56 protein-coding genes and 1 pseudogene (1 of these 57 running past the window's edge) are annotated in these 55787 nt (G+C 66.9%); 28 read left to right on the top strand and 29 right to left on the bottom strand.

The features are described from left to right. The 3 genes from ASE64_RS14775 to ASE64_RS14765 all read right to left on the bottom strand — a co-directional run. A protein-coding gene (locus ASE64_RS14775) for an ABC transporter permease (RefSeq protein ID WP_055782268.1) crosses the window boundary here: on the bottom strand, positions 1 to 833 show its 5' portion. The gene continues 22 nt to the left of window position 1, outside the view; 833 of the gene's 855 nt are visible here — the first part of the coding sequence; the start codon lies at positions 831 to 833; its stop codon lies off the left edge, out of view. After that, on the bottom strand, positions 830 to 1732 hold the full coding sequence (locus ASE64_RS14770) for an ABC transporter ATP-binding protein (protein WP_055782265.1): 903 nt from the start codon (positions 1730 to 1732) through the stop codon (positions 830 to 832). The genes ASE64_RS14775 and ASE64_RS14770 overlap by 4 nt, the downstream gene beginning before the upstream one ends. 118 nt (positions 1733 to 1850) lie before the next feature. Beyond that, the gene (locus ASE64_RS14765; protein ID WP_055782261.1) at positions 1851 to 2498 is read right to left on the bottom strand and encodes a dienelactone hydrolase family protein; all 648 of its coding nucleotides are present in this window, start codon (positions 2496 to 2498) and stop codon (positions 1851 to 1853) included. Between the two features lie 66 nt (positions 2499 to 2564). Between ASE64_RS14765 and ASE64_RS14760 the strand changes: the two genes are divergently transcribed. Genes ASE64_RS14760 through ASE64_RS14750 form a run of 3 tightly spaced genes read left to right on the top strand, consistent with a single transcriptional unit; the run spans position 2565 to position 4140 of the window. Further along, positions 2565 to 3239 carry a nucleoside/nucleotide kinase family protein gene (locus ASE64_RS14760; RefSeq protein WP_235480651.1) on the top strand — a complete coding sequence of 225 codons (675 nt, stop codon included), beginning with the start codon at positions 2565 to 2567 and terminating at the stop codon, positions 3237 to 3239. Further along, positions 3212 to 3640, top strand: coding sequence for a ribosomal maturation YjgA family protein (locus ASE64_RS14755; protein WP_162234576.1), 429 nt, complete (start codon positions 3212 to 3214; stop codon positions 3638 to 3640). Before ASE64_RS14760 ends, ASE64_RS14755 begins: the two co-directional genes overlap by 28 nt. Before the next feature lie 11 nt (positions 3641 to 3651). Then, positions 3652 to 4140, top strand: coding sequence for an SRPBCC family protein (locus ASE64_RS14750; protein WP_055782259.1), 489 nt, complete (start codon positions 3652 to 3654; stop codon positions 4138 to 4140). 115 nt (positions 4141 to 4255) lie between these two features. On the opposite strand, the gene ASE64_RS14745 is transcribed toward ASE64_RS14750, so the two are convergent. Together ASE64_RS14745 and ASE64_RS14740 are read right to left on the bottom strand one after the other, a co-directional pair. Next, a complete protein-coding gene (locus ASE64_RS14745) occupies positions 4256 to 5665 on the bottom strand; it encodes a chaplin family protein (RefSeq protein ID WP_055782256.1) in 1410 nt (469 codons plus the stop codon). A 108-nt stretch (positions 5666 to 5773) separates the two neighbouring features. Further along, positions 5774 to 6778, bottom strand: a complete 1005-nt coding sequence (locus ASE64_RS14740) for a hypothetical protein (protein ID WP_055782253.1) — start codon at positions 6776 to 6778, stop codon at positions 5774 to 5776. A gap of 272 nt (positions 6779 to 7050) precedes the next feature. On the opposite strand from ASE64_RS14740, the gene ASE64_RS14735 reads away from it, so the two are divergent. Together ASE64_RS14735 and ASE64_RS14730 are read left to right on the top strand one after the other, a co-directional pair. Further along, positions 7051 to 7416: a DUF1801 domain-containing protein gene (locus tag ASE64_RS14735; protein ID WP_055782249.1), complete on the top strand. Its 366-nt coding sequence runs from the start codon at positions 7051 to 7053 to the stop codon at positions 7414 to 7416. Positions 7417 to 7435: 19 nt separating this feature from the next. Beyond that, positions 7436 to 8512: a Gfo/Idh/MocA family protein gene (locus ASE64_RS14730; protein ID WP_055782248.1), complete on the top strand. Its 1077-nt coding sequence runs from the start codon at positions 7436 to 7438 to the stop codon at positions 8510 to 8512. A gap of 23 nt (positions 8513 to 8535) precedes the next feature. On the opposite strand, the gene ASE64_RS14725 is transcribed toward ASE64_RS14730, so the two are convergent. Further along, entirely contained in the window at positions 8536 to 8856 is a 321-nt protein-coding gene (locus ASE64_RS14725) for a DUF3072 domain-containing protein (RefSeq protein WP_055783098.1), read from the bottom strand. Between the two features lie 164 nt (positions 8857 to 9020). Here ASE64_RS14725 and ASE64_RS14720 point away from each other — a divergent pair, with 164 nt between their 5' ends. Further along, positions 9021 to 9677 carry a TetR/AcrR family transcriptional regulator gene (locus ASE64_RS14720; RefSeq protein WP_055782245.1) on the top strand — a complete coding sequence of 219 codons (657 nt, stop codon included), beginning with the start codon at positions 9021 to 9023 and terminating at the stop codon, positions 9675 to 9677. A gap of 9 nt (positions 9678 to 9686) precedes the next feature. On the opposite strand, the gene ASE64_RS14715 is transcribed toward ASE64_RS14720, so the two are convergent. After that, on the bottom strand, positions 9687 to 9893 hold the full coding sequence (locus ASE64_RS14715) for a hypothetical protein (protein ID WP_156351963.1): 207 nt from the start codon (positions 9891 to 9893) through the stop codon (positions 9687 to 9689). 157 nt (positions 9894 to 10050) lie between these two features. Between ASE64_RS14715 and ASE64_RS14710 the strand changes: the two genes are divergently transcribed. Further along, entirely contained in the window at positions 10051 to 10233 is a 183-nt protein-coding gene (locus tag ASE64_RS14710) for a hypothetical protein (protein WP_055782239.1), read from the top strand. Positions 10234 to 10249: 16 nt separating this feature from the next. Here the strand turns inward: ASE64_RS14710 and ASE64_RS14705 are convergent, their stop codons facing one another. Next, positions 10250 to 11929, bottom strand: coding sequence for a RecQ family ATP-dependent DNA helicase (locus ASE64_RS14705; RefSeq protein WP_235480650.1), 1680 nt, complete (start codon positions 11927 to 11929; stop codon positions 10250 to 10252). Between the two features lie 164 nt (positions 11930 to 12093). Between ASE64_RS14705 and ASE64_RS14700 the strand changes: the two genes are divergently transcribed. Beyond that, a complete protein-coding gene (locus ASE64_RS14700) occupies positions 12094 to 13134 on the top strand; it encodes an NAD(P)-dependent alcohol dehydrogenase (protein ID WP_055782237.1) in 1041 nt (346 codons plus the stop codon). Between the two features lie 3 nt (positions 13135 to 13137). Here the strand turns inward: ASE64_RS14700 and ASE64_RS14695 are convergent, their stop codons facing one another. From ASE64_RS14695 to ASE64_RS14685, 3 genes are read right to left on the bottom strand one after another with little or no spacing between them, the layout of a single operon-like run. Then, positions 13138 to 13488: a DUF2834 domain-containing protein gene (locus tag ASE64_RS14695; protein ID WP_055782234.1), complete on the bottom strand. Its 351-nt coding sequence runs from the start codon at positions 13486 to 13488 to the stop codon at positions 13138 to 13140. Then, complete coding sequence (locus ASE64_RS14690) at positions 13485 to 14480, bottom strand: hypothetical protein (RefSeq protein WP_235480649.1); 996 nt, start codon at positions 14478 to 14480, stop codon at positions 13485 to 13487. The genes ASE64_RS14695 and ASE64_RS14690 overlap by 4 nt, the downstream gene beginning before the upstream one ends. Next, on the bottom strand, positions 14480 to 15103 hold the full coding sequence (locus ASE64_RS14685; RefSeq protein ID WP_055782232.1) for a MerR family transcriptional regulator: 624 nt from the start codon (positions 15101 to 15103) through the stop codon (positions 14480 to 14482). The genes ASE64_RS14690 and ASE64_RS14685 overlap by 1 nt, the downstream gene beginning before the upstream one ends. Positions 15104 to 15175: 72 nt before the next feature. Between ASE64_RS14685 and ASE64_RS14680 the strand changes: the two genes are divergently transcribed. Beyond that, the gene (locus tag ASE64_RS14680) at positions 15176 to 16675 is read left to right on the top strand and encodes a SulP family inorganic anion transporter (protein WP_055782229.1); all 1500 of its coding nucleotides are present in this window, start codon (positions 15176 to 15178) and stop codon (positions 16673 to 16675) included. Here ASE64_RS14680 and ASE64_RS14675 read toward each other — a convergent pair. From ASE64_RS14675 to ASE64_RS14665, 3 genes are all read right to left on the bottom strand, one after another. Beyond that, positions 16605 to 17591, bottom strand: coding sequence for a class C sortase (locus ASE64_RS14675; protein ID WP_235480648.1), 987 nt, complete (start codon positions 17589 to 17591; stop codon positions 16605 to 16607). The two genes, ASE64_RS14680 and ASE64_RS14675, sit on opposite strands and share 71 nt — an antisense overlap. Before the next feature lie 9 nt (positions 17592 to 17600). Further along, positions 17601 to 19118: a SpaH/EbpB family LPXTG-anchored major pilin gene (locus ASE64_RS14670; RefSeq protein ID WP_055782224.1), complete on the bottom strand. Its 1518-nt coding sequence runs from the start codon at positions 19116 to 19118 to the stop codon at positions 17601 to 17603. Positions 19119 to 19209: 91 nt separating this feature from the next. After that, positions 19210 to 23526 (bottom strand): DUF7933 domain-containing protein, encoded by a 4317-nt coding sequence (locus ASE64_RS14665; protein ID WP_055782221.1) that lies wholly within the window; start codon positions 23524 to 23526, stop codon positions 19210 to 19212. A 347-nt stretch (positions 23527 to 23873) separates the two neighbouring features. Between ASE64_RS14665 and ASE64_RS14660 the strand changes: the two genes are divergently transcribed. Further along, the gene (locus ASE64_RS14660) at positions 23874 to 24851 is read left to right on the top strand and encodes an NAD(P)H-quinone oxidoreductase (RefSeq protein ID WP_055782219.1); all 978 of its coding nucleotides are present in this window, start codon (positions 23874 to 23876) and stop codon (positions 24849 to 24851) included. 15 nt (positions 24852 to 24866) lie between these two features. Here ASE64_RS14660 and ASE64_RS14655 read toward each other — a convergent pair whose 3' ends face one another. The 5 genes from ASE64_RS14655 to ASE64_RS14635 all read right to left on the bottom strand — a co-directional run bounded on the left by ASE64_RS14655 (position 24867) and on the right by ASE64_RS14635 (position 28560). Continuing rightward, positions 24867 to 25550 carry a cyclodeaminase/cyclohydrolase family protein gene (locus ASE64_RS14655; protein ID WP_055782217.1) on the bottom strand — a complete coding sequence of 228 codons (684 nt, stop codon included), beginning with the start codon at positions 25548 to 25550 and terminating at the stop codon, positions 24867 to 24869. A 77-nt stretch (positions 25551 to 25627) separates the two neighbouring features. After that, on the bottom strand, positions 25628 to 26380 hold the full coding sequence (locus tag ASE64_RS14650; protein ID WP_055782214.1) for an SDR family NAD(P)-dependent oxidoreductase: 753 nt from the start codon (positions 26378 to 26380) through the stop codon (positions 25628 to 25630). A 123-nt stretch (positions 26381 to 26503) separates the two neighbouring features. Next, entirely contained in the window at positions 26504 to 26770 is a 267-nt protein-coding gene (locus tag ASE64_RS14645; protein WP_055782211.1) for a hypothetical protein, read from the bottom strand. 71 nt (positions 26771 to 26841) lie between these two features. Then, a complete protein-coding gene (locus tag ASE64_RS14640) occupies positions 26842 to 27432 on the bottom strand; it encodes a hypothetical protein (protein WP_055782209.1) in 591 nt (196 codons plus the stop codon). 51 nt (positions 27433 to 27483) lie between these two features. Then, positions 27484 to 28560 (bottom strand): alpha/beta hydrolase, encoded by a 1077-nt coding sequence (locus tag ASE64_RS14635; protein WP_055782206.1) that lies wholly within the window; start codon positions 28558 to 28560, stop codon positions 27484 to 27486. An 81-nt stretch (positions 28561 to 28641) separates the two neighbouring features. Here ASE64_RS14635 and ASE64_RS14630 point away from each other — a divergent pair, with 81 nt between their 5' ends. From ASE64_RS14630 to ASE64_RS14610, 6 genes are all read left to right on the top strand, one after another. Further along, the gene (locus ASE64_RS14630; RefSeq protein ID WP_055782202.1) at positions 28642 to 29172 is read left to right on the top strand and encodes a hypothetical protein; all 531 of its coding nucleotides are present in this window, start codon (positions 28642 to 28644) and stop codon (positions 29170 to 29172) included. A gap of 93 nt (positions 29173 to 29265) precedes the next feature. Further along, positions 29266 to 29886: a DUF2510 domain-containing protein gene (locus ASE64_RS17815; protein WP_055782200.1), complete on the top strand. Its 621-nt coding sequence runs from the start codon at positions 29266 to 29268 to the stop codon at positions 29884 to 29886. 31 nt (positions 29887 to 29917) lie between these two features. Continuing rightward, entirely contained in the window at positions 29918 to 30010 is a 93-nt protein-coding gene (locus ASE64_RS17965; RefSeq protein WP_442853845.1) for a hypothetical protein, read from the top strand. Between the two features lie 30 nt (positions 30011 to 30040). Beyond that, positions 30041 to 30589: a hypothetical protein gene (locus ASE64_RS17675; RefSeq protein ID WP_200920254.1), complete on the top strand. Its 549-nt coding sequence runs from the start codon at positions 30041 to 30043 to the stop codon at positions 30587 to 30589. A 37-nt stretch (positions 30590 to 30626) separates the two neighbouring features. Then, positions 30627 to 31151, top strand: coding sequence for a hypothetical protein (locus ASE64_RS14615; RefSeq protein WP_055782194.1), 525 nt, complete (start codon positions 30627 to 30629; stop codon positions 31149 to 31151). Positions 31152 to 31159: 8 nt separating this feature from the next. Further along, on the top strand, positions 31160 to 31894 hold the full coding sequence (locus tag ASE64_RS14610) for an SDR family NAD(P)-dependent oxidoreductase (protein WP_156351960.1): 735 nt from the start codon (positions 31160 to 31162) through the stop codon (positions 31892 to 31894). A gap of 79 nt (positions 31895 to 31973) precedes the next feature. Here the strand turns inward: ASE64_RS14610 and ASE64_RS14605 are convergent, their stop codons facing one another. Continuing rightward, positions 31974 to 32447, bottom strand: a complete 474-nt coding sequence (locus ASE64_RS14605) for an Lrp/AsnC family transcriptional regulator (RefSeq protein WP_055782189.1) — start codon at positions 32445 to 32447, stop codon at positions 31974 to 31976. Between the two features lie 99 nt (positions 32448 to 32546). On the opposite strand from ASE64_RS14605, the gene ASE64_RS14600 reads away from it, so the two are divergent. Beyond that, on the top strand, positions 32547 to 33200 hold the full coding sequence (locus ASE64_RS14600; RefSeq protein ID WP_082466387.1) for a YitT family protein: 654 nt from the start codon (positions 32547 to 32549) through the stop codon (positions 33198 to 33200). Positions 33201 to 33340: 140 nt separating this feature from the next. Here ASE64_RS14600 and ASE64_RS14595 read toward each other — a convergent pair whose 3' ends face one another. The 3 genes from ASE64_RS14595 to ASE64_RS14585 all read right to left on the bottom strand — a co-directional run bounded on the left by ASE64_RS14595 (position 33341) and on the right by ASE64_RS14585 (position 35777). Then, positions 33341 to 34063, bottom strand: coding sequence for a tyrosine-protein phosphatase (locus tag ASE64_RS14595; RefSeq protein ID WP_055782186.1), 723 nt, complete (start codon positions 34061 to 34063; stop codon positions 33341 to 33343). A 75-nt stretch (positions 34064 to 34138) separates the two neighbouring features. Next, positions 34139 to 35224, bottom strand: a complete 1086-nt coding sequence (locus ASE64_RS14590; protein WP_055782183.1) for an NYN domain-containing protein — start codon at positions 35222 to 35224, stop codon at positions 34139 to 34141. A 130-nt stretch (positions 35225 to 35354) separates the two neighbouring features. Continuing rightward, on the bottom strand, positions 35355 to 35777 hold the full coding sequence (locus ASE64_RS14585; protein WP_055782181.1) for a VOC family protein: 423 nt from the start codon (positions 35775 to 35777) through the stop codon (positions 35355 to 35357). A gap of 86 nt (positions 35778 to 35863) precedes the next feature. On the opposite strand from ASE64_RS14585, the gene ASE64_RS14580 reads away from it, so the two are divergent. Together ASE64_RS14580 and ASE64_RS14575 are read left to right on the top strand one after the other, a co-directional pair. Next, on the top strand, positions 35864 to 38011 hold the full coding sequence (locus tag ASE64_RS14580) for an acyltransferase family protein (RefSeq protein WP_055782179.1): 2148 nt from the start codon (positions 35864 to 35866) through the stop codon (positions 38009 to 38011). 59 nt (positions 38012 to 38070) lie between these two features. After that, positions 38071 to 38664: a DUF998 domain-containing protein gene (locus tag ASE64_RS14575; protein WP_055782176.1), complete on the top strand. Its 594-nt coding sequence runs from the start codon at positions 38071 to 38073 to the stop codon at positions 38662 to 38664. Here the strand turns inward: ASE64_RS14575 and ASE64_RS14570 are convergent. Then, positions 38661 to 39164 (bottom strand): 2'-5' RNA ligase family protein, encoded by a 504-nt coding sequence (locus ASE64_RS14570; RefSeq protein ID WP_055782174.1) that lies wholly within the window; start codon positions 39162 to 39164, stop codon positions 38661 to 38663. The two genes, ASE64_RS14575 and ASE64_RS14570, sit on opposite strands and share 4 nt — an antisense overlap. Before the next feature lie 3 nt (positions 39165 to 39167). After that, a complete protein-coding gene (locus ASE64_RS14565; protein ID WP_055783090.1) occupies positions 39168 to 39575 on the bottom strand; it encodes an arsenate reductase ArsC in 408 nt (135 codons plus the stop codon). 114 nt (positions 39576 to 39689) lie between these two features. Here ASE64_RS14565 and ASE64_RS14560 point away from each other — a divergent pair, with 114 nt between their 5' ends. Further along, the gene (locus ASE64_RS14560; protein WP_055782171.1) at positions 39690 to 40070 is read left to right on the top strand and encodes a PLDc N-terminal domain-containing protein; all 381 of its coding nucleotides are present in this window, start codon (positions 39690 to 39692) and stop codon (positions 40068 to 40070) included. Positions 40071 to 40129: 59 nt separating this feature from the next. After that, complete coding sequence (locus tag ASE64_RS14555) at positions 40130 to 41317, top strand: ROK family transcriptional regulator (protein WP_055782168.1); 1188 nt, start codon at positions 40130 to 40132, stop codon at positions 41315 to 41317. Positions 41318 to 41385: 68 nt separating this feature from the next. Here ASE64_RS14555 and ASE64_RS14550 read toward each other — a convergent pair whose 3' ends face one another. Then, positions 41386 to 42528: a Gfo/Idh/MocA family protein gene (locus tag ASE64_RS14550; protein ID WP_268750588.1), complete on the bottom strand. Its 1143-nt coding sequence runs from the start codon at positions 42526 to 42528 to the stop codon at positions 41386 to 41388. 82 nt (positions 42529 to 42610) lie between these two features. Next, positions 42611 to 43666: a substrate-binding domain-containing protein gene (locus ASE64_RS14545; RefSeq protein WP_055782166.1), complete on the bottom strand. Its 1056-nt coding sequence runs from the start codon at positions 43664 to 43666 to the stop codon at positions 42611 to 42613. 226 nt (positions 43667 to 43892) lie between these two features. On the opposite strand from ASE64_RS14545, the gene ASE64_RS14540 reads away from it, so the two are divergent. From ASE64_RS14540 to ASE64_RS14530, 3 genes are read left to right on the top strand one after another with little or no spacing between them, the layout of a single operon-like run. Further along, on the top strand, positions 43893 to 45368 hold the full coding sequence (locus ASE64_RS14540; protein ID WP_055783082.1) for a sugar ABC transporter ATP-binding protein: 1476 nt from the start codon (positions 43893 to 43895) through the stop codon (positions 45366 to 45368). After that, positions 45365 to 46375 carry an ABC transporter permease gene (locus tag ASE64_RS14535; RefSeq protein ID WP_055782162.1) on the top strand — a complete coding sequence of 337 codons (1011 nt, stop codon included), beginning with the start codon at positions 45365 to 45367 and terminating at the stop codon, positions 46373 to 46375. Before ASE64_RS14540 ends, ASE64_RS14535 begins: the two co-directional genes overlap by 4 nt. Beyond that, a complete protein-coding gene (locus ASE64_RS14530; protein ID WP_055782159.1) occupies positions 46372 to 47661 on the top strand; it encodes an MFS transporter in 1290 nt (429 codons plus the stop codon). The genes ASE64_RS14535 and ASE64_RS14530 overlap by 4 nt, the downstream gene beginning before the upstream one ends. Here ASE64_RS14530 and ASE64_RS14525 read toward each other — a convergent pair whose 3' ends face one another. After that, entirely contained in the window at positions 47662 to 49851 is a 2190-nt protein-coding gene (locus ASE64_RS14525; RefSeq protein ID WP_055782156.1) for an MMPL family transporter, read from the bottom strand. A 103-nt stretch (positions 49852 to 49954) separates the two neighbouring features. After that, positions 49955 to 53191, bottom strand: coding sequence for a family 16 glycoside hydrolase (locus tag ASE64_RS14520; protein ID WP_235480647.1), 3237 nt, complete (start codon positions 53189 to 53191; stop codon positions 49955 to 49957). A 357-nt stretch (positions 53192 to 53548) separates the two neighbouring features. Between ASE64_RS14520 and ASE64_RS14515 the strand changes: the two genes are divergently transcribed. The 4 genes and pseudogenes from ASE64_RS14515 to ASE64_RS17500 all read left to right on the top strand — a co-directional run. Next, positions 53549 to 54160, top strand: coding sequence for a hypothetical protein (locus ASE64_RS14515; protein ID WP_235480646.1), 612 nt, complete (start codon positions 53549 to 53551; stop codon positions 54158 to 54160). A gap of 6 nt (positions 54161 to 54166) precedes the next feature. Further along, positions 54167 to 55198, top strand: coding sequence for a hypothetical protein (locus ASE64_RS14510; RefSeq protein WP_055782150.1), 1032 nt, complete (start codon positions 54167 to 54169; stop codon positions 55196 to 55198). Further along, positions 55195 to 55521: a hypothetical protein gene (locus ASE64_RS14505; protein WP_055782147.1), complete on the top strand. Its 327-nt coding sequence runs from the start codon at positions 55195 to 55197 to the stop codon at positions 55519 to 55521. The genes ASE64_RS14510 and ASE64_RS14505 overlap by 4 nt, the downstream gene beginning before the upstream one ends. 83 nt (positions 55522 to 55604) lie before the next feature. Continuing rightward, positions 55605 to 55787: pseudogene (locus ASE64_RS17500) on the top strand (hypothetical protein); the annotation flags it as partial.

Below are 55787 nucleotides of genomic sequence, written 5' to 3'. Positions count from 1 at the left end.
CGGAAGAAGAAGACGGTGCCGGCGAGGAAGACGACGAACCATGTGAGTGCGTTCGCCAGGGCGGCGAGATGGAAGCCGTCACCGGTCAGGGGCGCCCTAGCCAGTTCGCTGATGCCGTACACGGGGGTGAACGCCGCGATCGTCTGCATGAAGTCGGGCATGCTCGAGACGGGATAGAACAATCCGCCGATGAAGGCGAGCAGCACGATGGCGAGGCTCGTCACCTGCGCCGCATTCTCACCCGGCACGAGGTAGCCGACCATCAGCCCGAGCGTCGTGAACACAGCGCTGGCGAGCAGCCATCCGACGAGGCCCGTCGAGATCCACTGCACAGCCGAGAGCTGGATGCCGCTGACAGCGCCGACCACGTAGGTCGCGATCACCGCGACGAGCCCGAGCAGCATGCCCGCGATCATCTTGATGAGCACGTTCACCAGCGGGTTCAGGGGCGTGAGCCGCAACTGCCGGCTCCATCCCTGCGCTCGCTCCACGGCGACGGATGCGCCGGTCTGGGTCGCCGACATCATGGCGCCGTACATCGCCATCGACACCATGATGAAGGCCGCGACCGACGGCCCGCCATCGGCGACGGCGGTATCGGTGAGGGGAACGTCGCGCATGGGATAGCCGACGATCAAGAACATCATGACCGGGAAGATCAGGGTGAAGATGAGCGTGCGACGGTTGCGGAGCTTGCGGGCGAGCTCGATACGCAAATAGGTCCACGTGAAGCCGCCGAACGGCGGAACCCGGCGGTCGAGCTGCACGCGGGCGGCGGACGACGGAGTGGTCTGCTGCCTGTTCGACTCTGCGGGCACGATGTGGGTGGTCATGCGGAGACTCCTTCTGAGGTGAGGGCGAGAAAGACGCTCTCGAGGTTCTGGCTCGTGATCTCGATGTCTCGAGCGGCCGTGTGGGTGAGCAGATGCCGAGCGAGAGCATCCGAATCGCTCGTATGCAGGGTGATGCGCTCGCCCTGTACCGACGCGTCGTCGACCGACGGGAGGGCCGCGAGTTCGGCGACATCGGCATCCGGCAGCGTCGCTCGGAGGATACGGCCGGAGACGAGGTTCTTGATGTCGGCCGTAGCCCCGTCTGCCACGATCGTGCCTCGGCTCATCAGCACGATGCGGTCGGCATACTCGTCGGCCTCATCGAGATAGTGCGTGGCGAAGAGCACCGTGCGGCCACGGTCCGCGTCGGCGCGGATGGCGCTCCAGAACGCTCGTCTTCCCTCGACATCCATACCGGTCGTCGGTTCGTCGAGAATGAGGAGACCCGGGTCGGAGAGCAAAGCCATCGCGAAGCGCAGGCGCTGCTGTTGGCCGCCCGAACACAGACCGACTCGTCGGGCGGCGATGTCGGTGATGCCCGCGCGGTCGAGCACCTCCGCGACCGGACGGGTATCGGCGAAGAGGCTGGCGGTCAGATCGAGGGTCTCCCGCACGGTCAGGTCTTTGAGCAGGCCGCCCGTCTGCAGTACGGCCGACACGAGGCCGCGCGAGATGGCGGCCCGCGGGGCGAGGCCGAAGACCTCCACATCTCCACCATCGGGAGGGGTGAGGCCCAGCATCATGTCGATGGTCGTGGTCTTGCCGGCGCCGTTGGGGCCGAGAAACGCGACGATCTCGCCGGGCTGCACGGTGAGGTCGACGCCGGTGACGGCGCGCACGTCGCCGAAGCTCTTTGCGAGTGCCGTCGCGTGGATGGCAGGGATAGAGGGGGAGGTCATGGCTCCAGCCTGGCGGCCCGAACCGTCGGGCACGTCTGAGGCCTGTCACCTTCGCCCTATGACATCCGTCACCTCTCTGCCTGTTTCGCGGGGTGGGGTTCCGCTGCGGCGAGAGCGATCAGTCGAGCAACTGGCCCTGCATGAAATAGGTCGAGCGAGCGAACGCCAGGGCCGCGGCATTCTTGTCGAGCACCGTCGAGATCGTCGCGTTCGCGAAGTAGGTCGACGTGCCGATGTAGTTGTGCCGGGTCACCGGTGTGCCCACCTCCTTGAGGCGGCTGATGAAGAGGTCGGCGGCCAGGCCGGAGCCCCATTCGTCGAACTCGGAGTAGTGCAACGCGACGGGGCACGGAACGATGCCGCCCTCCGAGTCGTTCAATCCGGCGTAGTAGGCGACGACCGCATCGACCGAACCCTCCTGCGCGCTGCGCAATGCCAGTCGGCCACCCATCCCCATGCCGATGATGCCGATGCGCGCCGCGCCGGAACTGCGACCGAGGGCGATTGCGTCGGAGAGTGTCGCGCTGGCGAAACCCTCGTCGAGGCGCGATCGGAGCATTTCCACACCCTCCGCGTCGACAGCGGCGACTCCGTTGAAGAGGTCGGGCACGACGACGAAGAACCCCTGCTTCGAGAGTGCGGTGGCGTACGCCTCTAGATACGGCAGCCGCCCGTAGTCATCGTGCACCAGCACTATCGCAGGCATGCCTTCGCTGCCGAAGACGAGGGGCCATCCGGGGGAGGGGATGTCGACGAGCTCTGTCACGAGGAATCCTTCTTTGGCTGCTGTCGAAGTCTAGCGAGCGAGCGGTGAGTGCGTACGGTAGTCACCGTGACCAGACCCGCTCCCATCGTCGTCTCCTCCGTCGAGGCCCAGTTGACCGCGCTCGTCCGGGAGCTTCCCCGAGGAACGAGTGGCCGCGTGATCGTGGGCATCTCGGGGTCGCCAGGATCGGGCAAGTCCACCCTGGCGCGAGAACTCGTGCGGGCCATCGGTCCGGGAGCGGCATACCTGCCGATGGACGGTTTTCATCTCGCCGACGAGCAGCTCGCGCGCCAGGGCCTCCTCGAGCGCAAGGGCGCCCCCGAGACGTTCGACGCCTTCGGTTATGCGCGCTTGCTCGAAACTCTTCGCGCCCGACCCCGGCATACGATCTACGTGCCCGACTTCGATCGCCGTCTCGAGCAGCCGCTCGCGGGAGCCCGCGCCATCGAGTCGAGCGACGACATCATCGTGACCGAGGGCAACTATCTGCTCCTCCCCGGCGAGGCCTGGGGTGCGGTGCGCCGGCAACTCGACACCTCGTGGCACGTCGTCACCGACTCGTCGCTGCGGCATCGCCGGCTGATCGCCCGGCACGAGGCGTTCGGCAAGACTCCGGATGCGGCGCGCGAGTGGGTGCAGGCCGTCGACGAGCCGAACGCGCGGCTCATCGAGTCGCGCGAGGGCGCAGCCGATCGCATCCTGGATCTGACCGAGTGGGCGCCCGACGCCGAGCCGGTGTGATCCGGCAGCGCATCGCGTTCGCCATCGCGGCGTGCGCGGTCATCGCGATCGGGCTGGGCGTGCACACGCTAGAGGGCCCGGTGGTGGCATTCATCGCGGACTCGTTGTACACGGTGCTCGTCTACCTGATTCTGCGTCTCGTGTTCGCGAGGGCTCGGCTCTGGATGCTCGCGGTCATCGCGTTCGCGTTCAGCGCCCTTGTGGAGGTGCTCCAGCTCACCGGCCTTCCGGAGCAGTGGGGAGATGCGTTCGCACCTGCCCGGCTGTTGCTGGGGGCATCGTTCTCTGCCGTAGACCTGGTCTCGTACGCGATCGGCGCGCTCGCGGTCTGGTCCGTCGACAACGTCGTGCTGAGGGTGCTCGGCGCGCGGTCGAAGAGTGCTGCGCCTCCTGCCGCATGACAGGATGAAGCATGCCCGTCGTCGAGTCCCGCTGTGTTGTTCCGGTCGACGTCGAGACGGCCTTCGCCGTCTCGCAGACGACGGGTGAGATCCGCAAGCGCTGGGATCCGTTCATCAGAAAGCAGTACTTTCTGCACGGGGCCACAGTGCCGGCGAAGGGCGTGTTCACCTACACGGTGCAGCGGTTCGGTTTTCGCATGGAGAGCGAGTACGTGTCGTACAAGCCGCCGTCGAACGTGGGTATGAAGATGACCAAGGGGTCGTGGTTCTTCGAGAAGCTCGGCGGCGGGTGGCGATTCACCCCCGTCGACGGCGCTCCGGGCAGCACCCTCGCCGTCTGGCGGTACAACTTCACGTGCAAACCCAAGTGGCTCGCGCCTCTCGCGGAACGGATCGGCGCCGTCGTGCTTCAGCGTGACATCGACCGTCGCATCCGGGGCTACGCCGCGGGGTGCGAAGACCCGGTGGTGCTGGCCGCAGTGAACGCACCAGCACGCTGATCAGAACGCCCCGGCGAGCATCCGGGTCGCCATGATGACGTGCTGCGCGCGCGCCCGTGCCGGACACCGCGGATGGAGAATGCGGTGCCCGGCGCGGGCTGGTGCGGGCTGACTCTCAGATGCGAGCGGCCTTCTTCCGCGACACGATCATGAGAGCGAGTCCGGCCAGCAGCAGGAGCGCGATGGCTCCTGCGAGCGGCGCCGCCGAGACGCCGGTGAGGGCGAGACCCGACGTGCCGCCTCCGGTGTAACCCGAAGCGGAGACGCCGGCGGCGGTGACGTTGCCGGAGGTGACGCTACCGGCGGCGACGCTACCGGCGGGGACCACGGTGGTGGTGGTCGGCGTACCCGGGTCCGTGGGGGTCGTCGGGTCCGTGGGGTCGGTCGGGTCCGTGGGGTCCGTGGGGTCCGTGGGGTCGGTCGGGTCCGTCGGCGTGGTCGGTCCGGCGGGGTCGACCGTCGGGTCGCCGATCACCGTGATCGCGTTGCCGCCCAGATCGATCGGAATGTTGATCACCGGAATGATCTGCGTTCCTCCTCCGATGCTTCCGTCGCCGCCGGTGGTGTTCTCCGACGAGCCGCCGGTGCTGCCACCGGTGACATCCGATCCCGTGGTGGTCGGGTCGCCGATCAGTGTGATGGCGTTGCCGCCGACCGTGACCGGTGCTCCGATGTCGCCGAGTACCTGGGTGCCGCCGAGAACGCTGTCGGTTCCGTCGGTGGATGCGCCGGGTCCGGTCGTGCCGGATCCGGTTCCGCCGGTCGTTCCGCCGGTCGTCGCAGAGCCGGTCGACTCGGCGTCGCCGATAAGCGTGATGGCGTTGCCGCCCACGGTGACAGGTGCTCCGATGACGGGAACGACCTGCGTTCCGCCGAGGATGCCGTCGTCGCCCGAGGTGGAGGCGCCGGCGCCGACGGGAGCGTCGGACGCTCCGTTCGATGTGTCCGGGCCGATGGTGCTGTCCGTGCTACTCGAGTCACCGATGACGGTAATGGCGTTGCCGCCGACCGTGATCGGAATATCGATGTTCGCAAGGCCCTGTGTTCCGCCCAGCAGCGAGTCGGTTCCCGTCGTGGTGACGGGTGCCGACTCTGCCGGTGCGGCTTCGGGGGCGGGCGCGGACTCGGTGGCCCCGGACTGCTCGGAGTCGCCGATCACGCTGATCGCGTTACCCGACACATCGATCGGGATGGCGACATCCACGATGGCCTGGCTGCCGGACGCGACACCGTCGTCGCCGGACGTCGTCGCCTCGGCGACGGGTTCCGCTGCCGGGGCGGCGGGTTCGGTGACAGGAGCGGCCGGAGCCGCCTCAGGAGCCGTGGACGTGGCATCCCCGAGGATGCTGATCGAGTTGCCCGAGAGGTCGACCGGAACGTCGAGACCGACGCCGATCTGAGTTCCCGAGAGCAGGCCGTCGTCGCCTGAGGTGGTGTCAGCGGCGTTCGCTGCGGCTACGCCGAGGCACGAAAGGCCACCGACGAAGAGGGTGAAGTACAGCCCTCTCTGAATGAACTTCTTCATGATGATTCAACTCCAAAAGATGGTGAGACTGATGAGCTCCAGCCGCGCGGTTGGCGGGGGAGATGGTTCGCGGTGTCTGCCTCTGGAATCGGGCAGGTGCGAACTCAGTCAGTCAGGAGTCGAACCGAGGTCGAACGTGGGTGAAGCGGGGAGCGCGTCGTCGGAGGCGAGAGCGCGCAGAGTGAGAGCGGCGTGTCCGAAGATCGCGCCGGAGATGGATTCGAGTGCTGCCGGGGCGCCGGAACCGGCCCCGCCGCCCGTTCCCTGGCCGCCACTTCCAGACGGAGTGGGCAAGACCACGGGAGAACCCTCCGAAGGCCCGGCGGGTGCAGGGGAACCCGGGGACGAAGGCGTTGAAGAGCTGGCGGAACCGGCCTGCCCCGGGGCGGGGAGACCAGGAGTGGGAGTAGACGCGGCTGCTCCGCGGAACGGCACCGACGTCGGGCTGGAGAACGGCTCCGAGGCGGAGGCGGGCGGGACCGTGACCGTCACCCCGAGGATCGTGACAACCGTTCCGGGAGACGCGGAGTCGGGAAGATCTAGGCCGGGAAGCGAGGGGAGGTCGACGCCCGGTCCGATCGGAGTGGATGCGCCCGGCAGAGCTGGTGTCACGGCGGTCACGGTGTCCGTCACTTGACCGACAGTGGTGTCGACGAGGTCGACGACCGGCGCCGTGACACTCGCAGTGGGGGTGGATCCAAGAAGGTCGTTCACGACGGGAACCGCCGCGACGACAGGGTCGACGAGATCGGTGACAGGCTGGACGATCTCGGACACGGGTGCCTCGGGTACGGCCTCGACCACGGGCACGACGACCTGCTCCACGACCGGTTCGACGACGGGCTGCACAACCTCGGCGACCGGCGCTGGCACGATCGACGTGACGCTGTCGACGACGGGTGCAACGGGCTCGACGACCGCATCGACCACCTGGCTCACGGGCTGGGTCACGCCGGAGACGACGTCCCCGACGCCATCGAGGAGTCCTCCGCCAGCGTGCGCTGGAGTAGCCGTCATGAAGATTCCGCCGACGACGAATCCCGCTCCGACAAGGCCGCCGAGAAGAAGAAGCCGCAGGCGACTGACAGGACGGTGCTCTTCGATGGCATCCATGTCAATCACCCCCAAGCGGCTGAATACCTCCAATCTAGGCACGACGTCGAAGCGCGGTAAAGGAGCTCGGATATTTCGGGTGGCGAACCTTTCGTGACGGATCGGTGCGTTCGTACGATGAGCGTCGAATCGGTTCGTGCGGGCGAATACCCGCGATTCCGCGGGCGCTCGGGGGCATTGAGTGATGTCGACAGATAAGTCGACTCGCGAAATTATGAACAGAGGAATCTTCGATTCGGCGGTGGGAACGGCCCGACCACTAGCCTGAGCGCATGCCCCAGAAGCCGGTCTCCGTCGACGAAGCCCTCGACCGGCGCGCGCATCCGTTGCGCGATCAGATCGATCTTCTTCGCAAACACACGCTCGCCGTCGATGCTCGGATCGTGGAGGAGTGGAAGTGGAACGCCCCCAGCTTTCGCCTCGGGACCGACTACCTGTACACGTTCATGCTGCGCCCCGATGACCATCTTCATCTCGTCGTTCACCATCCCTCGGCCCCCGATATCGAGAGCGAGATTCTCGAGGGCGACTACCCAGACGGACGCCGCATGATCTTCGTGCGCAGCGCAGACGAACTCGCAGAGAAACTGCCCGAACTCACCCGCGTGCTGCACGCCCTCGTCGCGCGCTCGCGGTAGTGCCCGGTAGCCTCGAGGCATGTCGACCGCCACACCGTTCTCTCGCCCCATCCGCACAGGAATCATCGGATTCGGCCTGTCAGGTCGCGTGTTCCACGCGCCGTTCCTCGCCACGAACCCCGACTTCGAGGTGTCGGTCATCGTCACGTCGAATGCCGAACGTGCAGCCGAGGCCGCGCACCTGCATCCGGCCGCCGCCATCGTCGCCACCGTCGACGAGCTGTTCGAGCGCGCGTCTCAAGGGCAGCTCGATCTCGTGGTCATCGGTTCACCGTCGGGCACCCACGCCGAGCTCGCTGACAGGGCCTTGGATGCCGGGGTCGCCGTCGTGGTGGACAAGCCGTTCGCCGTCACCAGCGCAGAGGGTGTTGCTCTCATCGAGAAGGCCGAGCGGCTCGGTCTTCCGTTCACCGTCTTTCAGAACCGACGCTGGGACGGCGATTTTCTGACGCTCTCGTCGCTGCTCGAGGCAGGGCAGCTGGGCGAGGTACGTCGCTTCGAATCCCGCTTCGAATGGTGGAAGCCTGTGCCGGCGAAGTCGTGGAAGGCGGAGGCCACCGCGGCGGAGGGCGGAGGCATTCTCTACGACCTCGGAGTGCACCTGATCGATCAGGCCCTGCAACTCTTCGGCGATGTCGAGGGCGTGCACGCCGAGGTACTGACGCGCAGAGAAGGCGGAGTAGCCGACGACGACACCACAGTGCTGCTCGAGCACCGCTCGGGAGTGCGCACCCAGCTGTGGATGAACGGCATGGCGGCCCAGGTCGGCGCGCGCTTTCACGTCTTGGGCTCGACCTCGGCCTACACGAGCTGGGGGTTGGACCCCCAGGAGGCACAGCTGCGCGACGGCGCTCTGCCGACCGACGACGGCTTCGGCGTCTATGGGGAAGACCGCTGGGGGCTACTCGGGGTCGACGGCGAGGTCGTGGCACTGCCCACGCAGGCGGGCAAATACGCGACCTTCTACGAGCTGCTCGCCGAAGCGCTGCTTCACGGCGGACCGCTGCCCGTCGACCCGCGCGACGCATTGCGCTCGCTCGAGATCATCGAGCTGATCCACACCGCCGTCGGCTCGTACGGCAGCAACGCCGAATAGCTCGCGAGCCGACGGCGCGCGATCTACTGGCCGCGGCCGGTGACCTTCTGCAGGCGGTCGATGTGCTCGGAAGCCTCGGCCTTGGTAAGGGTGGCGGGAAGCTCTTCGCCGGCCTCGCGCGCAAGCGTGTCGAGGTAGCTCTTCTGCGGGCCGGTCATCGGCTCGTCGCCGGTGACCCAGTCTTCGGGATCTTTGGCGGCGGATGAGTCGTCGCCGTCGGGTCGAGGCGCACCCAGCGTCTCGGCCTCGCCGCCTGCGGCACCCGTTTCTGCAGGGGAGTCGTTCTGAGTGATCGAAGGTGTTGCCGGCTCGACGGCCGCGTCGCTGTTCTGAATGTCTGACATGCCCACCACGCTACGGGTGGCGTCCGACACGCGGCCGGGGGTGGCGCATCCGGCTTCGGCAGAGTAGCGAGAGTTCAACTCCACAGTGCGGGGCTGCAGACGGGCTGTATGTTCGCTTCGTGACCCCGATTCGGGGTAAGTAAAACTCGGTAGTGTTGTGCCTTATGCCTCATGAACCCGTCGATGTCGCGCGCGCAGCCCTGCGCCGAAGCCCGCGCCAGGATCGCAGTGCCCAGCGGATCGAGTCGATTCTCGACGCGACCGCCGCTCTGATCGACGAGGCGGGCTATGGCAACGTGTCACCGACCCTCATCGCGAAGCGCGTGGGTATGTCCGGCCCGGGGATCTATCGCTACTTCGACGGCATGACAGCGATCGCCGCCGCCCTCGCCACGCGAAACCTCACTCGCCTGATGCAGGCATCTCAGGAGGCTCTCGAGAGCAGAGACGCCGAGTGGCAGGAGTTGCTCGGTCGAGTCATCAAGGCATACTGCACCCTCTATAAGACGGAGCCGGGTTTCCGCTGGCTGCGGCTGGGCGATGCCATCGATCGCAACCTCATCGACAACACCGACAGCAATCGCACGGTGCTCGCCCACCAGCTCGGAGAGCTGTTCTTCGAGCGCTTCGAGGTGTCGCGCAAGCGGCCCGATCTGCTCAAGCACGTCGAGGTCGTGATCGAGATCGTCGACACCCTCACGGCAAAGGCGTTCGAGACCGACGCGACGGGTGACCAGTTCTTCATAGACGAGTGCACGCGTCTGGCCATCGGCTACCTCGAGGACTACCTCGAGCGCACGCAGAGTTACCTCGACGACTGAGCGTCGTCTCTAGTCGGCCTCGGTCGATCCCGCTCCCGGTGAGCGCAGGTCGAGGTCGTCATCGCCCATCCCATCGGTCGGCAGCTGCTCTTCGACCGCGCCGAAGGAGTGCGACACGGCTTCGGTGGCCGCTACGCCCTCGGTCTCGACGCCCGGAACGATCTGTTCGCCCTCGTCGACCTCTTTCTTGTCGAACTCGCTCTGCTGGTCGCTCATGATCTCGTCCAATCTGGCGGGCCTCTGCCCGACCTCGAATCGTCGCCGTCTTCGACGGCTCATCCAGGCAAGCACGTCCGACCTCGACGCGCCAGCCCCTGGCACGGCCAGGCAGATCGCATTTGACTGGTGCTCGTCACCGAAACAAAGGAGCAGCATGTCAGACAGCATTCCCACCGAGGGCGAGAAGCTCGGCGAAGACGGAACCATCCCCAACTCCGACGATGGAATCGCGCTGGGTCACGGCGAGGCGTCGCACTTCAACATCGAAGAAGACGAGCAGGCCGACGGCGACTCCGACAGCGCGAAGAAAGACCTCGAAGACCCCGCTCAGAACTGAGTCGGAGGAGCTCCGGTCAGGCGGGCAGCACAGTCAGCAGTCGATTCTGCTGCACCGCCTCGACCGAGAGCACCTTGTAGCCCTCGTCGTCGAAGAAGACGGTGATGCGATCGTCTTCGACGCGCATCACGACCCCGATGCCCCACTTCTTGTGCGTGACGCGGGAGTCGACGACGAAGACCGCCGACGCATCGTTGCTGTTCTCACGGGCGAACTCCTCGTAGGCGAGCCCCGAGGTGCATGTGTCGCAGTTGCCGCAGGGCTCCGGTAGGTCTTCTCCGAAGTAGCCCAGCAGAAAGATGCGGCGGCATTCGAGGGTCTCCGCGTAGCCCCGAACCATCTGCACCCGCGATTTCTCGACACGGTGCTGCGCCTCTGCGCGTTCCACAGCGATGCGGGCTGCCGTCGATGGCGAGCGGCGGCCGACGGCGGTCAGACCGCTGGCCGTCGAGGTGAGGAGCTCGGCCTCCTCGAGCAGATTGACCAGGCCTCGGCAGGTGCGCGGCGACAACTCGAGCGCGTCGGCGAGATCGGTCAGGGAGATCGAAGGCGTCTTCTTGACGGCCGCATAGACGCGAGCGATCGACTCCTTCGACGGCACGCCCGACGCGAAGAAGGTGCGCAGGCCCAGGTCTTCGGAGCGGTAGTGCAGCGTCGCCAGCGACTCTTCTCCGTCGCGACCAGCGCGCCCCACCTCTTGGTAGTAGCTGTCGATCGAGTCGGTCACCGCCTCGTGCACCACGAAACGCACGTCGGATTTGTCGATACCCATGCCGAATGCGCTCGTCGCCACCACGATGTCGAGGGTGCCGTCGGTGAAGCGGCTATGCACGTCCTCCCGCTGGGCGTCGGGAAGCCCCGCGTGATAAGCGTCGGCCACAATGCCCTCGGCCTGGAGGGCGTCGGCGTAGCGTTCGGCGTCTGCGCGGGTCGCCACGTACACGAGGCCGGGACCCGTCGCATCCATGACCTGCCGCACGACGGCACGACGCTTGTCGTCGTCGCTCTCGTGACGTACGACCTCGAGTCTGATGTTGGGCCGGTCGAAGCCGCGGGCCAGCACGAGGGCCTCTCGCAGCCCGAGGCGCTCGACGATGTCGGTGCGCACCGGGCCCGAGCCCGTGGCGGTGAGGGCGATCACGGGCGGATGCCCGAGCTGTTCGATGACCTCGCCGAGGCCGAGGTAATCGGGGCGGAAGTCATGCCCCCACGACGACACGCAGTGCGCCTCGTCGACGGTGAACAGGGTGACGCCACGCGCTGCCAGACGTGAGACGACGGAGGGTTTCGCGAGCTGCTCGGGCGAGAGGAAGACGAAGCACTGCTCACCCGCTTCGACCGTGGACCACGCGTGTTCGGTCTCTTTCTCGGAGAGCGACGAGTTGATGGCGACAGCGGTGCGCCGATGAACCTCTCGGAGCGAGCGCACCTGATCGTCTTGCAGGGCGATGAGCGGAGAGACCACCACGGTCACGCCCCCGAGCAGCGTTCCCGCCAGCTGGTAGACGGCAGATTTGCCGTAGCCGGTGGGCATCACTGCGAGCACGTCTTGGCCGGATACCGGTGCCTGCACGGCGTCGATCTGCCCCTCGCGCAACGACGGCCATCCGAAGACGCGACGGGCGGTCTCGGCGATGAGCGGGGCGGGTGCTGAGGGTTGTGCGGCGGATTGTGCTGCTGATTGTGCTGAGGTCACGCGACTACGAAACCACAGGACTCGGATCTTCAGGGTGACCCTTGCGAACATTCGACTCTGGTGGCAAACGCAATCAGACAGTTGTCGGTTTAGGAGGTACCGTAGAAGCAGCGGACGGTTTACCGCAATCAGGACATCTCGCCGCCCGCGGATTGGTCAGATCAATGAAGGCTCTCCAGTACACGACCATCGGCAAGGCCCCCGAGGTCGTCGATATTCCGATCCCCACTCCTGGTCCCGGCCAGGTTCTGTTGAAGGTCACCGCGGCCGGAGTCTGCCACTCCGACGAGTTCGTCATGGGCCTTCCCGAAGACCAGTACACCTATGGACTCCCGCTCACTCTCGGACACGAGGGCGCGGGTATCGTTCACGAGCTCGGCGAGGGCGTCGAGCATCTCGCGGTCGGTGACGCGGTCGCTGTCTACGGTCCGTGGGGCTGCGGCCGCTGCCATAACTGCTCCGAGGGCAAAGAGAACTACTGCACCAACGCGCAGGCCGAGGGCATCATGCCTCCCGGACTCGGAGCCCCGGGCTCGATGGCCGAGTACATGCTCATCGACGACCCGCGCCACCTCGTGCCGCTCGGCGACCTCGACCCCGTGAAGAACGTCTCGCTGACCGACGCCGGTCTGACTCCGTATCACGCGATCAAGCGATCGCTTCCGAAGCTCGGCGCGGGAACCTTCGCCGTCGTCATCGGAACGGGCGGGCTCGGCCATGTCGGCATCCAGATACTGCGCGCGCTGTCGGGCGCGACGGTGATCGCGCTCGACGTGAACGACGAGAAGCTGGAGCTCGCGAAGAAGGTCGGCGCGCACCACGCGATCCTCAGCGACAAGAGCGCCGTCGCTGCGATCAAAGAACTCACGGGAGGCCTCGGCGCGAACGCCGTCTTCGACTTCGTCGGCGTGCAGCCCACCGTCGAGATCGCTGGTGCCTCGGTCGCCATCGAGGGCGACGTCACCATCGTGGGCATCGGCGGCGGGATGCTGCCGGTCGGCTTCGGCGCAATCGCCTACGACGCCGCCGTGCGCACGCCCTACTGGGGTTCGCGCGCCGAACTCATCGAGGTGCTCGACATGGCTCGGGCGGGCCAGATCTCGGTCGAGGTCGAGACGTTCGGCCTCGACGAAGGCCCCGCGGCCTACGAGCGCCTGCACGAGGGCTCCATTCGGGGTCGCGCGGTGATCCTGCCCAACGGCTGAGCCTCAGTGCTCGGTCGCCCGCTGACGGGTCAGCTCGCGCTCGCGTGCGCAGAGAAAGAGCGGGAACGCGAAGGCGAGCGCGACCAGCGGGACGAGCACGATGTAGATCACGATGCCCCGCATGCGCAGCCTCCGCGCCTCGGCGACCATCAGCACGATCGCAGCGACAGCCACAACCGCGAGGTCGACGCCGAGTGAGCCCACCGATGGTCCGCTGCCAAACCACTCTCCGAGAAAGTCGCGCTCCTCGACGATGGCGGTGATGTTGAAGGTCCAGGTTCCGACCAGGCCGACGACCGCCAGCACGAGGTAGACGACGGAGGCGGTGCTCCAATCGCGACGAAGCCGGCTCATGAGCGCACCTTCTCTGTCTTCTCGGCGATCGGCGTCTGCTCATCGTCGGGCCGCCTTTCGCTCTGCAGCGGATGCCGCGCGGCGGCGACGAGGACGACAACGGCGGCGAGGCCGGCAGCGATAGCGACGCCCCATCCGGCGATCAGGATCCCGCCCTGCGGCCGCACGATCGATTGGCCGATCAGCGCCTGTGCCGTCAGCACGGCGAGCGTCGCCGCGAAGGCGGCCGCGGCCACGACCACCAGCCGGGTGCGCACGCGATCGTCGGCGAGAAGCCGGATGCGCCCGGCCAGCGCGCCGAGGACGATCGCGATCAGCGGCAAGAGTTGCAGGGCGTGCATGCCCACGAAGTGCGGGATGCGGAGGTCGCCGGCCACGGTGCTCCATCCGAGAAGAGGAAGACCGGGCCCGCCGTCTGCGCTGCCCACGGTGTGCGCTCCCACGATGCCCTGATAGTCGTCGAGCTGCTGCGCAGTCGGACCGGTCATCAGGAACGCGAGGCCGAGGCCGACGAGCGCGATAGCCGCGCCGGTGCGAACGGCCACGGTCAGCGAGACGGTGGGCAGCGGCATCCAGAACAGCAGCACGGTGGTGACGAACGTCGCCACGTAGAGGATCGTGATCGACACGGCCATGACGCCCCAGAGCGCGGTGGCGAAGGGGGTGGAGACGTTGAAGTGACTCGTCGTGGCCGATGCGGCCGCGCCGACGATCGCGAGCTGCTCGACGGCGACGGCCACCGCGATCACGGTGCCGGCGGTGTGCGCCGCTTTTCTGAACCGTGTCAGGTGCGCGATGAGCCAGGCCCAGGTGACGCAGTAGAGAAGAATCGATAGCGAGAATTTCAAGGGCTTCAGCCACGTGTCGGCGCCGGCCACCTGTCTGGGGTCGACGGCGGCGCCGACGAGACACACGGCGGCGCACAGCACCATCAGCGCGGCCACCGCCATCAGCGGTCGATGCCAGGCGTAGGCGCGTTTCAGAGACAACATCACAGGTTCCGTTCTGAGGTTCGGTGAGCCTGGGCGATGCGCCGCAGGCCGAGGGAGAGGGGGTCGCCGAGCACAGTGCCCACGACCATGAGCTCGGTGCGCTCGGAGGGGTCGGCGATCGCGCCGACGGCGTCGAGGTCGGCCGCCGCCACGATGTCGGCGGCCGCCGCGTAGCGATCGAGATATCCGTCGCTCATGTGATGCCCGGCCTTCGCGAAGCCGTCGATGGTCTGAGCGACGATGCGTCGCCCCACGTTGTCGCCGCAGTTCGCCCACCCGGCGCGGTCGATCACGGCGTCGGCGCGAGCGATGCTCTCGTCTGACGGCTCGCTCACGTCGGCCACGGCGTCGCGGGCGAGCGCGTTCTGGGCAACCTCGAAGGTCTCGGCGATCGGCTTCGACGAGTCGTCGAGGGCCGCGAGTACCGCGGCAGCCGAACTCACCGACAGCTTGCCCACCTCGAGCATGGCCCGGATGAGCCGGAGTCGATCGACGTGCGATTCGTCGTAGCTGGTGCGGTTCTCGCCGCTTCGGGTGCCGGCGGGAAGGAGCCCGGCGCGCACGTAGTACTTGATGGTGGCCGCGGGGGTGCCGGAGAGCTGGGAGACCTGGGAGATGAGCACCTGCTGATAGTAGCACTACCGATAGTGGCAGTACCAGCAGTTCTTCGGTGAACGTCGACGTAGGCTGTTCCGGTGCCTGCGCTCCCCGGATCCACCGCCCCTCAGCTCGAAATCACGACGCTCGACGCGCTCCGCTCCCCGCGACTCCTCAGCCGCGAGGTGCTCGCCGGCATCGTCACGACGCTGGCCCTGATCCCCGAGGTCATCTCGTTCTCGGTGATCGCCGGTGTCGATCCCAAGGTGAGTCTCGTCGCATCCATCGTTCTCGCCATCACCATGTCGATCCTCGGCGGGCGGCCCGCGATGGTCACCGCCGCCGCCGGATCGGTGGCGCTGGTGGTGGCGCCCCTGGTGAAGGATCACGGCGTCGAGTACCTGCTGCCGGCGATCATCTTGGCGGGCATCGTGCAGATCGCCTTCGGTGCGCTCGGTCTGGCCAGGCTCATGAGGTTCATCCCGCGCTCCGTCATGATCGGCTTCGTCAACGCGCTCGGCATTCTGATCTTCGTGGCCCAGGTGCCGCATCTTCTGGGCGTGCCATGGCTGGTCTATCCGCTGTTCGCCCTCACGGTCGCGATCATCCTGATCCTGCCGCGCTTCACGACCGCGGTGCCCGCGCCTCTGGTGGCCATCGTCGTCGTCACGGCGATCGTGATGATCGCGCATCTGAACGTTCCCAACGTGGGCGACGAGGGCGAGATCGGCGGGGCTCTGCCCGGCATCACGCCGTTCCTCGCTCCTGTGAATCTCGAGACGCTGCAGCTCATCTGGCCCACGGCGTTGAGTGTCGCCTTCGTGGGGCTCATGGAGACCCTCCTCACCGCGAAGCTCGTCGACGACATCACCGAGACCCGCTCGCACAAGAGCCGCGAGTCGTGGGCGCTCGGGGTCGCCAACATCCTCGCCGGCTTCTACGGCGGAATCGCCGGATGCGCGATGATCGGCCAGACCGTCGTGAACGTCAAGATGGGTCGCGCGCGCACCCGCATCTCGACCTTCGTCGCCGGTCTTGTGCTTCTCGCCCTCGTGACCCTGCTGAGTGACCTCATGGCGCAGATCCCCATGGTGGCGCTCGCCGCGGTGATGATGATCGTGGCGATCACCACGGTCGACTGGCACAGCCTTCGCCCGGCGACGTTGCGCCGGATGCCGGTGCCCGAGACCATCGTGATGGTCGTCACCGTCGTGGTCGTCGTTGCGACAGGCAACCTCGCGCTCGGCGTGCTCGTGGGTGTGGTGCTCGCGATGGTGCTGTTCGCGCGTCGGGTGGCCCATGTCATCCGGGTCGACCGCGTCGTCGTTGACGAGGGAGCGTCGGCGCGCTACACCGTGCACGGTCCGCTCTTCTTCGGCAGCAGCAACGATCTGGTCGAGCGCTTCTCGTACGCGATCGATCCGCCGAATGTGACGATCGACTTCGGTGCGGCGCAGATCTGGGACGCGTCGACGGTGGCCGCCCTCGACTCGGTCGAGAACAAGTACCGTCAACACGGCGTGACGGTCAGGTTCGAAGGTCTGGATGGGCGGAGCTCGGCGCTCCACTCGCGTCTGTCGGGCCGCCTCGGTTCGTAGACGCGTGCGATCGCAGCGCCCGCGGCGGTCGGCCTGAAAGCCAGACGTACGTGACGGCGAGTACGACCGTGCCGCCGGCCACGAGCATCCACCACGGGAAACCGGGTACGTCTGGCGAGTCTCCGGCGGCGTCGATGTCGGACTGCGGGGTCGGAATGACCTGCTCGCCCGTGACCAGGATGCGGTGGCTGTTGATGCCGAGAGGCGTACACGTGACGAGGGTGAGCAGGTCACGACCGGGGCGGATGAGCAGGCTCTCCGTGTCGTCGGGCTCGACGACGAGAGTCTCGATCACCCGGTAGGTGAGCACATCACCGAACACCTCGACCGTGAACGTGTCGCCGACCGAGACTCGATCCAGATGCGTGAAGAGCTCCGAGGTGGCGAGCCCCCTGTGGCCGGTGAGCACCGAGTGGGTCGATTCGCCTCCCACCGGCAGGGCCGTTCCTTCGAGGTGACCGACACCGTGTTCGAGCACCGCCTCGCTCGTGCCGTGGTAGATCGGAAGATCGACACCGATCGAGGGAACCTTGAGGCGTGCCATGAGGCCCTCCGAGTCTCCTCGGAGCATCGAGAAGTACTGGGCGGTGTCTCCGGTGCGAGGATCGTTCGCGAGCGGAAGTCGCTCATTCGCAGCGACCGCCGCGCCACCGCCGGTGAGGGTCTGATTGTAGGCGCGGGCCTCCGCGAGCCTCTCCCGCAGGGTCTCGGCGCCGAGGTCGGTGATTCCCTGCGTGAGCCCGTCGATCTTCTGCGACTGCTCGACCGAACTGAACCAGGCCGCGATCGACGGATACAGCAGAAGGCCGACGCCGACCATGCTCGCCACCGCGATCACCAGCGGCAGCACGGGCAGGCGCCAGCGTGAAACGAGAACAGGCGGAGCGCCCGGGGGACGCTCCGCCTGTGTCTTCACGCTGTCAGATTACGCGGCGGGGTGCGCCACGGCGGCGTGCGCCACGACGGCGGCACGACGACGCGACACGGCCACGGCCGAGCCCAGGGCGACGGCGAGGATCGCGATTCCGCCGACACTGAACCACAGCGCGCCATCACCACCGGTGAGCGGCAGCGCGAAGGCCGGAACCTGGTCGTGCTCGAACTCGACGTAGTTCTGCACCGGCGCCGTCGTCGAACTCGGACCGGCGACGACCTGCGTCTGAACCTGGCTCGGCGTCGGCAGCTGGTATCCGGCCGGCGGCGTGATCTCACGCACGTAGTAGTTGCCCGGAGTGATGATCGGGATCGCGACGATTCCGTTCGCCTCGGTAGTCCAGTTCAGGATGCCGTTGATGCTGACAGGGTTCTGACCGAGATTGGCGTCGTTCTGGTTGAGGAACACCTCGTAGACGGCTCCGGCGAGCGGCGTGCGCACTCCGTTCTCGCTCTGGAACGAGAAGACGGTGAGCTGGCCGATGGGAGTGCTGCCGGTGACCGTGTCGGTGGCTCCGTTCACGACGCTCGTCGCCGTGTTGGTGATGATGCCGTTCGCAGGGATCGCCACCGCGCGGCTGAGCACGGTGAGGGTCACATCGCCGCCCTGCAGACCCGAGAGGCGAGTGAGGCCGGTCGGTGTGAAGGTGAGGGTGACATTGCGAGTGATCGCGTCGTAGACGAGCGTGTAGTCGGTGCCCGCGACGAAGTTCACTGCGATTCCCGCCGCGTTGGCGATGGTCACGCCGGAGGGCGCGACACCGGTCGGGCCGGTCGGCAGGTAGTTCAATTCGGCCGGCAGCGTATCGGTCAGGGTGAAGGTGTCGAGCGTGTCACCCGCGGCCAGTGTGGGAACGTCCGAGGCGATCGCCCAGCGGATGAGGTCGGGGTTGCGCGCCTCGACCGAGTTCGCCGGCGCGGGAACCCGGGTCTTCGTGAGATCGGTGACGGCGTTCTTGGGGTAGACGTGCACGTCGTAGACCCACTGGTTCGCCGGTGCGCCGCCGGGGCCGGTGGGGAATGGCAGCGTCACCAGGAACGGTGCCGACGGGTTGGTCGCCTCGGCGGGCAGTTCCGTCTCGGTCACCAGGTAGAGACCGAGGGGCAGGGTGTCGCCCGAGTTGAAGCGCGCCACGCCGTCGGTGCCGGTGGTGGCGGTGAACGTGTCGGCAGCGATCACTCGGCCGGCAGCCGTCGCCGGCGTGAGGTTGGAGACCTGCGTCCACCCCTCGGGCGTCGTGAGGTCGACACCCTGAACCCGGGCGGCGGTGAAGGTCGCACCCGAGAGGGGCGTGCCCGGAACGGAGACCTCCTGGCCCGTTCCGACCTGCTGGCCGTTCTCCGGGCCGAGTGCGAACTTGTGGATCGTCAGCGTGCGTGGGATGGCCGGGTCGATGTTGCCCGGGAGTGTGACGGCTTGAGCCGGAGCGACGGAGACGAACGCCGCCGCGGCGCTCAGCGCGAGGACGCCGGCGGCCGCGGAGAGCCTCCGGAGGAAGGGACTGGACATTATTACTCCTTGTGGATGATGAGAGTGGTGCGTGAGAAATATCGGGATCGTGATGGGCAGGGACTTCGGGACAGACGGATCGGTAGGTGCATCACCGGAAGGCGCCTCGCAACCTTCGACGCTGTGTCCACACCAGGAGGGCGAATGCCGCTGTGAGCACGGCTCCTCCTCCGATGAGGAACGCATCGGCGCTCGTGCCACCCGTGAGGGGCAGCCGGGTGGGTTCCACGGGGGCGTTGACGAAGCGGTAGATCGCCGTCTCGCCTGCCGCGGGGGCGAGGATGGTTCGGGAGGTGACGGCGGTCCACGTCGACCCGGTCAGGCGCTCGAGACGGAGCTCCTGGTACGCCAGCCGCCGGTTCGGATCCGTGGCGGCCTCGGAAAGGGTGTAGCCGTGGCCCGGTCGCACGTCGAAGGTGCTGGCGGTGTTGCCCGAGGTGCTGTACTCGGCGCCTGCCCTGGTCTCGGTCGGCAGTGTTCCCCCGGCGATCGCCGCCGGCGTCGCGGTCACTCGCCAATCGGAGGCCTGGAATCCGGTTCTCGGGCTCAGGACCTGCTTGACCAGGGTGATGGATGACGTCGAGTTGCCCACGGTGCACGTGACGGCGGCGCCTGCGACGGGCGTCACATCGCCGGCGGCGCTGACCGCCACCGTCGCCCCCGTGGCCGTGCGGCACTGCCACGCGCCCGTCTGCACATAGGTCAGTGGCCCGCCCGATTCGCCGAGTCGGTACGCCACGCCGGGAGTCACCGAGACACCGGATGCTGCCGCGGTGCCCGAGCGGCCGGTGGGGCCTGGCAGCGCTCCGGCGGGGCCCGTCGCGCTGAGGGTCCAGTCCGTCGGCAGGGCGCTGCCGTACCCCACCGTCTTCACGAGCGTGAGGCTCGCCGTGGGGCGATTCACGATGGTGCACTCGATGGCAGACGCCGAGGCTATGCCCGTCAGGCTGCCGCTCACGACGGTTCCCGTCTGGGTGAAGGCGACGGCCCGCGCCGTGCCGTTCACCGTGCACGAGCCGCTGACGAACGCGAATCCCGTCTGCTGAACTTCAGAGACGGTCACCGTCGCGCGAGATGCGTCGGAGCCGAACAGCACGGTCCAAGTCGCCTGGCCCGCGGCATCCGTCTGCTGTCGGGGAGCCTCGCTCGGCAGGGCTGTCGCCGTTCCCGTGGTGGCCGTCGCGGTCGTGCCCACCGTCCAGTCCACTCCGGGCCGGGAGAGGCCGGAGAACTCCTGGATCGTCTTCGTGATGCGCACGGTCGACGCCGGACGAGGAGAGTTGAAGTAGGTGCAGTTGACGTTGACGCTGAGCCTCGTGGGCATCGTGACGGCACCGGTCGCCGTGGTTCCGGAGCTGAGCCGCACCCCGTCGGCCCAGCACTCGTAGATGGTCGTGTAGGCCGCGATCGCAGAGGTGGATCCCGCGGCCATGGCCTCGGAGATCGTGACCGTGCTGCCGATAGGAGCGGGGAAAGGACCGATCTGGGCGGTTTGCCTGCCGAGGGTCGCCCCGGTTGTCGTCGCCGTGGCGAAGGCGGTCAGGGGGGTTCCGGCGGAGGCGGTCAGCTGGAACTGGTCGCTTGCCGCCTGGCGCCCGACGATGTTCTTCTGCAGGGTGATCGTCGACGGCGAGGAGCAGCCGGCGAGGTCGACCGAATCGACGGGGACGCGTGCCGTGCCGCTCACGCGGTTCCAGGTCGTGGCATCGAATTCGTAGGCGCTGCCCGCGTTGGCGAGGTAGACGGTGCCGCGGGGGGAGAAGGCGATGCCGTTGACGTTGGCGAAGGCAGCGTCGGTGCCCGTCAGGGCGCGGGTCGCAGACGTATTGACCGCGAGTGTGCCGCCCGACGCGGCCGCGAGCGTCTCGGCCGTGACGGTGTAGATGGCCGCGCTGCTCGCTCCGTTGACGGTCGAGGCGCCGACCACGTAGAGGTTGCCGCGGGCATCGAACGCCATGTCGCCGTTGCCGTTGGGCGCCGCCCCCGTGGGGAAGGACCCGAGGAATGCGAAACGTGTGGCGGTGGGGTTCGACTCGGTGAAGCTCCAGATGTAGAACTGGCTGTTCAGGAAGGTGCCGAACAGGTAGCGGCTCCCCGACAGGTCGACGGCACCGGCCACGAGGCTTCCCGTGATCGCGGTGCCGCCCGCGACCGTCGTGTACGAGCTGTTGGCCAGCGTCTGGAATCCCGATCCCGGGGTCCATTTGAGAATGGATGCCACGTCGGTGGCGTCGGCGGAGCGCTCGATGGCATACGCGACCGTTCCGCCCGCGCCGATGCCGAGTGCATTGCTCGCGGTGGCTCCTGTCCACGATCCGACCTGAGCGAGCGTTCCCGAGACGATGTCTCCCTGCTGCAGGGCACCTGCGGCGGTGATGGAGTAGAAGTGGTTCGTGTCGCAGAAGAGCCGCGGAGTCTGAACAGTGTTGGTGAACGTGCAGATCACCTCGGCGCCCACCTCGTTCGGAACGGTGATCGCGCCCGATGCCCCGGAACCCGATCCGATGACCGTGCCGCCGCGCGTGCACTCGTACCCGTTGGAGTAGCCGAGGCCCGCGCCTGCCGTCTGGGCCTCGTGCACCGTGTAGGTGGCGCCCGGCTGCACGACGTAGCGGCTAACCTGAGCCGCCTGAATTCCGGTGGCGGTGCCGGATGTCGTGGCCGACGCAAGAACACTGGTTCCGGTTCGCAGGGACAGCGTGAACTGGTCGGTTGCCGCAGTGCGTGCCGGAAGGTTCTTGCGCACCGTTATCGTCGTCGCGGCCGCAACGGTGACACTTGCGGGTGCCGAGGCGATGAGCCCTGTCGGCGTGACGGTGCCGCTGCTGTACGTTCCAGCCCCGGAGGCGACCACGTCGACAGTGATCGTGCAGGAGGCGGCGCCTGCTGCAAGGTCGCCTCCAGCGGCAGTCACAGTGGAGGAGCCTGCCGCTGCCGTCACGGCGAACGCGGTTCCGGCGACGTTCGCGCAGGAGCCCGCGACCGCGGGGGTCGGAGCCACCGTCAGGCCGGCGGGGAGAGCCGTGGAGAACCCCCAGTCGGTTTTCGCGAGCAGCTCGCCGGTGTTGGTGATCGTGAACGTGAGCGTGGTGGGAACGGTGGCCGTGGCCGCCGCGCCACCGAAGCTCGCATCGAGTGCGGGGGTGACCTCGATCACCCGCAGGTTGTCGACCCCGAATCCGCTGCCCGAACCGGTGACGGAGTTAACGAGCTGCACCTGCGCAGCGGCGATCTGCGCCGGCGAGAGGAGAGCAGTGTTCGTGCCGGAGTAGTTGGCAGCGCGCACCGAGGCCGACAAGGCCGGATCGAAGACGCCCCCGAGAGTGGGAAGTCCGGGCTGGGTAGGAGACGTGTAGAACACGCTTCCTGTCGCCGTGCAAGGAACGACGGGGCTTGCGAATCCCGTCAGGAGAGCCGTGCCGCCCGAGACCAGGTTCAGCGAGAGCGACGCGTTATTCGTTCCGCACTGGGCGCCGACGGCGTTCATCCGAAGCGCGTAGTACCGCGATGCCGGCGCGGTCACGCCTATCCCCGTGGCCGAGGTGAGGACCGTCGTACCCCCGGCGACCGTGCCGTAGGGAAGGGAGACCAGCGCGTGGTTGCCCTGGCTCCCGGCGGTGCCGGTCGTCGAACCGTTGGCGGGAGACGAGGCCGACGTCGATCCGATCACGCCTGCCGCGACCTGGCCGAGCACGTCGGACATCCTGCGGATCTCCCGTGCGGCCACCGACGACTGGCCGACGACGAGCTGCGGCTGGGTGGGGCAGAAAGCGGGGTTCGGGTAGGGCGAGAGGTAGTTGACGAGCACGCCCGTGCACGCGGATCCGTTGGCCCATCCCGTCGATGCCGTGTAGCGGCCGCCGGAATATGCGGCTATTCCGCTGGCCGTGTTGGTGAGACCTTGCTCGAAGGCCTCGATCCAGACCTGCCGCGGTGCCTCCGGGATTCCCGCGGCGAGGGTGCCGAAATCGCCTCCGGCCCGAGCCGTCTCGGGCGGCGCCCGGTCGGATTCCGGGGCGGGTTCGGATGCCGTCGGTTCGTCCTGCAGGCCGGGATCGGTCGGCTCCGCGGCCGGATCCGGTGTGTCCGTCGAAGGTGCGACGGAATCGCCGGGTTCGACCGGGCCGGGCACCGGTTCCTCGACAGGTGCGGCCGGTTCTTCCGTGGGATCCGCCGATGGGACGGGATTCGCAGGCGCCGGTGTCTCCTCGGCGGTTGTGTCCGGACCATCGGGAGAGCCGATCGATTCTGTCGCCTCAGGGGTCGGCGAGACTTCGGCGGCTACAGGGGCGACTCCCCAGGCGCCTACGACGAGCGCACCGACGAGGGCGATCACGACCGCCCCGAACCCGCGCCGAACGTCGGCTCGACCCGCGGAGTGCTGCGGGTTCTTCAGGTGTCGGGACATCGGCTATCGCGTCTACTAGATGAATGTGAATGTGTCAGACGTGCGAAACGTGGGCACCGTAAACGTCGCCCTGATTGCGCAAATGCACCGAACCCCCGAGGAGTCGACGCGCCCGGGAGCGCGCTGACAGCTTGAAGTTATAGGCACGTTTCCGCGTGTCACAAGCCGGTTCGACAAGCTGCACTACTGAACAAAATCCTCAGTAAAAATCAGTACTACTGGTTTTTAAGGGAGGGACTACTGAGGCCCCCGTCGCCCTCGAGGTTCGCGGATTTCGAGCCGTGTATGGTGCGTGCCCGCGACCGGATCGTGGCTGTCTCGGCCGCCTCGGCTCGTAGACTCGCCGCATGCGAGCCATCACACTTCCCCGATTCGGCGACCCCTCAGTGCTGACAGTCACCGAGGTCATCGAGCCTCCGGTCGGCCCGTCGGATGTGCGCATCGATGTCGTGGGCGCGGGCATCAACGGCGCCGACATCTCGCAGCGTCGAGGCAACTACCCGCCGCCATCCGGCGCCCCGCTCTGGCCCGGACTCGAGGTGTCGGGCATCGTCAGCGCCACCGGCGACGACGTCTCCGAGTGGCGTGTCGGCGACGAGGTCTGCGCGCTGCTTCCGGGGGGAGGGTACGCCGAGCGCGTGGTCGTCGATCAGAGTCTCGTCCTTCCCGTGCCCGCCGGGGTGTCTCTCCTCGATGCAGCCGCGTTGCCCGAGGTGGCCGCCACCGTCTGGTCGAACGTGTTCATGAGCGCCGAGCTGGCGTCGACCGAGGCCTTTCTGGCCCACGGAGGGTCGAGCGGAATCGGAGCCATGGCCATCCAGATCGCCGTAGCCCGGGGATCGCGCGTCTTCGCGACGGCGGGGTCGGCCGAGAAGGTCGCGTTCGCCGAGCGCCTCGGCGCCATCGGCATCAACTACCGCGAACAGGACTTCGTGGAGGTCGTCAACTACGAGATGGGGGGAACCGGCGTCGACGTGATCCTCGACATGGTGGGCGGCGACTACATCGGACGCGACATCCGGGCCCTGGCTGTGGGCGGTCGCATCATGGTGATCGCGAACCAGAGCGGCGACTCGAGCTCGTTCAACGTGGGTTCGCTGATGGCCAAGCGCGGGCGCATCTGGGCGACGACGCTGCGTGCCCGACCGCTGGCCGAGCGCGCGGCCATCATCGCGTCGGTGCGCGAGTCGGTGTGGCCGCTCATCGAGCAGGGGCTCGTGAAGCCCACGGTCGACAGCGTGTTCGCACCCGACGACGCGGCCGACGCCCATCGGCGCATGGAGTCGAGCGCTCACATGGGAAAGATCCTGCTGCAGTTCGGCTGACGAGCCAGAGCGGCTCTACTCGTGGTCGGTGGGTGCCGCGCGGTCGTCGACCGCCGCCATGATCGCGTCGATGCGGTCGCGAGCCCGGTCGAACTGCCCGACCGAATCCCAGACCTCCGGGTTCTCCTCTCGCACCTGCTCTACAGGCTCCCCGGCGCGGGAGACGGCGGCCAGGTCGAAGCTCACATTCGTGCGCGCGCCCGTGATCGCGGCCCGCAGGGCGCCCAGGGCGACGACGACGTCGGCGATCAACGCGGGGTTTCCGTGCAGCGCCAGCCACTCCAGGTCGTCGACGGCTTCGGACGCGCGTTGCCCGAGAATGCTCGAGGCGCGTGCGGCGTCGACCGAGGCGGCCCGCACCGCGGCATCTCGCGCCGGCCCCTTGTCGAGGTGGTACGCGGCGCCGAAGGCAGAGGATGCCGCCGAGTCCTCGTCGGCCAGGCCAAGGGCGGTCTGTCGCAGCGACTGTGCGCGTGCCCGCAGCTCGGCGAGATCGACGTCGTGATCAACGGCGTGCCCGGTGCTCCTGGCTTCGCGATCTTCCGAGTATGCCGCGACCATCGACATCAGTGCTGCCGCCATCGCCAGCATCACACCGGCCCCTGCGCCTCCACCGGGCGAACCGTTGGCACCTGCCAGGGCACGGGTCCAGTCGTCGACGGTAGAGGTGCGCGTGGTGACGTCGGCCGATTCGCTCATGCGTCTCAGTCTGCCAATACGAAACGCCGAGGCGAAGCGATGACCTGCATCACGTCGTCTCGGCGTCTCTGTAGCGACTAGTGAGCGGAGTAGCCGCCGTCGACGAGGTGGTAGCTGCCCGAGATGAACGATGCTTCGTCGCTCAGCAAGAAGAGGGTCAGCGCGGCGACCTCTTTGTCAGTGCCCAGCCGGCGCGAGGCGTGCTCGGCCTCGAGCGCGGAGAGTGCTTCCGGGGAGAGGCTGGAGCGTACGAGCGGGGTGTCGATGAATCCGGGGCCGACGGCGTTCGTGCGTACGCCCTCTGAGGTGTACTCGAGTGCGGCGACCTTGGTCAGGCCGATCAGCGCGTGCTTGCTCGTGACGTAGGCCGCGTTCTCGGCGATTCCCACCGAGCCGAGGACCGACGCCATGTTCACGACGGCGCCTCCGCCGGCTGACACGATCGCCGGCAGCTGGAACTTGAGCCCATAGAACACCCCGTCGAGATCGACGGAGCGAACGCGATCCCAAGCGGCGATGTCGTAGTCGCCGATCTTCTGGGGAGCGGCGCCGATACCCGCGTTGTTCACCGCGAGGTGCAGCGCTCCGAAGGTCGACTGCGCGAACTCGACAGCTGCCTGCGAATCCTGCCACTTCGCTGTGTTCTGCTCGAAGGCGGCCGCCTTGCCGCCGGCGGCGACGATCTCGTCGACGATCGTCTGGGCGGCCTCGAGCTTGATGTCGGTGACCACGACCGACGCGCCCTGCTCGGCGAGCTCACGCGAGATCTCGGCGCCGATGCCGCTGCCTCCGCCGGTGACGATCGCTACCTTGTTGTCGAACCTGGCCATGAGGATCACTTTCCATTCTCTACAGACTGATGTCGCGGAGACTCGCATCTCCATGCGCTTGCATTGAGTTCAAGTCGCCGACCTGTCCAGAATATTCCTGCTAAGCGACATCTGTCGGTTTTCTCAGGAGATGAGCCGCCAGTCGCGAAAGAACTCCATCACGGTCTTCGAGTGCAGCTCGTCGTGCACCTGCGCGAGCAGCCGCCCCGCCTGCTCCTGTCTTCCGGCATCGGTGCGCAGCTCGACGGCGCCCGTGTCGTGGCGCGTGACGACCAGCTCATGTCGCCGGCGCAGCGCCCAGGTGCGCACCGTATCGATGCGCGCATCCAGATGATTGGATGCCGGATCGAACGCGTCGGACTGCATGCTCTCGTCGGGGTCGATGGCCATACATCGAGGCTAGGCGCGCGGCGAAGGGTCAGACAACCCCGTCGAAACGAGGCGGGCGGAGCCCAGACCGGTCAGAGTTCGTCGGAGCCCGACTCGTCGCCCCATGACGAGATGGCGGCGGGGATGCGCAGCTCGCCATCTGCGGCCCGGGCCACCACGTCGACATGGTTGAGTCGGCTGGCGGGGACCCCGTCGCGCGAGACGAACCAGGTGCCGAGCATCAGAGACGCTCCCGGCGCTGCCACGCAGGCGCCCATCACGGTGAACGCCCCGTAGGCGAGTTCGAAGTAACGCGCCGCGATCACGTCGCCGTGCTGGAGGGTCGGAACCACATCGGCCGGATCACCCGAGGGCAGTGCCGCGACCTCCTCGTCGCTGAGTGCGGCCACGCCGTCGTCGGCGAGGGCGGCCTGCGGATCGATGACCTCGAGAAGCTGCAGCGACTTGTCCGGCTTGAGGTTCGCATCCAGAGCCCGGCCCGCGATCATGAACGAGTTCGTCGTCTTCGAGAAGTGCGCCCGGCCTTCGATCGACACGACGCCATAGCGCGGCGTCGAGAACACGGCCCTCAGGAGCTCGCCTGATTTCAGCTCTGCGATGGTCGCTGTGAGCCCCTTGACGTTGCGCTTGCTGGGGATGGTCAGCTCGGAGATCGACGGCACAGGGCTTCTCTCATTCGGTGGGTGTCGACATCCATTGAAGCACTGGGCCGCTCAGGATGCGTCGGTGTGCGCCTCGAGGAAGGCCAGCGTGCGGTCGAGAGCGGTGTGCGCATCGTCGAAGTCGAGGTGGAACTGGTACTCGTGGGGGAGTGCCGGCTCGTGATCGGCGGCCCAGAACAGCTCGTCGACCTCGACCCCCGCTGCCTTCAACGCGTTCGACATCGGCACCGATTCGACCCAGGTGAGAGCGTCGCCGTTGCCGCCGGAGATGTAGGTGGCGGGAAAGTCGGAGGTGACGAAGCCCAAGCTCGACATGGTCGCGCCGGCAGAGGTGTCCGACCAGTCCTTGGTGCCGGTGTAGGCCCACAGCGAGATCTTGAACCCCCATGCCTCGATGCCGTTCAGCTCCGACATGCGCTGCAGGTCGTAGACGCCGCAGTTCAAGATCATGCCGACGAGCTGGGTCGGCGAGAGCGCGGGTGTGATGCCCACGACCGTCGCATAGGAGGGATTCGTGGTGATTCCGGCGAGCTCGCTCGCCAGCTGTGCACCGGCCGAGTCGCCGGCCAGCACGATCTGCTCGGGATCGACGCCGAGTTCGGCCGCGTGCTCGTCGATGTAGGCCAGCGCGTCATTCAGCTGGAAGATCGCCGTCGGATAGATGGACTCGGGAGCGATCGAGTAGTTGAGGCCGATCGTCGTGTACCCCTCGGCAGCCAGGATCTTCAGGTACGGGGCGACGTTGCTCTTGTCGCCGGAGATCCAGGCGCCGCCGTGAATCCAGACCACCGTCGGAAGGGGGCCGTTCGCGGACTGCGGCCGGAACGCATCCAGGGTCGTCGCGGCGCCGGCCGTGCCGTCGCTGTACTGCACGTCGAGCGTCTCGGTGACCCCGGATGCCGGAACGTACGGAAGCATCTCGGCCACCGTGTCACGGCCGCCCTTCTCGAAGACGGCGCGGATGAGCATGCTCGACGCCCACGGAGAGCTCGACGTGAAGATCGAGATCACGAGCGCCACGGCGAGCACGCCGCCGAGGATCGAGATGGTTCGGCGTGCCCGTCGAGAGAGGCGACGAGGTGTGCCCCAGGTGGGAACGTCTCTGTCTGTACCTGTGCGCTTGGTCATGATCCCCCGATCCGCGACCAGTCTCCCAGTACGAAGGCCTCGCGACAATACACTGTGTGTCGAACATCGCTGGAGGCGGACATGTACCTGACCGAACTGCGTGGCCTGATCGCCAACACACCGAGCACCGACTGGCTCGTCGTCGATGGTCCCCTTTTTCACGAGGCCACCAGCGTCAAGCCGTCGAATATGACCGGTCATCCGATCGTCGACCGACCGGCGTCGAGGGCCGTCCTCGTGAGCGACATCGATGTCGCACTCGAGTGGGGTCTGCAGGCGCGAGTGGGCGAGCATGCGAAGAACGCGCGCGAGTGGATCCGAGACGCAGGCTTTTCGACCAAGGCGGTGCTGCCCATCTACGTCGACGTCTTCTTCCGCGGCTCCCTGGTCGACCGAGTGACAGCGATCTGGGTCGACAATCTTGCGGCCCTGCTGCCCGCGCCCCATCTCAAACCGCAGGATGCCGTGACAGATCTCGGTTTCACGAATGTCGCTGCGTGGCGGGTGGGTCGCTGGAACCACGCGCTCTGTCGGCTCGTCGACGCGCTCGAAGAGGGCACGAGCTTCGACGAGCACATCGCCGCAACCGGATTCGTGGTGGAAGGGCCGTAAGCGCTCGCGGCAGGTGCTCCGTCGCCACCGCTGGAGGTGCGGTGGATGCGCCGCGCTCGTCGGCGGTTTACGCTCGGGTGGGGGTAAAGAGCTATGAATGATGTCGCCGCAGGCTGGTACGACGATGGATCCGGTGGAAAACGCTGGTGGGACGGGCGCGCCTGGACGACCAGGCAGGCCGACATGCCGAAGCCGACGGCGTCGTACGCCCCCAAACCCAAGCTGCCCGAGGGCACGCGCTGGGCCGCGGTGGGCAATCCCATCTCGAAGGTGGGTGGCGGGCGCTACCTGCTGATCCATGACCACCTCTTCGTTCACCTGGGTGACGCGGCCCGCACTCTGCATGACGTCGCCGTCGTCGATATCGCCGAGATCGACGTGGTTCAGAGCACGTTGCAGAAGACGCGCGGGCTCGCCACGATCCGCATCGCCGTCGGCCACGGCGACGACACCAATCACTTGACCCTCGACGACGTGCGCGAGTTCCGCGACGGGGTCGCCGCCATAACCGCGGCCATCGCCGACGCACGGCTCGCGGCGAACGGCGGGCTGACATCCGCCCGGCCCGAGGCCGTTGCCGAGCAGACACCGGATGCCGCGGCGCCGGCTCGCGACTTCATCGCCGAGTTGGGCGCGTTGGCCGCCTTCCACCGCGACGGGGTGCTGACCGACGAGGAATTCGCCGCCGCCAAGCGCAAGCTGCTGGCGCTCTAGCAAAGACCCGCGTGCTGCGGCCCTCGAGTTTCTGCAGGCGGCGTATGAGGCGGGCGCCCGACTCGCCGGGTGGGATATCGAGCGGTACGCGTGCGTCGACGGGGTCACCGCCGCCATACTCTAAGCACACGCACCGCGAGCACAGAGGACGACCATGACCTTCGAACCCCCGGCCATGCCACAGCAGCCCCAACCGCAGCAGCCCCATCAGCCGCAGGCGCCCGGCTACGCGCAGCCGCAACAGCCTGGATATGGGCAGCAGCCCCACCCCGGATATGCGCAGCAGCCGCATCAGCCCCAACAGCCGCATCCGGGCTACGGCCAGCCGCAGCAGGCCCAGCAGCCGCATCCGGGTTACGGCCAGCAGCCGCAGCAGAGCAAGCCGGCACGAGCGAAGAACACGATGGGTATGGTCTCGGCGATCCTCGGGGCCTCCGGATTCGCGCTCGGGTTCATCTTCACCTTCATCCAGCTGGGCATGTATGCGACGAGCAGCTCTGGGGCCTACGGTGCGATCAGTGGCGTGCACTCGGTTCTGGATGCGCTGCTCGGCCTCGGTGCCGTCGCGCTCGGCGTGCTCGGCTACCTGAAGGGCGGCCCGTCGAAGCTTCTCGCCATCGTCGGTACGACACTCGGCGTGGCGCTGCTGCTCGGCGTTATCAACGGCCTGATCTTCACCATCGCACTGCCGCTCATCTACTGACCCGTCGCACCACTTCTGGTCCTCGAAAGGACGCACAGTGCAGCTGCCCCAGATCTACCTCTCGATAGAGCCGACAGGCCCTGCCCACTGGAACGCCATCACGTTCGGGCCGATGTTCCATCAGAATCTCTCGGCTTCGTCGAGCGGTCAGGGCGGGTCCGTGGTGCGAGTGGCGCAGCATGGCACTCGCGCGGTGCTGAATGACGACGTCGACATCTCGATCGAGTTCGGAATGGAAGCAGCGACGATCCAGATCGATGCGCTGCTCGACTGGGTGAAGCCCGCCAACTTCGAGTACGACAACGCGCGCCCCTTCTTCGTCGACCTGTTCTACGGCGGAAACCTCGTCGACCGGGTGATCGCCGTGTGGATCGACCAGTACAGGGCGGCGCTGCCGTTGCCGCACTCGGTCACGGCCGACGGCGGTGTGCCGGGAGCCGTGCCCACGTGGCACGTCTCCCGACGCAGCTTTCTGCTTGTGCGGCTGATCGACCAACTGCGCGGAGGTCTCGAGTTCGACCGATACTTCGCTCTCTCGGGCCTCTCGCTCGACCGCGCATGAGCCGATTCGTGGGCACACGCGTCATCGTGGTGGGTGGCGGCGGAGGGATCGGCGGTCGCATCGCCGAGAGGTTCACCGGGGAGGGCGCTGACGCGATCGTGCTCGACCTCGCGCGCGGCGACTCCTCGCGCGGGTCTGGCGATGCGGGCGGCCCGGCCCGACGCATCCTGCATTGCGATCTGGTCGATGCCGTGACCGTCGAGGCCGCCTTCGCGGTGGCGCTCGCCGAGCTCGGCGGCGTCGACGTGCTGGTGAACAGCGCCGGCATTCTGGCGCGCGGCAGTCTGCTCGACCTCACGCCCGATCGCTGGGATCTCGTGATGGACATCAACGCGCGTGGCACGCTCTTCGCGATGCAGCACGCGGCCCGAGCCATGATCGCGCAGAAAACGGGCGGCACGATCGTGAACATCGCCAGCATGGCCGCGAAAGCGGGCGGAGCAGACGAGGGAGCGTACGCAGCGTCGAAGGCCGCCGTCGTGGGCCTGACCCGGGCGGCCGCACTCGAATGGGGCGAGCACCAGATCAGGGTGAACGCACTGCTTCCCGGCTACGTGCTCACCGACATGGGCAAAGACACGCGCACCGAAGAAGACGTCGCCGCGTGGTCGAAGAAGTCGCCGTTGGGGCGCCTCGGCACACCGGATGACGTGGCCGGGTTCGCCCTGTTTCTCGCCTCCGTCGATGGCGAGTACCTCACGGGCCAGTCGTTCAACGTCACCGGCGGCATGATCATGCACTGATGCTGCTCACTCGGTGGGCTCTGCTCGGGCGAATGTGCAGTTCTGGCCTGTTCAGACGCCTGCGACGGGCGAAAACTGCTCACTCGGTTTCGGCGGCACGCTCAAGGAGCGGGCGCAGGCGGAGCGGCATGGTCTCGACCAGCGAGATCGCGGTGTTCGTGCGCACCACTCCCTCGATCGCGAGCATCTCCACCGTTATGCGGCGCAGTTCCTCTGTACTGCGAGCGAGAACCTTTACGAGCAGATCGGCCTCGCCCGTCGTGGAGTGGATCTCGACGACCTCGGGCAGCTCCGCGATGCCCGCTTCGGCGAGGTGGCCTGTGGCCTGGCTGATCGCGATCGACACGAAGGCCACGAGCGAGTAGCCGAGCGCCGCAGGGTCGACGCGGCGGCTCGGCTCCTTCAGCGCTCCGATGCGGGTGAGCCGAGCGAAGCGCGCATGAACCGTGTTGCGAGCGACGCCGAGCGTTCGTGCGAGAGCCAGGATCGTCGCATCTGGATCGTCGTCGAGCGCGAGCAGGAGTCGGGCATCGAGGGAGTCGAGAGCGGACATGCATGCATTCTGTCACTCGAACCCCGCAGAACATTGCATTCTGCTCAGTGAGAGAGGGCTCGTTTGCGCCAACGCTCGCTTCGCTGAGAGCATCGGGCAATGACGTCTTCGACCCTGCCCACTGCCACGCCGCCTGTTGTGAGATCGGTGACGCAGGCATCGCCGGGACACACCATGCTCGAGGACGTTCTGGCTATTCTCATGGCCACGATCACCCTCTCGCTCGGAGTTCTGCTGCTGAAGACGACCGGAGCGGTGACTGGGGGAACCGCGGGGCTCTCGCTGCTCATCAGCTATGCCACCGCGCTGCCGTTCTCGGTGCTGTTCCTGCTCGTGAACGTGCCGTTCTTCGCGCTGGCGTTCTGGAAGAAGAGGCTCGCCTTCACGGTGCGTTCCATCATCTCTGTCAGCCTGGTGTCACTGCTCTCGTCGATCGTTCCGTCGCTCGTGAGCTTCGAGCACCTCAACCCGGTCTACGGAACGCTGGTCGGAAACCTGCTCGCCGGAGTCGGCATGCTGATCCTGTTCCGCCACGGGTCGAGCATGGGCGGTTTCAACGTTCTCGCCCTTCTGACGCAGGAGAAGCTCGGCTGGCGGGCGGGGTATGTGCAGATGGGCCTCGATGTCGCCGTCGTCCTCGCCGCCTTCGCCGTGGCCCCGCCGTGGATGGTGCTGCTCTCGGCCCTGGGCGCCGTCGTTCCGAACATCGTGCTTGCGTTCAACCACCGGCCGGGTCGCTACGCCCCGAGCTGATCTCTCCGTCCGTTGAGACCGGCGAACCCATCGAGACGGATGCACCGGGCGCGCTCGTATTCAGGAAAACCGGGGCGGCGGCGACCGAAAACCGCGCCTTTCGTCGGTTCCTCCTGAATAACGGCGCGCCATCGGATCTGTCACGGCTGGGTGAGCAGCGTCTGGAGTCGAGAGCGCGTAGCTGCGTCGACCTGTAATTGCGTCATCGACGCCTCAACGTCGTCGACAAATTCTCTGACGAAGGTCTCGACCTCGCTCAGCCAGCGAGCGACCTCGGCGTGTGTCCACGACGCCTGTCGATCTGATGTCGGACTCATCTGCGGCCCCCTTGCAGCCATCGCGCGCACAGAGGTCGCATAGTCCACGAAAATGTCGTCCGACGATACTCCTGCGTTCGCAAGCAGGAGGGCGCTGATCATGCCGGTTCGGTCGCGGCCTGCTCCGCAATGAACGAGAACGCCCGGCGTGGAGGCAGCGATCGCTTCGAGCGATCGGCGAACCAGCTGCGGAAGGATTCGGATGTTGTGAAGCCAGTACTCCGGAGAGTCGAGGATCGGCATGCAGGTCGCCCGAAAATCGGAGTCGGTGTGGTCCTCGGTTGGAACGAGGTGGATTGCTACCTCGCGAGGCGGTGTCGACTCCGGATCGCCGGCGCGCGTGCCCACCTCGTCGGCATTGCGGAGATCGACGATCGTCTGGAGCCCCCACACCGAAGCATCTGCCCAGCCGCGCTTCGTGAGTCGTTCGCGCCGAGGCCCCCGCGCTACACGTCCCCATACTGTTTCCCCGGTGGGAGACAGGGAGGTCGACAGTCCGCCGAGGTCTCGGATGTTGTGCCCACCGTCCCACGTCAGCTCGCGCATCCGGCGATGCTACAGCGATCAGCTGGTGTCTGCGCGAGCCGGCTCAGGGTACGGACAAGCCGAGGGAAAGCCGGCTCAGTGCTTGTCGTCGGCCGAGGAGAGGAGGCGGATGAGTCGCTGCTGCCCCTCTTCGGCCAGCTCGGCCACGTCGTCGCGCGAGGCGAGGAAGTCGGTGAACGAGCGGTAGCCCAGCGGCTTCTCGTTGAACGAGGGATCCATGCGGCGCATCTGGTTCTTCACCGAGCCGGTGTTCAGCCACTCGTCGGCGTCGCCCTTGGCGTGACCGATCTGGAGTGCGCGCACGAGCAGCTCCGTGGCCACGGTCTGCGCGTCCTCCGGCTCGGGCTCGGGCTCTTCGAAGGGCACGTCTTCGGTGTGCGAGAACATGGGGATCGTGACACGGCGTGACCGGGCGGGCGCCTTCTTCGGCTCGACCTCGGCATCAGCGTCGGCGTCGGGCGCACCCGCACCCGAAGTCGAACCGGCGTCGACGACGCCGGCAGCGGCATCCACCGTCTTCTTCGCACCACGGCGCGATGAGCTCGACCCGGCCGGTGCGACGACCTCGGGGCGCTTCTCGATGCCGGGCAGCGAGTCGTAGTCTTCGAACTCGTCGCAGGCGGCGGCCAGCGAGGTGCTGGTCGAGCCGGCGACTCCGATGCCCACCACGAAGCGGCCGAGACGCTTGGCCTTCTGAGCAAGGGCGATGTAGTCGGAGTCGCCCGCCACGATGATCACGTGCGTGAGGTCGGGCAGGCGGAACAGGTCTTCGACCACGTCGACGGCGAGGCGGATGTCTGCCCCGTTCTTGGTGCCGCGGGTCGTGGTCGTGAAGAGCTGGGTGAGGTCGACCGCTCGCGACATGAGCTGGCGCTGGTAGCTGGCGTTGACCGGAACCGACCAGTCGGCGTAGGCGCGGTTGACCACGGTGGTTCCGAAGCTGGCCGCGAAGTCGATGATCGCGCTGAAGTCGACGGTTGCCGCCGCGAGGCGCGCGGCGATCTCGGGATCGTTGTTGGGGTCGGACTTGTCGAAGTCACGGATGCCGTCGCGCTGAAAAGCGTTGCGCCCGTGCAGCTGCTGGTACCGCGAGATGACGATGTTGTCGAAGTCGATGTAGAGACCGACGCGGGCGTCGATCGGCTCGGTTGTTTCAGCCATGGTGAGCTCCTAGGTCGGCGGAAGACTCAGTAGCGATCCGGTGCGGAGTTCCAGTCTCCCGCGACGGGTGTGTCCAAGGCAAACAGACGACCGCATGGCGACGAGGTTCGCGCGGCCGCGCGATCGGCTGTCACTCGGCGGTCACGAAGATGCAGAACGGATGCCCGGCCGGGTCGGCGAGCACGACGAGCGCCTCGTCGGGGTCGTCGATGCGGTCGTCGAGCAGGGTCGCGCCGAGGCTCAGTGCCCGGATGTTGTGGGTGCGGAGTTCGTCGAGGTTCCGGACGCTGAAGTCGAGATGGAGCTGCTGCGGCCGGGGACCCTCGGGCCAGGTGGTCGTCGCGAGGCTCTCGACCTGCTGGAATGCGAGCAGGCGGCGACCGTCGGAGCCGAGCAGCACCAGCCAGTCGTCGCCGGAGGGGTCGGGTTCGCCCGGTGCTGGAGCCTCGTCGCCGGGCTCGTAGCGCAGGCCGAGCAACTGCCGGTAGAACTCGGCGAGCTCGCGCGCGTTCTCGGTGTCGAGCACGACCTGGCGAAAGGCGGGATGAGTCATGCCTCGATTCTGCTCCTGTGGGAGAGCGCTTTCAACGTCGGCACGATAGGCTCTGCACGGCTCAGACCGGGGGAGACGAGTAGTACGTGACGCAGCAGAACAACGCGACCATGCCAGAACACGACGAGGCGACCGAGGTGACCCGACCTCGCGTCATCCGCGCAGACATCCAGGGCCTTCGTGCCGTTGCCGTGATCGCTGTGATCGTGAACCACGTGATCGCCTGGCCGAGCGGGGGATTCGCCGGCGTCGACGTGTTCTTCGTGATCTCCGGCTTTCTCATCACCGGTCTGCTGCTGCGTGACCACGAGCAGCACGGCAAGATCTCGCTCGCCGGCTTCTACGCCCGGCGGGTGCGTCGCATCGTTCCGGCCGCCCTGACCGTGATCGTGGTGACGGCGGCCGTCGGATACTTTCTCTTCAACCGTGCGCGCAGCCTGTCGACGATCTGGGATGGTGTCTACTCGCTGCTCTTCGTAGCCAACTGGCGTTTCACGGCTCTCGGCACCGACTACTTCCACGCCACGGATCCCGCGTCTCCGCTGCAGCACTACTGGTCGCTGTCGGTCGAAGAGCAGTTCTATCTCGTCTGGCCCTGGCTCGTCATCGTCGTGCTCGCCATCGCGGTGAAGCTGCTGCGCTCGCCTCACCGCGCTCGCGTGGCGCTGGGCATCGTCATGGCCGCGCTCGTGGTCGTGTCGTTCCTCTATGCGGTGCAGCAGACGGCGTCGAGCCCCGCGGCCGCGTACTTCTCGACGTTCTCGCGGGCCTGGGAACTCGGCGCCGGAGCCCTGCTCGCGATCGCCGCGCCGGTGCTGGCCAAGCTGCCCACCGGCATCCGATTCGTTGTCGGATGGCTCGGTCTGCTCTTGCTGCTGTGGTCGTTCGTGCAGGTCACCGACGCGACGCCGTTCCCCGGGCCGGGAGCCGCGCTCGCGGTCGGCGCCACGATGCTCATCATCGTCGGAGGAATCGGTGGCCGCCAGCGCTACCTCTTCGTGCTCGACAACCCGGTGAGCGTGTACCTGGGCAATCTGTCGTACTCCCTCTACCTCTGGCACTTCCCTGTGCTGACCTTCGTGCTGTTGCTCATGCCGGAGCAGACGCCCACGGTCACGGCGATCATCCTCGGGCTCACCCTCGCCATCTCGATGATCTCGTTCTACCTGATCGAGCAGCCCTTCCACCATTCGCCACTGCTGCGTCGCGCCGATTCGCGTGAGGCGGGTCGTGAGGCCTGGCAGGAGTGGCGAGACCGCTTCGGCGCGCACGCGATCCTCGCGACCGTCGCGCTCATGGTCGTCGGTGCCGCCGTGGGGCTCGGATCGTTCAGCGTGCTGCGCGACCACACCCCGATGGCCGCTCCTGTCGCGGCCCCCGTTCCCGCCGAGAACCCCGAAGTGCAGTTGCAGGCCGACCTCGCTGCGGCGCTCACCGCCACCGCCTGGCCCGACAACCTCTCTCCCTCGATCGACGACGCCATGTCGCAGACCTCGAACAACAACCCCGCGCGGCGCTGTTTCGACATCGGCGGTACCCCCAACGTCGACGACTGCACCTGGGGCAACCGCAGCGCGCCGCAGCACATGTACCTGGTGGGCGATTCGACGGCGATGGCCTACGCGCCAGCGTTCAAGGCGATGGCCGAGGCCAGCGGCGATCAGTGGCAGATCACCACTATCGGGCTCTATGGATGCCGGTTCACCAACGTGCTCGTGCAGAACGACGGCGACGGGGTGATGGATGCGTGCACGCAGCGCAAGCAGGACGTGGCCGACCGCATCCGTGCCGACGCTCCTCAACTGATCGTGATGTCGAACGCCTTCGCGTTGGGTCAGTCGAGCGACCGCAGACCGCTGTCGACCGGTGACCTCGTCTCGGCGACGCTCGCCGAGGCGGCCGGATACAACGCGCCCGGTCGCGTCGTGTACCTCGCGCCGCCGCCGCTGGGGGCTCCGCTCGGCCAGTGCTACTCGAAGGTATCGAGCCCGATCGACTGCGCCGTGAACGTCGACCCGACCTGGAACGACTTCGAGGCCGCGTTCGAGGCGAGTGCGCCCGCCGCGGGCGATCACGCCGTGAGCTCACTGCCCTTCAGCTGCGTCGACGGGCAATGCCCCGCCTTCGCGGGCACACTGCCCACGAAGTACGACCAGGTGCACATGACGGTCCAGTACTCGGAGCATGTGGCGCCGGCCATCCGTTGGGCGCTCATCGCGCAGGGGCTCATGTAGTGGTGCATGATCGACAGTGAGCGCCGCCGTCGTGTGAACGGGGCCGAAGGAGTTCTCGAATGGTGACCGCAATCGCTGTGATCGCGCTGCTCGGCGTGGCCGTCTGCCTCGGCTGCCTGGTGTATCTGCACGTGGCGCCGACCGGCCTGAACCCGGTACGAGACCCTGTGAGCCAGTACGGAATCACGGACTACTTCACGTTCTACCGCGCTGCGGCTCTGTCGCTCGGCGTCGCAGCCCTGATGCTCGCCGTCGCTCTGATCGAGGCTCTGACCGAGGCGAATGCCGCGGGCATCGTCTTTCTCGTCATCCTGGGCTTCGCGCGCCTCACCATCGGGTGGGTACCGATGGATGCGCCCGGCGCCCCGCGCACCTCGACCGGTGTGCGGCACAATCTCCTCGCCACCGCGTTCTTCGCGTCAGCCACCGTTGCGGCGTTCCTCTTCACAGGCACGTTCGCCGGCGATCCCGAACTCGCGGGCATCGCGCCGGCCTCGGGCGTGCTGGCTTGGGCGATGGCCGTCTTCAGCGCGCTCATTCTGTTGACCAGCCTCGTGGGGCCGCTCAGGCGCTACTTCGGCCTGGTCGAGAGACTGCTCTACGTGGCGGTGCTCGCCTGGATCGCCACGGTGGCGATCGCGCTCGTCGCCTAGCCGAGCAGCGTCACCGTGCGCTCCGCCGCATTCCAGAGACGCAGTGCCGTAGCCTCGCCGACGATGTCGTCGCCCAGTAGCTCGAGTGCCCGCGGCAGGTCATCGAGCCGGATGCGGCGGGCCAGAGTGACGTGCGCGACCCAGGCGCCGGGGTGCGAATGCGTCACCAGACCGTCGGGCCGCACGGTCGAGTAGACATGAGCCTGCAGGTCGAGCAGCGCTCGGGTCGGAGTGACCAGGCGGGCGAGCACCCGCCGGTCGCCGGTGCCGAACAGCACGGGTGCTCCCATGGTGACGGCGAGAGGCAGGGCCGCAGCCGATGGGGCGCTCACTCGCTCGACAGGAGTCCCCGCGACGAGTGTGAGGTGCGGTCTGTTCGTGGTCGCGGTATGCGCGCCGAGACTCGAGAAGCCGGCGCGTTCCAGCGCATCCCATTCGCCCCGCAGGGCAGCCTCGGTCGCGACGTCGAAGGTCACGTCGATGCTCGACAGCGCAGCCATGGATCAGGCCTCGGGAAGGAGTTCTGTCAAAAGGGCGCTGACACGGGTCTTGATCGAGTCGCGGATGGCGCGCACCTCGTCGAGGCTCTTGCCCTTCGGGTCGACGAGCTCCCAGTCCTCGTAGCGCTTGCCGGGAAAGATGGGGCACACGTCGCCGCAGCCCATGGTGATGACGACATCCGACTCGCGAACGGCTTCCGTCGTCATCAGCTGGGGCACGGCCTGCGAGATGTCGATGCCTTCTTCGGCCATGGCCTGGATGGCGACGGGGTTGATCTCGTGGCCGGGTTCCGAGCCGCCCGAACGCACAGAGACCGCGCCGTTGGAGAGGGCGGTCATGTATCCGGCCGCCATCTGCGAGCGACCCGCGTTGTGAATGCAGACGAAGAGAACGGTCGGTGCGGAGGTCATGTGCACACCGTAACCCGAGTCGATGAACGGGCACGATCCGAGCTTTGCTCGGCTTCGATTCAATCTGTATCGAAAGCTCGATTCCTGCACAGCTGCCTGGCTAGACTGGCGCGCATGTCGGTTGTGATCTCTGTCGTTCTCTTCGCTCTGCTCGTCGGTGCGCTCATCGACATCATTCTTCGCAGCGATGATCAGGTGAAGCACCTGCCCAAGATCGTCTGGGTGCTCTTGGTCGTGTTCCTGCCACTCGTGGGAAGCATCCTGTGGTTCACGATCGGGCGTGAGTACAGCCAGTCGGTGAGTCTCGGCAGCTTCGGAGACCCGCGCCGACGCGAGCGGCCCGCGAGCTCCAGCCCGGCCGGGCAGTCCATGCGGCTCAAGACGACAGAAGAGGAACTGGCGGAGCTCGAGCGCGAGATCGAGTTCCATCGGCAGCAGGATCGCATCCGTCAGCTCGAGGCCGAGCTCGACGAGAGACGACGCAAAACCGAGTAGTTGCTTGACATTGGCCCCGGCGGAACGGTCAATGTCGATTGTCGATATAACCTAGTCACATGACTGACATAAGTGCGCATCGCGACAGCAATACGAGTGATCTCTTCCAGATCATGCGCGACGGACAGCCCCGCACGCGGTCGGAATTGGCCCAGACCACCGGACTTGCCCGGTCGACGGTGGCCTTGCGCATCGACGCCCTGATGCGACTCGGACTGCTGCGGCCCGTGAGCGACGCGATCTCCACCGGTGGTCGGCCCTCCACCCAGTTCTCGCTCAATGCGGCGGGGCATTCGGTTCTCGCGGTCGACGTCGGCGCATCGCATGTGCGCGTTGCCGTGATCGATCTCACGGGCACCGTCATCGCTGAGGGGTCGGACCGTCTCGATATCGCCGAGGGGCCTGTGGCCGTGCTCGCTCTGGTGACGACCCTGGGCGCGGAGCTCCTCAAGCGCGCCGCGTCGCGAGGTCGCACCCTCCTCGCCGTCGGTGTGGGGCTTCCCGGGCCGGTCGAGCACGCGACGGGCCGGCCGATCAACCCGCCCATCATGCCCGGCTGGGACCGCTACGACGTGGCCGGCACGCTGGGGGCTCACTTCGGCGTGCCCGTTCTCGTCGACAACGACGTGAACATCATGGCGCTCGGCGAACGCCGTCTCGCCTGGCCTGAGGTCGACGACCTGCTCTTCGTGAAGGTCGCCACGGGCATCGGCGCCGGAGTCATCTCGGGCGGCACGCTGCGCCGAGGAGCGCAGGGAACGGCCGGAGACCTCGGTCACGTGTATGTGCCACGCGGCGAGGAGATCTACTGCCGCTGCGGCAACAGGGGATGCCTCGAGGCGCTCGCGAGCGGAGCGGCCCTCGGGCGGATGCTTCAGACTGATGCCGAATCCCCTCTGTCGAGCCTCGATGTCATCGAGCGTGTTCGCCAGGGCGACATCGACGCGATCCAAGCAGTGCGTCAGGCGGGACGCGACATCGGCGAGGTGCTCACCACGTGCGTCAGTCTGATCAATCCGTCGACCATCGTGATCGGCGGCTCACTCTCTGCGGCGGGTGAATTCCTGATCGCGGGCGTTCGCGAGGCCATCTACACCCGGGCCACGCCGTTCGCGACGCAGCACCTCGAGATCACCCGGTCGCGCATCGGCGCCGACGCCGCCATCGCGGGCGCAGGTGTATTGGCGATCGAGCACGCTCTGTCGAACGAGCGCGTCGACGCGATGGTGTCGTCGCTGAGCGAGTAATCGGTAGCGAAGGCCATGCATCGGCAGCGTAGCGCCGACCACGTGAAGGTGGTCGGCGGGCTCGGTCGCTAGACGGCGCTCCAGACGCTCTCCGCGGCTGAGCTGCGCTCGACGGCGTCGAGTACGCGCTGCACCTGCAGCCCGTCGTCGAAGCTGGGGCGCGGCTGCTCGCCGGCCGAGACGGCGTGTACGAAGTCGCGCACCTGGTGCGAGAAGCCGTGCTCGTAGCCCAGCATGTGCCCCGCCGGCCACCACGCTTCGATGTACGGGTGCTCGGGCTCGGTGACGACGATCTTCGAGAAGCCGCGGCGCGCGGGGTCGACGGTGGCGTCGTAGAACTGAAGCGAATTGAGGTCTTCGAGGTCGAACGAGAGGGCGCCGAGCGTGCCGGCCACCTCGAGGCGCAGGGAGTTCTTCCGGCCCGTGCTCATCCGGCTGACCTCGAAGTTTCCGAGCACTCCGTTGTCGAGCCGACCGACGAACACGGCGCGGTCGTCGACCGTGACGGGCGAGAGCCGGCCGTCGGCATCCGGTCTCTCTGGCACGAGAGTCTCGATCGTGCCGCTGACCGACGTGACGGTGTACCCGGTCACGAATTGGGCGAGGTCGATAGCGTGCGCGCCGATGTCACCCAGGGCTCCTGAGCCGGCGAGCGACTTGTCGAGGCGCCAGGTGAAGGGCGACTGCGGATCGACCAGCCAGTCCTGGTGGTAGGAGGCGGTGACCTGCCTGACGTCGCCGATGTGGCCCTGCGCGACGAGGTCGCGAGCCAGGGTGACGGCGGGAACGCGACGATAGGTGAATCCGACCATCGCGAGAACGCCGTCTGTTTTGGCCGATCGCGCGGCGTCGGCCATCGCTCGGGCCTCGTCGACGCTGTTGGCCAACGGCTTCTCGCAGATGACGTGCTTGCCGGCAGAGAGGGCGGCGCAGGCGATCTCGGCGTGCGAGTCGCCGGGAGTGACGATGTCGACCACGTCGATGTCGTCACGGGCGACGACCGAGCGCCAGTCGTCGGAACTCTCCGCCCATCCCCATTGCTCTGCAGCGTCTTCGGCACGAGCGGCGTCGCGGCCGACGAGCACCGTCATCTCGGGACGGAGCGGCAGATCGAAGAAACGGGGAGCGACCCTCCATGCCTGGGAGTGAGCTGCTCCCATGAATCCGTTGCCGATGAGTGCGACTCGCAGAGGCGAGGGGGAGGAGGTCACGATGGTACGTCTTTCTCTGGTGGTGAGTGGTGCGCCGAGGCGCTATCGGGTGGGGAGACCGCGTCTCCCCGCCCGATATGGATCAGGACTCGAAGGCGGTCGGCAGGTACGTCTCGACGTTGTCCTTGGTCACGACCGGCGCATCGAGCTGGATGGTGCGCGGGATGGACGATCCGGTGAGCTCGTCGAGCCCCTCGCCCAGAACGATGAGACGCGCGAGCGAGACGCCGTCTGCGGCCTGGGTCGACGGGTAGATGACGGTTGCCTTGAGCACGGTGTCATCGGCCTGGATCGAGCGCATCACGTTCGCCGAACCGGCGCCGCCGACCATGAAGAAGTCGTCGCGACCGGCCGCGTCGATGGCGGCGAGGACGCCGACGCCCTGGTCGTCGTCGTGGTTCCAGAGCGCATCGATCTTGGGTGCGGCCGACAGGAGCTGCGAGGCCGCAGCCTCACCGCCCTGAACCGTGAAGTCTGCGGCGACCCGGTTGGACACCTCGAGGCCGCAGTCTTCGAGCGAGTCCTTGAAGCCCTTGCTGCGATCCTGGGTCAGCGGAAGGCTGTCGATGCCGGCGATCTCAGCGACCACCGCGTCTTTCTTGCCGTCGAGCTGCTCGCAGATGTAATTTCCGGCGCTGACGCCCATGCCGTAGTTGTCGCCGAGGATGGTGGTCCGCGCGGCGAACGTGCTCGAGAACTCGCGGTCGACGTTGATCACCGGGATTCCGGCCTCCATGGCGCGCGTGGCGACATCGGTGAGCGCGGCTCCGTCGGTCGGCAGCAGCACGATCGCGTCGACGCCGTCGTTGATGAACGTCTCCACCTGGCTGATCTGCAGGTTGGCGTCGTTGGTGCCCTCCGCCACGATCAGGTCGACGTCGTCGTACTTCTCTGCTTCGGAGATCGCTGCCGAGTTGATTGCTCCGAGCCATCCGTGGTCTGCCGCGGGGCCCGAGAAGCCGATGGTGATCGTGCCGTCGGCCGCGCCGCCGCCGCCCTCGCTCGAGGAGCTGGACTTGGGGGCCGATGTCTCGGGGGTTGTCGATCCCGACGTGCAGGCGGTCATGAGCGAGAGGGCTGCAACCGCTGCTCCTGTGGTGAGGGCGAGCCTCCCCATGACGTGACGTGTGCTTCGCATTGTGTTCCTCCTGGATGTGATTGCTGCTGCGGGTGCCGAGGGAGACAACTGCAGAGCCTGAGAGGACTCGTGCGTGTCTGCGCTGACGAAAGTCACGATATCAGAAGTCGACGAGAACGCTTCAACTTATTTTGGTTGATCGACATAAGTAAACGTCTGCGGGGTCTGTTATGTTGATTGAGTGATCAAAGTCGACCATCAACAGTCATTACTCCACGTTCGAGGCCTGAAGAAGTCCTTCTCCGGCGTTCAGGCGCTCAAGGGAGTCGACCTCGAAGTGCTGCCCGGCGAAGTCCACTGCGTCCTCGGTCAAAACGGAGCCGGCAAGTCGACGCTCATCAAGACGCTCTCCGGCATCAACCAGCCAGACGATGGAGAGATCTTCTGGCAGGGCGAGCTCGTGTCCATCTCCGATCCGGTGACCGCCATCTCGATCGGCATCGCAACCATGTACCAGGAACTCGATGTCGTCGACGGCCTGAGCGTGGCGGAGAACATCTTCTTGGGGCACGAGGTCGATCGCGCCGGCGTCACCGATCGGCGCAGCACGGCCCGGCAGGCCTCCGAGATCATGGCGCGTCTCGGTCACCCCCAGATCGGACCGGGAAGAGAAGTGGGCTCGCTCTCGGCCGCCAACAAGCAGATCGTGAGCATGGGCCGCGCCCTGTCGCACGACGCCAAGCTGATCATCATGGACGAGCCCTCCGCCGTGCTCGACTCCGAAGAGGTGAAGAACCTGTTCCGAGTCGTGCGCGAACTCACGAAGGCCGGCATCGCCGTGATCTACATCTCGCACCGTCTCGAGGAGATCCGGGAGATCGGCGACCGCATCACTGTGATCAAAGACGGCAGGACGATGGCGACGAACCTCCCCGTCGCAGAGACCCCCACGAACAAGCTGATCGAACTCATGACCGGACGCTCGCTCGAGAACGTGTTCCCCGAGCGCGTTCCGGTCGATTCCGACGCCCCCGTGCTCCTCTCTGTAGAGGGGCTCGCGCTCGCCGGTGTCTTCGACGACGTGAACTTCTCTGTGCGAGCCGGCGAGATCGTGGGGCTCGCGGGCCTCGTCGGCTCCGGTCGTTCCGAGATCGTCGAGACCGTCTACGGCGCGCGCAAGGCGAGCGCGGGAGTCGTCTTCGTCGACGGCGCACCCCTTGTTTCCGGATCCGTGCGTGCCGGCGTTCACGCAGGAATGGGACTCTCTCCCGAGGAGCGCAAGAGTCAAGGCCTGATCCTCGACGAGCCCGTCTATCGCAATGTCACCTTGGCGAGCTTCGCCCGCTGGGCTCGCGGCAGCATCCTCAATGAGCGGGCCGAGCGACAGGCCGCCCGCGAGCAGCTCGAAGCGCTCGAGCTGCGTCCCGCCGATCCCGATCGGCCCGCGCGAACGCTCTCGGGCGGAAACCAGCAGAAGATCCTGTTGGCCCGGTGGCTCGTGCACGGCACCCGCATCCTTCTTCTCGACGAACCCACCCGAGGGGTGGATGTCGGCGCCCGCGCAGAGATCTATTCGCTGATCAGAAAGCTGGCAGCTCAGGGCACGGCGATCGTCGTCATCTCGAGCGAGATCGAAGAAGTCCTCGGCCTGTCCGACCGCGTCCTCGTGGTCGCCGACGGTCGCATCATCCACGAAAGCGCCGCAGAGGCCATCACCGAGCACGACGTGCTCGACCTCGTCATGAAAGGAAGTGCCGCATGAGCACTCACGCTGCAGATATCCACGACGGCGACACGCGTCCCGTTCTCAGCAGGATGCTCGGCGGCTCGGCTGGCCGCAGCCTCGGCCTCGTGATCGCCCTGGTCGCGCTCTTCATCGTGGGCACGATCACGGCCGGAGATCGCTTCGCCAGCTTCGACAACATCCTCACGATCATTCGCTTCGCCTCGATCATCGGTGTTATCAGCATCGGAATGACCTTCGTCATCACGGCCGGCGGCATCGACCTCTCGGTCGGATCAGTCATGGGCCTGGCCACGGTCGTCTCGACGCTCTCCTGGGTGCAGAACTTCGCCTCCTCATCGAGCTGGATCGTGATGGTCGTCGTCGCACTGGCCGTGGGAGGTGCGGCGGGGCTCATCAACGGAATCGTGATCGCCTACGGAAATGTGGTGGCCTTCATCGCGACGCTCGCCATGCTCGTGGCCTCGCGAGGCCTCGCCGAGGTGCTGGCGAACCGCACCACGCAGATCGTGAACGAGCCCGGCTTCCTGGGTGCGATGCGCGGAGAGCTCATCGGCGTGCCGATCCTGATCTGGATCTTCGTGCTCGTGGTCATCGCCGGCTGGTTCCTACTGAACCGCACCACCTTCGGCCGCCGAACGGTCGCCATCGGTGGAAACCTCGAGGCGGCCCGACTGGCCGGCATCAAGGTGAAGCGCCACCTCATGTACGTCTACATCCTCGCGGGCCTCACCTCGGGAATCGCGGCCGTCATGATGCTGGCCCGCACCACGGCGGGAACGTCGACGCACGGCACGCTCTACGAACTGGATGCCATCGCCGCGGTCGTGGTCGGCGGCACCCTGCTCATCGGTGGTCGCGGAACGATCATGGGAACCGTCCTCGGCGTGCTGATCTTCTCGACCCTCACGAACGTGTTCACGCAGAACAACCTGTCGACCTCGGTGCAGGCCATCGCGAAGGGCGCCATCATCGTCGTCGCCGTGATGCTGCAGCAGCGCTTCGCGAATCGCTCGCGCAAGTGACGCGTACACAGACCGCACAGCCGATCGGCCCCTCGACTTCGGGGGGCCGATCGGCCGTTCTGCTGATCTCCGCGATCGTTCTGACCGCGTTCAACCTGCGCACAGCCGTCACGGGGTTCAGCCCGCTCCTCGACACCATCGGCGCCGAGCTGTCCTTCGGTCCGTCGCTCTTCGGGGCCTTCGGCACCATCGTCACCGCATCGTTCGCCGTCTTCGGCTTCGCCGCCGCGGCCATCGCGCGCCGCTTCGGCCTGGAGTGGACGCTCGTCATCGCGACGGCCGCCACGACCGTGGGCGTCGTGTTGCGCGCGGCCAGCCCGAGTGCCACCGCGTTGATCCTGTCGACCGTCGTGGCCTTCGCCGGTGTCGGCATGACCAACGTGCTCATCGTGCCGATCGTCAAGCAGTACTTCGCGAGCCGGCTCAAGTCGATCACCTCGCTCTATCTGTCGCTCCTGCAGCTCGGCCAGTTCACGGCGCCGTTGCTCGCCGTGCCCGTCGCGATGGCGGCCGGATGGCGGGTGGCCGTCGGCATGTGGGTCGTGCTCACCGCGCTCGCGTTCGCGCTGTGGTTCGTCGCAGCGCTCGCGGCCTCGCGCCGCCGTACCCGCGCGAGTGCAGCGGCCCTCGGCGCATCCACTGAGGCGGTGGCGCCCGCGCACACCGTTGCAGACGCCGTCGCTGCACGCAACGACACGAGGTCGCCCGTGCCCGGCGCGTGGCGGTCGCGTCTGCTGTGGAGCATGGTGCTGATGTTCGGCATGACGGCGCTCAATACCTACGCGATCATCACCTGGCTGCCCACCATCCTGGTCGACGCCGGCGCCGATCCGGCTCTGGGCGGGGCGCTGCTCGCCCTCTTCTCCGTCTTCGGGCTCGGGGCCGCCTTCGTCGTGCCTCCCCTCGCGGTGGGCATGCGCAATCCGGTCGTCATCGTGATCGTCTGCGTCGCCCTGCTCGCCGTGGGCTACACGGGGCTGCTCATCGCACCGCTCGACGGAGCGGTGATCTGGGTCATCGCCCTGGGTCTCGGGGTGAGCACGTTCCCGATGTGCCTCACTCTCGTCAACGTGCGCACGAAGACCCCGGCCGGTTCGTCGTTGCTGTCGGGAGCCATGCAGGGCATCGGCTACGGTCTGGCCTGCGTCGGACCTCTGCTGATCGGTGTGCTGCACGACCTCGGCGGCGGCTGGGGCGGCTCGTACGTCTTTCTCTACGTGACCCTGGGCGTGCTCCTCGTGAGCGGCATCGTGGCCTGCAGACCCGGTCAGCTCGAACGGAGCTGACTAGCGGGCGCCGATCGTGACCCGGTCGCGAGCGTCGTCGTTGCGCCTCACCTCGAGGTCGATGACTTTCCGGCGGCCGGGCCCGATCCAGTTGAATCGGCCGAGCAGTGTCATCAGGCTGGGCAGCAGCAGGCCTCGAACGACGGTGACGTCGAGCGCGATGGCGATCACCATGCCGACGCCGACCTCCTTCATGCCGACCAGGCTGCTCGTCGCGAATCCGACGAAGACGACCCCGATTGCGATTGCGGCCGTCGTGACGACCGGGCCTGTGGCGGTGATGCCACGGAGAACGGCGCGGTCGTTGGCGAGCCGCAAACTGATCGTGCGATCGCGTGCAGTCCATTCCTCGGTGATGCGTGCGAGCAGAAACACCTCGTAGTCCATCGAGAGCCCGAACGACAGCAGGCCGATGAGCAGTGGCGTCGTCACATCGAGGGCACCCCACGGGGCGAAGCCCAGTACGCTCGAGCCCCATCCCCACTGGAAGACGGCGACCAGGGTGCCGAGGGTCGCGGCGACGGTGAGGGCGTTCAGCACCACGGCCTTGAGCGGGATGACCACCGATCGGGTGAGCCACAGCAGCAGTGCGAACGTCGCCACGAGCACCACGCCGAGTGCCAGGGGGAGTCGCTCCATGAGATGGGACTCGGTGTCGACGACCTCGGCGGCCGGACCGGCGACCTGCACGATCGGGCCGCCGTCGGCGGAGGCGGCTGCGCCGAGCTCGCGGATGTTCCGCACCAGTTCCTGAGCGTCGGCTCCGGTGGTGTCTCCCCGGGTCGCGAAATCGACGACGGTCACGTCTGCGGGAAGGTCGAGCACCTGATCGGCGTCGATCACGAGGTCGTCGGCCGCGATCTCGTCGAGGAGTGCCACGACGCGGGCATCGGTGACCGGTGTGTCGATCAGCACGGTGACGGCCGTCTCGCTCACATCGGTGAAGCCTGTGGTGATGAACTCGCTGGTCCGCCGCTCCTCGGCTTCGACGGGCAGCGCGCGGATGTCGGAGCTGCCGAGCGTCAGCGTGGCGATCGGGGCAGAGAGCAGGAGGAGGAGCGCCCCGGCACCGACGGCGACGAGAACGGGCCGTCGCTGGGCCGTACCCGCGAGGCGAGCCAGGGCCCCGGCGCGGGGCGACGCGCCATCCGGTGTCGAGCGCAGCGGCCACAGCCGCTTGCCCTGGGGTGGCACGAAGGCCGGGAACTGGGCGATGAGCGCGGGAAGCAGCGTGAGCCCGGCAAGGGTCGCGAGCAGCACTGAGGCTGCTCCGCCGATCGCCATGCCCGAGAGCAGCGGGTCGCCGAGCATCATCAGTCCGACCAGGGCGATGAATACGGCAAGGCCCGACACGAGAACAGCTCGACCGGATGATGCCACGGTGAGACCGATCACCTGCTCGAGGCCGACCCCGGGCGCCCGACGACGCTCCTCCCGGAAGCGTGCGAGTACGAGCAGGCTGTAGTCGACGGCGAGACCGAGGCTCAGGATAGTGACGATGTTCACGGCGAATTCGTTGACGGGAACGACTGTGATCAGGCCCGAGAGCGCGAGCAGAGCGACGGCGATCACGGCGAGGGCCGCCACGATCGGGAAGGCCGCGACGCGGAATCCGCCGAGGACGACGGCGAGCAACACGAACAGCGCGACGATCGCCAGGCCTTCTCCCAGTGCCGCGTCGGTGACGGCCCGGTCGACGAACTCCTGTTCGGCGAGGAACTTGCCGCCCACCAACACGTCGGCCGGCTCGATGCTGTGCAGCAGACTCGAGATCTCTGCCGTGGCGACGAGGAGCTGCTCCTCGTCGAGTGTCTGAGCGAGTTCTACGGTGACCAGCGAGCTGGAGCCGTCATCGCCGACGATTCCACCGGACGTGTAGGCATCCTTCACCTCGACGACACCGGGCACCTCGCGCAGCTGCTGCATCACGTCGGTCGCGTTCTGCCTGAGTTCGGGGGAGTAGAAGTCTGTTCCAGTGATCGCCGCGGTCACGATCTCGCCCTCGGGATCGAGGTCGTCGAGTCGCAGCTGGGTGGCCATCGACTCGCTGCCTGCCGGAGAGTCCTCGACCGGCGAGGTCTTGTCGAAGACTTCGCCGCCCAGAACGATCCCGCCGACGAAGAGCACGCCCCAGGCGGCAAGCACGATGCGGCGATGCCGCGCGACCCATCGTCCGATCGATTCGAGCATGAGGTGGTCCTTCCGGGGCCGGATGTGACGGGGTGGGTGTGCGGGAAAGCCCTCGGGGGCGGGTCGGCCGTCTTCACGGCTAGCCCGCCCCCGAGGGATCAGGTCAGCAGGTCTTCGCGGGCCAGGTCACGGAGACCTCGCCCGTTCGTCCCGATCCCGTCGCGGTCACAGTCGCCGAGCCCTCGGGAAGGGTCTTCAGGCGGGTCGTGAAGGTGTGGAACAGGGCACTGCCCGGTTTCACGGCGGCCTGCGACTTGTCGCCGTAGGTCGTCTTGATGGCGAGGTCGGTGTTCACCGTGTCGCCGTTCATCGCACGTACGGCGACCAGCGCCTTGCCGGCGACACAGCGCACCTCGGCGGTCGCCGTCACGACGAGGGCCGGATCGATCTTCTTGATCCTGATGTCGCGGTACGAGACCGCCTCACCGTTGCCGTGGTTCTGGATTCCGACGAATCCGTTGGAGATGTCGCGCGCCGGATCGGCGCTGACGAACTCGTTCACGACCGTGCCGTTGAGCACGACCTTGATCGTCTGCCCCTGAACGACGATCTCGTAGGAGTTCCAGCTGCCGACGGGTTTGAGGGCCGCTGTCACCGCCTCTGGGTTCGCGCCCTGGAACGTGTAGATCGATCCCGTGGTGCGGTCGGCGGCATCGGTGGCATCGATCTGGATCTCGTAGCCCTTGTTGACCGCGACGAAAGGATCGTTGCCGGGATCAGGGAAACCGACGAACACACCTCCGTTGTGGTCGGCGACGAGTTTCCAGTCGAGCTTGAGACTGTACGAGTCGAACTTCGTGGGCGTGTACCAGAGCAGACCCAGGCCCCCGCTTCCCCGAAGAGTGCAGTCATCGGTGATGCGGCCGAAGGATCCCGGCCCCGACAGCTTCCACTTCTCGAAGCTCGCCAGCGTTCCGTCGAAGAGGCCGGTGTAGCCCTCCTCCACGGGTGCCGCCGCGCAGATGTCGGTGCTGGCACCGACTGACAGCGCATCGAGGTTCACGTTTCCGGAGTCCCCCGCATCCTGCTTGATCGCGATGGTGTTCGTGCCCGCGACGAGATCGAGGTTGCGGGTCACGGTGGCCCACGTCTTCCAGTCGCCGGTTCTCGGCAGCGACCACGTCGGCTGCTTCTGGCCGTTCACGTACACAGACACTGTCTTCGTGCCGTCGAACGGGTTGGGGCCGTTGGCGTAGCGCAGGTTCACGGGGTAGTTGCCCGCGGCCTCCACCGAGGTCGTGAACGAGACCGCGGCGCCGGTGTTCTGCATTCCTGCGGCGAAACCGCTGCCCGAGTACCCGTTGTGCTCGGTGTCGGTCTTCGTGCCGCCCGTCAGCGAGGCGCTCTCGGCCTCGTACCAGCCGCGGTCGGCCGGGGGCACGTAGCCGGGAATCGAGTTGAGTGTGTACCACGCCTCGGTATTCCACAGCTCGGTACCGGATGCCGACGCGAACGGACGCGGGGATCGGAGGTGAACGACATAGCCGGGCTTCAGACCGTCGACCGCGATGTTCACCGTCTTGCGATCCTCCGAGACCGTCGCGCCGGAGACCAGCAGGGTCTCCTCATCGACCTTCGGCCCGCCGTAGTTCGACGTCGCGACGTAACGCCACTGCTGCGCTTGGTAGGCGGAGGCGATGTTCGCGACCGTCTCGTCGGAGATGGGCTGCGTGTATTCGATCGCGAACCCGGTCTCGGTGACCTTGACGGTGTTCATATCGAATGTGCTGTCGGCCACCGGGGTGAGCTTCTGCAGGCCGAACTTGAGTTTGTCGGACTCGCCCCAGTTGCCGCCCTCGCCGATGCCACCGACGTAGATCGCGCCATCCGGCCCGACGATCGTGCGGTTGATGCCCGCCTCGAAGCCGGCAGAGTGGCGGAAGATCGCGCCCTGGTACTCGCCGTCGACCTCTTCGAGGAAGACTCGCTGGAGCCCGCCGTACGTCACGTCGCCGATCAGCATCTGTCCGGCGAACGGACCCTGTTCGAGGATCAGCGGCGCGCTGGGCGAGTTGCCGATCTCGTTCTGCGGAATCCAGACCGCGGGCGGTGTCACCGGGTTGGCGTCGAACATGCCTGCGGGTGTCGTGAAGTGGTTGAAGAAGCGATCCTGCTTCACGTGAACGAGCTTCGAGGCCGGAAGCCAGCCGCCCTGGTTGTCTGTTGCGAACAACTCGCCGCTGCTGCTGAGCGCGACACCGTTGGGGGTGCGAAGGCCGCCCGCGATGTAGCCGACCTCACCGGTGGTGCGGTTGATCTTGATGGCCGTTCCACGGTTCTCGCCGGGCTGGGGAACCGTCGTCGCGCCCCCGTTGTCGATCGCGACCGAGAGGTTGACGTAGAAGTTCTCGTCGTCGTGCACGAGTCCGAACGCGAACTCGTGGAAGTTGCCGCCGTCGGGCCACTCGCCCACCTTGGTGTGCACGTCGAAGAAGCCGTCGCCGTCGGGATCGGTGAGCTTCGTGAGCTGGTACCGCTCGGAGACGAAGATCTCATCGCCGATCACATCGACGCCCATGGGGTTGAGCAGGTCGGTCGCGATCTTGGTGGGTACGACCTGGTCGGCGCTGGTCTCGCCCACGACGTTGTCGAGGGAATAGACGTCCCCGGGCTGCGCGTCGGGAACCCATCCGGCGGAGCTGACCGAGCCGGAGGTGATGACGATGAGCTTCTCATCGTCGGTGAAGTCGAGCCCGGTGACCTTCGGTTCGAAGCCTTCGGGGCGCAGATTCGTGAGCGTGTAGTTGGGGTTGACGGAGTCGAGTCGTAGACCATCGCCGGCGGTGTCTGTCGCGCCCTCGCAGTACTTCATGCCCGGAGCCGTCACGCGAACCACGTTCGCGTCGGTGCTGAGCACGGTGTTAGGCACGATCTCAAAGGTCGAGGCGCCGGGCTTCTTCCACTCGAGTTTCAGCTCCTGTCCGTAGCCGCCCTCGAAGTAGTCGATATGCAGCGCATGCGAACCCGCGGTCAACGCCGCGGTGCCCTCTTTCGAGGTGTTGCCGTGCAGGCCGCCGTGGTCGACGACGAGTGCGTCGTCGATCAGTAACTTAGATCCGTCGTCGCTCGTCAGTCGGAACGTGTAGGTGCCGGCGGTCGCGATGGCAAGATTCGCCGTGACTGTCGCGAGGAAGTCGTCAGACAGGCCGAACTGCGCCTCGGTCGTGTAGTTGATGGTGGGCATCAGCTTGTCGACGTTCGGTGTGGTCGCCGACTTGAGCTGGCAGAAATCAGCGAGTCCCGGTGGCATCTGGAACGCGCGCAGCGTCACCCCCGGCTCCTGATCCGGAAGCGCGGCCTGGGCAACGGGTGCCCCGGCGAAGAGTAGGGATCCGATCACGGCTCCCGCCGACAGAGCCGCGACTGCGGGTCTGAATCTGAGCCGAGAGACCGGCTGTCGTTCTGTTCTGGGCACCATTGCTCCTTTGTGTCATGCACGAAAGCCGAGCGTGTGCGTCTATGCATCTGGTCGGCGTCGACAGTCTAGGTACATTTTGTTCGCCAGGTCTACAACTTATTAATGCCTATCGACAAATGTATCGGGCCCGCCGTATAGTCCTCAGGAGTCGTGAGTGTCAGTGAAGCCACGAATGACCTCCCTGGAGGCCTCGTCGAACACAGCCGTTCCCGCTCCGCCGTCAGTAGCTGCCGACGGCCGATCCTTCCGCGCAGAGCGGACCAATCCAGGAGTAACACAGTGAACAGACGTGCATTCGCACACCGGATGTCCATCGCGGCCGTGGGGGCTCTCACCCTGTCGGTGCTCGGCGGCAGCGGCTTCGCCGCCGCCCTCGACGACCCTTACGGCGACGAAGAGGTGGCGGTCTCGGTTGATATCGCCGAGGTCGAAGGGCCCGGCGCTCTTTCGATGACCGTCGACGGAACCACAGCGGCGCTTGCCGAGACCCCCGGCACTCCGACGACCCGACTGTTCAGCGGAAGCCTTCCCACGGTAACGGTCACTGACACCAGGGCACCCGAGGACATCCCCGAGGGGGCGTTCTGGTACGTCCTGGGCTCCATCACCGACTTCTCGGGCGACGCGGCGCAACCGGACATCATCTCGGCCGACAGCTTCGGCTGGGCTCCTGTCCTCACCGAAGGCGACCCGGGCAGCGTTTCCGCGGGCGATGAGGTCGAACCCGGTGAAGGCTTCGTCGACCCGGAGATCCTCTCGGTCGCCTACGACTCTGCCGAGATCGCTCCCGAGGGAAGCTGGTCTGCCAACGCGGGACTGACTCTCAAGACCGGTGCCGACGTCGCGCCGGGCAAGTACACGGCGCAGCTCACCCTGTCGCTCTTCGAGTAGCCCGAGGTGAAAGCCCCTGCCATCGTCTCCGCACTCGTTGCGGGTGCCGTCGCCACCGTGATGCTCGCCGGTCCCATCGGGGCTGCAGCTGCAGCCTCGCCTTCCACGGCCCCCTCGGGTGACGACGCCATCACCTGGTCCGTCGCGCCCGCCACCGCCGACGGTGTCGACAAGCGCGCATGGGTCGAGCGCACGATCGAGCCGGGGGAGTCGGTGACCGAGTATCTGGCGGTTCGCAACCTCGGCGCGGGCACGACGACATTCTCGCTGAACGCGGCCGACGGGTACTTCACCGAGACCGGTCGTTTCAACATGCTCAAGGCGAATGAGACGTCGACCGACGCAGGAACCTGGATCTCGGTTGCCGACGACGTGACGGTCCCATCCGGTGCGACCGAGATCGTGCCGTTCACCATCACCGTTCCGCAGAACGCGACCCCGGGGGATCATGCGGCCGGTATCGCCGCTTCCGTATCCAGTGTCGGCACGGCCAGCGACGGGGCTCAGATCGGCGTCGACAGCAGGATCGGATTCCGGGTGATGACCCAGGTTGCCGGAGAACTCGCACCGGTCATCGCCGTCAGCGGCGTGGATGCCGCCTATGCGCCCTCGTGGAATCCGTTCGCGCCGGGAGAGCTGTCCGTTCGGTACACCGCCGAGAACGCCGGCAACACGCAGTTGTCCTTCGGCGAAGAGGCGGCGGGAGCAGTGACGACTCGAGGCGACCTCTTTCCTGGAGAGGAGCGCCGGGTGACGATGGAGCCCCGTCGCGTGTGGCCTCTCGGCCTCATCTCGGCCGAGGTCATCGTGCAGGGTTCGGTTCCCCGAGGAGACGCGATCGAGGTCGCTCCCGTGACCGAGACCATCGTCGTCTGGGCGGTGCCGTGGGCCCAGCTCGTCGTGCTCGCCGTGATCGCGGCGGTGGTCTTCTCCGTGCTCATCTCACGGCGCCGCAGCAAGGCCTCGGTCGCTCGTCTGATCGAGGAGGCTCGTGCCGAGGGACGTCGCGAGCGGCAAGAGACAGGGGCACGAGCATGACGCGTCGATGGGTCATCGGAGTCGCATCGATGGTTCTCGTGCTGGGCGCCGTCGTCGTGCCATCGGCCGTCGTCTCGGCAGCAGAACCGCGCGATGACGACAGCGGAATCGTCGTCGGCGTGGAGATCGCTCCGCGAGACGGGTGTGTGCGCGGATGCGAGAACGCCCCGACGACAGGACCGGATGACGGGTGGGAGCTTGCCGACACGGGAGCCGACATCGCGCCGACCGTCGCGATCGCGCTGGGACTCGGCGCATCCGGCCTCACGATCGCAGCGGTTGCGGGGGCGACGAGGGGCCGGATCTCGCGGCCGGAGAACTGATTCCGTTCTCGACCAATCCATGTTGGGGAGGGTGGCGAACTACATGTGTCCGCAACAACTCCCCAGCAAAGGAAACTCACCTCATGCGCTCAATCGCCAAGACCTCGATCAGCCTCGCTGCTGCCGGTCTCCTCGCTTTCTCGCTCGCCGCCTGCTCCACGACGTCTGAGTCGACGGAGTCGACCTCGTCGTCGCCCACGTCGTCCGCCGAGTCGACCCCCACACCGGTCGCGTCGATCCCGTCGCTCACCGGAGTCGACACCGCC

It is taken from the genome of Agreia sp. Leaf210, assembly GCF_001421485.1.
Lineage (GTDB): Bacteria > Actinomycetota > Actinomycetes > Actinomycetales > Microbacteriaceae > Agreia.
This window is presented reverse-complemented; position numbering and strand designations above follow the sequence as displayed.

Bases quoted from the DNA above. Each gene is read 5' to 3' on its own strand.
- ASE64_RS14700 (WP_055782237.1), top strand. From the start codon at position 12,094: ATGAAGGCTCTCCAGTACACGACCATCGGCAAGGCCCCCGAGGTCGTC.
- ASE64_RS14695 (WP_055782234.1), bottom strand. From the start codon at position 13,488: ATGAGCCGGCTTCGTCGCGATTGGAGCACCGCCTCCGTCGTCTACCTC.
- ASE64_RS14715 (WP_156351963.1), bottom strand. From the start codon at position 9,893: ATGAGCGACCAGCAGAGCGAGTTCGACAAGAAAGAGGTCGACGAGGGC.
- ASE64_RS14645 (WP_055782211.1), bottom strand. From the start codon at position 26,770: ATGGCCATCGACCCCGACGAGAGCATGCAGTCCGACGCGTTCGATCCG.
- ASE64_RS14730 (WP_055782248.1), top strand. From the start codon at position 7,436: ATGTCGACCGCCACACCGTTCTCTCGCCCCATCCGCACAGGAATCATC.
- ASE64_RS14595 (WP_055782186.1), bottom strand. From the start codon at position 34,063: ATGCGCGAGCTGACGTGGGACGGTGGGCACAACATCCGAGACCTCGGC.
- ASE64_RS14650 (WP_055782214.1), bottom strand. From the start codon at position 26,380: ATGGCCAGGTTCGACAACAAGGTAGCGATCGTCACCGGCGGAGGCAGC.
- ASE64_RS14720 (WP_055782245.1), top strand. From the start codon at position 9,021: ATGCCTCATGAACCCGTCGATGTCGCGCGCGCAGCCCTGCGCCGAAGC.
- ASE64_RS14575 (WP_055782176.1), top strand. From the start codon at position 38,071: ATGGTGACCGCAATCGCTGTGATCGCGCTGCTCGGCGTGGCCGTCTGC.
- ASE64_RS14585 (WP_055782181.1), bottom strand. From the start codon at position 35,777: ATGACTCATCCCGCCTTTCGCCAGGTCGTGCTCGACACCGAGAACGCG.
- ASE64_RS14535 (WP_055782162.1), top strand. From the start codon at position 45,365: ATGAGCACTCACGCTGCAGATATCCACGACGGCGACACGCGTCCCGTT.
- ASE64_RS14555 (WP_055782168.1), top strand. From the start codon at position 40,130: ATGACTGACATAAGTGCGCATCGCGACAGCAATACGAGTGATCTCTTC.
- ASE64_RS14545 (WP_055782166.1), bottom strand. From the start codon at position 43,666: ATGCGAAGCACACGTCACGTCATGGGGAGGCTCGCCCTCACCACAGGA.
- ASE64_RS14740 (WP_055782253.1), bottom strand. From the start codon at position 6,778: ATGGATGCCATCGAAGAGCACCGTCCTGTCAGTCGCCTGCGGCTTCTT.
- ASE64_RS14525 (WP_055782156.1), bottom strand. From the start codon at position 49,851: ATGCTCGAATCGATCGGACGATGGGTCGCGCGGCATCGCCGCATCGTG.
- ASE64_RS14665 (WP_055782221.1), bottom strand. From the start codon at position 23,526: ATGTCCCGACACCTGAAGAACCCGCAGCACTCCGCGGGTCGAGCCGAC.
- ASE64_RS14735 (WP_055782249.1), top strand. From the start codon at position 7,051: ATGCCCCAGAAGCCGGTCTCCGTCGACGAAGCCCTCGACCGGCGCGCG.
- ASE64_RS14600 (WP_082466387.1), top strand. From the start codon at position 32,547: ATGACGTCTTCGACCCTGCCCACTGCCACGCCGCCTGTTGTGAGATCG.
- ASE64_RS14630 (WP_055782202.1), top strand. From the start codon at position 28,642: ATGTACCTGACCGAACTGCGTGGCCTGATCGCCAACACACCGAGCACC.
- ASE64_RS14750 (WP_055782259.1), top strand. From the start codon at position 3,652: ATGCCCGTCGTCGAGTCCCGCTGTGTTGTTCCGGTCGACGTCGAGACG.
- ASE64_RS14745 (WP_055782256.1), bottom strand. From the start codon at position 5,665: ATGAAGAAGTTCATTCAGAGAGGGCTGTACTTCACCCTCTTCGTCGGT.
- ASE64_RS14710 (WP_055782239.1), top strand. From the start codon at position 10,051: ATGTCAGACAGCATTCCCACCGAGGGCGAGAAGCTCGGCGAAGACGGA.
- ASE64_RS14725 (WP_055783098.1), bottom strand. From the start codon at position 8,856: ATGTCAGACATTCAGAACAGCGACGCGGCCGTCGAGCCGGCAACACCT.
- ASE64_RS14565 (WP_055783090.1), bottom strand. From the start codon at position 39,575: ATGACCTCCGCACCGACCGTTCTCTTCGTCTGCATTCACAACGCGGGT.
- ASE64_RS14655 (WP_055782217.1), bottom strand. From the start codon at position 25,550: ATGAGCGAATCGGCCGACGTCACCACGCGCACCTCTACCGTCGACGAC.
- ASE64_RS14590 (WP_055782183.1), bottom strand. From the start codon at position 35,224: ATGGCTGAAACAACCGAGCCGATCGACGCCCGCGTCGGTCTCTACATC.
- ASE64_RS14660 (WP_055782219.1), top strand. From the start codon at position 23,874: ATGCGAGCCATCACACTTCCCCGATTCGGCGACCCCTCAGTGCTGACA.
- ASE64_RS14770 (WP_055782265.1), bottom strand. From the start codon at position 1,732: ATGACCTCCCCCTCTATCCCTGCCATCCACGCGACGGCACTCGCAAAG.
- ASE64_RS14690 (WP_235480649.1), bottom strand. From the start codon at position 14,480: ATGTTGTCTCTGAAACGCGCCTACGCCTGGCATCGACCGCTGATGGCG.
- ASE64_RS14560 (WP_055782171.1), top strand. From the start codon at position 39,690: ATGTCGGTTGTGATCTCTGTCGTTCTCTTCGCTCTGCTCGTCGGTGCG.
- ASE64_RS14570 (WP_055782174.1), bottom strand. From the start codon at position 39,164: ATGGCTGCGCTGTCGAGCATCGACGTGACCTTCGACGTCGCGACCGAG.
- ASE64_RS14505 (WP_055782147.1), top strand. From the start codon at position 55,195: ATGACGCGTCGATGGGTCATCGGAGTCGCATCGATGGTTCTCGTGCTG.
- ASE64_RS14605 (WP_055782189.1), bottom strand. From the start codon at position 32,447: ATGTCCGCTCTCGACTCCCTCGATGCCCGACTCCTGCTCGCGCTCGAC.
- ASE64_RS17675 (WP_200920254.1), top strand. From the start codon at position 30,041: ATGACCTTCGAACCCCCGGCCATGCCACAGCAGCCCCAACCGCAGCAG.
- ASE64_RS14635 (WP_055782206.1), bottom strand. From the start codon at position 28,560: ATGACCAAGCGCACAGGTACAGACAGAGACGTTCCCACCTGGGGCACA.
- ASE64_RS17815 (WP_055782200.1), top strand. From the start codon at position 29,266: ATGAATGATGTCGCCGCAGGCTGGTACGACGATGGATCCGGTGGAAAA.
- ASE64_RS14670 (WP_055782224.1), bottom strand. From the start codon at position 19,118: ATGTCCAGTCCCTTCCTCCGGAGGCTCTCCGCGGCCGCCGGCGTCCTC.